We start from the raw sequence: 56,300 nt of genomic DNA on the forward strand, positions 1-56,300 counted from the left end.
GGCGTGGGTGCCGGCCATCGCCGGCAGGTCGAAGGCGGCGGCGACCGCCTCGGGGCGGCCGACTTCCTTGTAGAGCTCCATGCGACGGCCGGCGCCGACGACGGCGACGCCGCTCTCGGCGAGGAGGGCGCGGGCGGCTATCTCGTCCCTCTCCGGCACGCTGACGACGATGTGGGTGTCGCGGCGGACGGGCCGCACCTCGCCGAAGCGGGCGGCAAGCGCCGCGAGCGCCCCGTCGCGGGCGGCGGCGTCCGGACTCCGCAGGGTGAGCTTGAGGCGGCCGGTGTCGGCGCCATAGACGGCGAAGCCGGCGCTGTCGGGGCCGCGATCGCCCATCACCGCCAGCATCTGGGCGGTGAGCGCGCCGACGTGCGCTTCGAGCGACGGCGATTTAGCGAACAGTCCCACGATGCCACACATGGCGCGTCCTCGTGCTGGGCGGCGCGACCCGGAGAGGGCGCGTCGCAACGTCCATCGCGATACTCCCGGCCGGCGAGGTCGTCAACGCGGGGAAACAACGTTTCTTCTTGGGAAAGATCTAGAGTTCGCGCGGATAGACGATGATGGAGAGATAGCGCGTCGGGCGGACGACGAACTCAGCCGGTCCGTGCGCGGCGGCGGGGTTGAAGAGCAGCGTGTCGCCGGGGCGCAGATGGTAGGACTTCGCGCCGTGGAGGTAGACCACCTCGCCCTCCAGCATGTGGATCAGCTCGGCGCCGGCGTGCTGGAAGCCGGTGTAGGGCTGGGCGTCGTCGTGGAAGGAGATGAGATAGGGCTCGACGGTGATGTCGCCGTTGAGGGCGTGGCCGAGCAGCTCGTAGACATGACCGGCACGGGTGCCGCGGCGCTCGATGTGGACGCCCTGGCCGGCCGGCACGAAGGAGCAGTCGCGCTCCTCCTCGAACTCGCTGAAGAGGGTGGAAAGGGGCACGTTGAGCGCGCCCGCCAGCGCCTGCAGGCTGGTGAGGGACGGCGAGGTTTGGCCGTTCTCGATCTTCGACAGCATGCCGATCGAGAGGCCGCAGGCGTGGGCGAGGTCGGCGACGGAGAGGTCGCGCTGGCGCCGCAGCCGACGGACGTGGGCGCCGAGCGCGCGCTCCAGCGAGCGGTCGACGGCGGGTGGGGCGCCCGATGCGGTGTCGGCCTGCCGTTCAGCCACGGAGCGCCGTCACTCCTGCTTCGAGCAGCGCCTTGCCGACGCCGAGGAGGCGGTCCTCGCGTCCGGTGCCGGCGATGATCTGGAGGCCGATCGGGAGCGAGCCCGCCGGTGCGGGAAGCGGCACCGCGAGGGCGGGCAGGCCCGCGGCGTTGACCCAGCCGGTATAGACGGCGTGGCCGCGCGGGCCGACCGCATGTCCGTCGATCACCGGCGGGAACGCCTCCGCCTTGGGCCAAGGCTGCGCGGCGGTGGCGGGCGTGATCAAGAGATCGACGTCGGCGAAGGTCTCGCGCGCCGCCTCGCGCAGGAGGCGCACGCGGGTGACGATCTCGTAGAGGTGGGTGGCGGGAAGCGCGGCCGCCTCGGCGGCGAGGGCGCGGTAGCGCTCGGTGGCGCGCGCGGCCATCTCCGGATCGGCGGCGAAGGCGTGGGCGAGGCCGATCGCGGAGATGTCGCGCCATACCTCGATGATCGGGTCGGTATCGAGGGGGAGGGGTCCCTCCTCGATCCGCCAGCCGGCGGCGGCGAGGCCTTCCACGGCGGTGCGGCAGGTCGCGGCGATCACTGGATCGAGTGGCGCGTCGCCGAGCCGCTCGACATAGCGCACGCGCCAGGGATGGCGCCGCTCGGGGGCGGGCTCCCGCGCCGACAGCACCCGGTCGAAGAGGATGAGGTCGGCGAGCGAGCGGCACAGCGCGCCGACCACCTCGAAGTCGAGATAGAGGACGGGCAGGCCCGCGGCGCGGGCGTAGTGGTGCGGCGTCGACTTCAGCGTGACAAGGCCGGTGTGGCCGGCGGGGCGGCGCAGCGAGCCGCCGCCGTCGGTGCCGATGCCGACGGGCACCACGCCCGCGGCGACCGACGCCGCCGCCCCGCCGGAGGAGCCGCCGGGGGTGAGGTCCGGCGCGTGCGGATTGCCCGTCGCGCCGTAGACGCTGTTCGCGGTGTAGCCCTCCAGGCAGAATTCCGGCACGTTGGTCTTGCCGAGGAAGACGGCGCCGGCGGCGCGCAGCCGGGCGACGGGCAGCTCGTCGTGAGCGGCGATGCGCTCGGCGAGAGCGGGCGTGCCGAAGCTCGCGCTCATGCCGGCGGCGACGAGGTTGTCCTTCAGCGTGATCGGCACGCCGTCGAGCGGCCCGACCGGGCTGCCGGCGCGCCAGCGGGCGGCGCTCGCCTTCGCGTCGGCGCGGGCGGCGGGGTTCATCACCGTCATCGCGTTGATGCGCGGGTCGATGGCGGCAAGGCGCGCCTCGGCGCGCGCGAGAGCGGCGACGGGATCGTCGGAGCCCGCGCCGAAGGCGGCGAGGAGGTGCGTGGCGTCGGCCGCCGAAAGATCAGCGTCGGCGGGCCCGTCGATGGGGGTGCTGGTCATGGAAGGGAGGATGCACCGGCTTCCCGGGACGGACAACCTCGCTGCGTCGCGAGCCCGCTGTCGCGCGGAGCAGGCGAGACGATGCCGACCCCCTCCGCGCCCGTCGATTCCACGCCATCCTCATGCTTGAAGTGGACAAAATCATCCCGGCCTGTCAGGCGATGGCCCGCGCGGGCGCGCAGGGGCGCCGATCGCGATCGACGAGGAGTGCGCTGAGTGAGTGAGTACGGACCCGAGCTTCGCGCCCATTTCGGGCTCGAGGATGGCGTGACCTATCTGAACCACGGCGCCTACGGCCTCACGCCCCTCGAGGTGATGAAGGCGCAGCGCAACTGGCGTCAGAGGATCGAGCGCCAGCCGGCCCGGTTCTATGCGAACGAGCTGCCCGACCTCATCCGCAAGGCGATCGCCCCACTCGCACGCCTCGTCGGGGCCGATCCGGAGCGGACCGTGCTGTTGGAGAATACGACCGCCGGCCTCAACGCGGTGCTGCGCTCGCTGAGCTTCGCCCCCGGCGAGCGGGTGGTGACGACGAGCCACGTCTACGATTCGGCCCGCGAGATCGTGCGCTACCGGGGCCTGCGCACCGGGGTGGAGCTCGTAGAGGTGCCGGTGCCGATGCCGCTCACCGATCACGCGGAGATCCTGGAGCCGCTCGTCGCGGAGCTGACGCCGCGCACCCGGCTCGTCATCATCGATCACGTCACCTCGCCGTCGGCGCTGATCATGCCGGTGGCGGAGATCGTCGCGGCCTGCCGGGAGCGCGGCATTCCGGTGCTCGTCGACGGCGCCCACGCCCCGGGCATGCTCGATCTCGACGTGACGGCGATCGGCGCCCACTGGTACGTCGGCAATGCCCACAAGTGGCTCTCCTCGGCGAAGGGGGCGGCCTTCCTCGTCGCCGCGCCCGACGCGCCGCCGATCCATCCGGCGGTGATCAGCCACGCCTACGGTCAGGGACTCGTCGCCGAGTTCGGCAAGATCGGCACCCGCGACCCCTCCGCCTGGCTGAGCCTGCCGAAGGCGGTGGCGGTGCACGAGCAGCTCGGCGGGGCCAAGATGCGGGCGCGCAACCGCGCCGTCGCCAACGAGGCGGGGACTGCCCTCGCGGCGGCGCTCGGGACGAGCCTTGCCGGCGGCGACGGCCTCCACGCCGCAATGGTCACGATACGCCTTCCGGACGCCGGCCCCGCGACGCCCGCACGAGCCGCCGCGATCCGTGACGCCCTCTGGGAGCTGCACCAGACCGAGGTGGCGGTGAAGGCGCTCGGCGAGGCGCTGTTGCTGCGCATTTCGGTGCACGCCTACAACGCGGCGGAGGAGGTCACGGGCCTCGCCGAGCCGCTCACGGCGATCCTCGCCGAGGGTTCCTGACCGCCCCTCCATCAAATCGTGTTCCCGTTCTGCGGTCCGGTCGTCGACACGCGGCGTCTTTGGATGGACACTGCGGCGAGATCGGAGGGAACGGGCGTCGCCACCGCTCGATCATCGGCGTTGCGCCGACCCGCCCCTCTCTCGGGCTGACGATCGGCGACGATGGTGGGCGAGCGTGCTCGACGGATGGCCCTTGCCCGGCGTTCCGCCTGCCTTGCTGCAGTCGACCGAACCGCGAGGGCTTTCGCTTATGATCAAGGAAAGCGATGATTCCATAGGCGCCTTCCCGCAGCTCAAGCGGGCGCTCTTGCCGGAGGCCATCGCCGACTCCGTCGCCGAGGCGATCGCCACACGGCACCTGAAGCCCGGCGAGCGCGTTGTCGAGACGACGCTCGCGGCACGCTACGCGGTGAGCCGCGTGCCGATCAGGGAAGCGCTCAAGATCCTGCAGACTCAAGGGGTGCTCGTCGGCCGCAGCCACCGCGGCTACTCGGTCGCCTCGTTCGGGCCGGAAAAGGTGTCCCAGGTGTTCGAGGTGCGCCTCATCCTGGAGACGCTGCTGTTGCGCGACGCGCTCGAGAACTACCGCGCCGGCCACAGCGATCGCGATCCGCTCGACGTCGCGATCGGACAGATGCGGATGGCGGCGCGGGCCGGCGATCGGCGTGCGATACTCGCGGCCGACGTACGCTTCCACCGCGCGATCTCCGATGCGGCGTGCAACGAGGTGACCGGGCTGTTGTGGAGCGCCATCGCCCGGCACGTCCTCATCATCTTCAACCTCGCCCAGCTCGAGGACATCGACCTGACGGTGCTGGTGCGCCGCCACGAGGCACTGCGCGACTTCATCGACGCGGAGGTCGAGCGGCCCGACCCGCAGGTCGACCTACAGGCGGTGCTGGAGGCGCACTTCATGCCCTGGCGCAAGGGCATGGAGACGGCGGCGGAATGAGCGCGGCCCCGCGTGGGGCGGAAGGTGGGGGCCGCTCCTGTCGGCCGTGGGCTATCCGGCGAGCCAGCCGCCGTCCGCCATCAGGCAGGAGCCGGTGGTGAAGGACGAGGCGTCGGAGGCGAGGAAGAGCGCCGCGCGGGCGATCTCGTCGGGACGGCCGAGCCGGCCCATCGGATGGCGGGCGGTGGAGCGCTCGCGTGCCCTCTCCGCGTCGCCGGTGCGGGCGAAGGAGCGGGCGAGGAGCGGGGTCTCGATGGCGCCGGGCACGAGGGTGTTCACCCGAATGTGGTCGGCGGCGTGGTCGAGGGCCATCGTCTTCGCAAGGCTCACCACCGCGCCCTTGCTGGCGATGTAGGCGGCGTTGGAGCGGCCGCCGGCAAGGGCGAGCTGCGAGGCGATCATGATGATGGAGCCGCCGCCGGAGCGGCCCATCGCCTTCACCGCGGCGCGGGCCCACAGGAAGGTGCCGGTCACGTTGGTGCGCATCACCGCCTCCCAGTCGGTGAGCGCGGTGTCGGGCACGGTGGTGCCGGTCGAGAAGGCCGCGGCGGTCACGAGCACGTCCACCCGGCCGAACCGGTCCATGATCTCGTCGGCGTTGGTGAGCACGTCGTCTTCGTTGCCGACGTCGCCGGTGAGGGCGAGGGCGACGCCGGGAGGCGCCGGAGCGTCGCTGGTGTCGATGGTGACCACGAGGGCCCCCGCCTCGGCGAAGAGGTGAGCGCACGCCGCCCCGATGCCCGATGCGCCACCGGTGATCACCGCGACCCGGTGGGAGAGGTTCAGATGCATGAGGTTCGGTCCAGATCCATGTGTGTTCTGTTGCCCGCGCACGGGAATGAGCGGGCCGGGCGAGTGAGAGCGGGTTGTCGGCCTGAGCGGGGACGGAGCTAGGGTTCGCCGGGGTAGGGGTGCTTCTGCGACCAGTGGCGGGCAATGTCGGCGCGCCGGCACACCCACACGTCGGGGAGCGCGGCGAGGTGGTCGAGGAAGCGCTCAAGGCCCGGGAAGCGGCCTGGATGGCCGATGATGCGGCCGTGGAGGCCGACCGACAGCATCCGTGGCGTGTGGGTGCCCTCGCGATAGAGCGTGTCGAAGGCGTCGCGCAGGAAGGCGAAATAGAGGTCGGCCGTGGCGAGGCCGGAGCGCATCGCCAGAACGTCGTTCGCCATCAGGCTGTAGGGGACGATGAGGTGGGGTGCGCCCCCCACCGTCGTCCAGTAGGGCAGATCGTCGGCGTAGGAATCGGAATCGTAGAGGAAGCCGCCTTCCTCGACGAGCAGCCGGCGGGTGTGGTGGCTCGGCGCGTAGCGGCAATACCATCCCTCGGGGCGGCGCCCCACGGTGCGCTCCGCGGCGGCGATGGTGCGGGCGATGCGATCCCGCTCCTCGTCCTCGGTGAGGTCCATCGGATATTCCCAGCGCCAGCCGTGGCCGCACAGATCGTAGTCGGCCGCGCCGATGGCGGCGGCGACCTCCGCGTTGCGCTCCAGCGCCAGGCCGCAGACGTACATCGTCGCCGGTAGGGCGCGCTCCTGCAGCAGCCGGTGGATGCGCCAGAAGCCCACGCGGCTGCCATATTCGAACATCGATTCGGCGCCGAGATCGCGCAGATAGGACTTGCCCGGGCGCGAGAAGGTGAGACCGCCCTCGGTGAACTCGTCGCCGTCGGAAACCGACGGCTCGCCGCCCTCCTCGATGTTGAGGCAGATGTTGACCGCGATCCGTGCGCCGTTCGGCCAGGCGGCATCGGGCGGGTTCGCCCCGTAGCCCACGAAGTCTCTGTCGAGATGGGGGGCGAACTGGGCGGGGCGGGTCATGCGGCCTCGGCGAGCGGCGTGGCGGGCGGAGCGCACGCAGGGGACGTCACTCGACCGCCGCCCCTGCCGTCGGGCGCGCGCCGGCGCCGCGTCGCGAAGCGGGGCGCGGGCAGGGGCGTGAGCATGGGCGCGACGCAAGAGGTCGAGGCCACCGCACGACAAAGGCTGAGCATCGGCTGCATCACAGTTAGTTTGTTACACAATTTCGCTCGAATGCGAGACCGGAAATTGGATGTTTGACGAAGGTAGCCTGTTTTGTACCGTCATGGGAGATGGATAGGACAGGATGACCTGCCGAACCGTCATCCGGATGACGATTGGATGACCATTTCACGATCGGGGGTCAGCGAGTCCCGGCGTTTCCGCCCAACGGATCGTCATCAAAGCCCTCGCCCCGCCGGGGGCGGCGACGCTCCGCCTTGTATCAAGTCTGCTACATGATGCGCTAAATCAACAAACGACGACGCCGTCGGGCGGCGGCCCGACGGATTGCGAGAATGCAAAACGGCATGGCGCGCCGTCCTCGGCGGGCGAGCCCGTGGCGGTGGCCCGCGCCGCCGCTCCAGCTCAGGCGGCGGCGCGGTCGCCGAGGCGGGAAAGGAGCGCGTCGCGGGAGAGGACGTCGGCGTATTTTTGCTGCATGTCGAAGAGGTTGGCGGCATGCGGGCCGAGCGCGCGGTCGCCCACGCAGTCCTCCACCACCACCGGGACGAGGCCGGCGTTCATGGCGTCGATCACCGTGGCGCGGACGCAGCCGCTGGTGGTGCAGCCGGCGACCACCAGCGTGCGCACGCCCTGCCGGGTGAGGAAGGCCCGCAGCGGCGTGTCGGCGAAGGCGGACGGGAGCTGCTTGTCGATCACCAGTTCGCCCGGCCGCGGCGCCAGCGAGGTGACGATCGGGGTGATGGACGCCTCGGGGGTGAGGCGCAGCAGGGCGGGCAGCTTGTCGGAGAAGCGGTTGGCGTTGGAGCCATCCTCGGCGAACACCACGCGGGTGTGGGCGATGGGCCAGCCCCAGCTCCGCGCCTTTTCGAGGAGAGGGAGGGTCGCGGCCATCGCCTCGGCAATGTTGCCGCCGCCGAAGACGTCGGGGTCGGCGAAGCCTTCCTGGAAGTCGATGACGACGAGGGCGGCGGGCGGCACGAAGTCGAGCGCGCCGCCGAAGCCCTGACGGGCGTAGACGTCGGTGTCGGATGAGCTCATCGGATCCTCCCCTGATGTCGGCCGGATGCCGGCCTATCAGACAGGGCGGAGGTGCCGGCTGTCCAGCCGGCGTGCGTCAGGCGGCCGCGGGCTCCGGCTCGAGGAGGCCGGCGGCGGCCGCGGGGGCGGGGCCGCCATAGGCCCAGTCGATCAGCTCCACCGTGTGCACCACCGGGCGGGTGCCGGCGCCGAGCTGCGTCATGCAGCCGATGTTGCCGGTCGCGACGATGGCGGCGCCGGTGGTGTCGATGTTGGCGAGCTTGCGATCGCGCAGCTGCACCGCGATGCCGGGCTGCATGATGTTGTAGGTGCCGGCCGAGCCGCAGCAGAGGTGGCCCTCCGGCACGTCCTTCACGGTGAAGCCGGCGGCCTGCAGCAGAGTCTTGGGCTCGCGGCGGATCTTCTGCCCGTGCTGCATCGAGCAGGCGCTGTGGTAGGCGACGGCCGCCTCGGTGCGGCGGACGGGCGCGCCGAGCTCGAGCCCGGTGAGCACCTCCGTCACGTCCTTGGCGAGGGCGGCGATGGTGGCGGCCTTCTGAGCGTAGGCCGGGTCGTGGCGCAGCATGAAGCCGTAGTCCTTCACCGTGGTGCCGCAGCCCGACGCGGTGATGACGATGGCGTCGAGCCCGCCCGCCTCGTGGAGGCGCCACCAGGCGTCGACGTTGGCGCGGGCGGCGTCGAGGGCGTCGGCCTCGCGGCCCATGTGATGGACGAGCGCGCCGCAGCAGCCCTCGCCCGGCGCCGGCACCACGGCGACGCCGGCGCGCGCGAGCACCCGCCGCGCCGCCGCGTTGATCGACGGGGCGAGCACGCTCTGGGCGCAGCCGGTGAGCATCGCGACGCGCATCGCGGGGGTGGTGATGGTGGCCGGCTCCTCGGCCGGGGCGGCGGGGAGGCTCGCCGGCGCGAGCGCCAGCATGGCTTCGAGGCGCGACAGGAGGCTCGCGTTGGGAGCGGTGCGGCGCGGCGTGTTGACGGCGGAGGGAAGGCCCGCCGTCATCGGCCGGTTCTCGTTGCCGACGCGGCTCGGCGCGGGCCGCCCCGCGAGGCGGCGGAGCACCGGGGCGCCCACCGGGCGGGCGAGCCGGGCGAGCCGCAGCGCTGCACCGAAGCGCGCCGGATAGGGCAGGATCCGCGCGAGCAGCGAGCGGATCAGCCGATCGGCGAAGGGACGCCGATAGGTCGCCTCCACGTGGGCGCGCGCGTGGTCGACGAGGTGCATGTAGTGGACGCCCGAGGGGCACGTCGTCATGCAGGCGAGACAGGAGAGGCAGCGGTCGAGGTGGGTCACGTCCTCGCGCGTCGCCGCGCGGCCCTTCTCCAGCATGTCCTTGATGAGATAGATGCGTCCGCGCGGCGAATCCCGCTCGTCCCCGATGAGGACGAAGGTGGGGCAGGTCGCGGTGCAGAAGCCGCAATGGACGCAGGATCGGAGGATGCCGTCGGCCTCGCGGATGGCCGGATCTTCGAGCTGGTCCAATGTGAAGTTCGTCTGCATGGCGCGACGCTAGAGGAAGTCTCGACGCTCGGGAAGCCAAAATGGCGTCACGGTGCCGCCTTGCCGGGCAGGCCTGGGCTCTCGTCACGGCCCGCCGTGCGAACCCACGGGTTGCCTGCAACCGTGAGTGCGTTTGAGCGCGGGGAGCGGGACGCGCTCTACCGAGCCCTTGTCCCGATCGGCGCACCGGCACGTCGCCGCGCCGAAGGACGAGCACGCTCAATTCGCGTCGACGTTCCCGTCCACCGGACTGGATTCAAGGTAATATTGCTCCCACAAATGGCGTGGAATGACGTCGCCGACTTGAAATTCGAATGCGACGACGCGCTCCATGTCCTCGGCGACCTCGCATGTGAAGTCGAGATGGTACCAATTGTCTTTGCTTCGGAAGGCGGCCCCCTCCGCCGTGACCGTGCGCCCGGAAAAGACCGTGTCGGCGAACGCGTAAGCCACGAGCAGTTCGGGCCGGTATTCGTTCGGGCGCCACACCGCGATCTGCTCCATCGCTTCGACGTCACACAGCTGCTCCATCCGGTCGTCCGTGCCGAGCGTCCTCAGTGCTTCTCGTGCTTTGCGGTTGGCGGGCTCGTTGAGCGTGGCGTCGGCCAGCATCGTCGCCGGTCTCACGAGGACGCCTTGAGATTGCGGTTCGGGCGACGGTGCGGGGGCCGCTTCGGTCTCGGAGGGGAGCGCGCCGGGGGCCACCGCCTCCGCATCGGCGGGTGAGGCCGCAGGCTCGGCGACAGGGACGGCCGCCTCGGGGAGGAGATCGACTACGATCGGAACCGGAGACACGGGTGTCAGCGGCGTCACGTCGCTGAATGCGATCGTGAGCGCGAGGACGACGACGACGTGGAACCCGAGGGATGCGACGAGGTATGGCAGGGTTCGCAATCCGCCGGGATGCTCCCTGCGATGCAACCCGTCGGCATCCCGCTCAGCTTCGAGGGCCACGGCGTCTCCAACCACGATGGGCTTCCGTGCAAGGCCGGTTCCGAGCCTGGTTCCGGTTCGAGCATGAAATGGCTCGATGCGCTCCGAGTAAACCAGTGTTCGGCGTTTCCGGGTGAGGCCCTGTCCTGCATCCCTGCCCCGTGGCGGACGGCGGGGCCATGGGGGCAAGAAGGCTCCGACCGAAGGGCCCGGCTTGCGCGGCGACGCTCGAATGCCTTGCCCGCGCGAGCGCGGCAACCCCCGGCTCTCGAGCGGCTGCAATGCGCTGTGGCGCTTCGCCGGGCCCATGATCGTTTACGAGGTCATCGCCGGCTCAACGAGCGCCCTGCCTCCACCGGGGGTTTCGGTTGATGCTGAGGCACCTTCGCGATGCGGGATCCGGCCCGAGCGTAGCCCGCCCTCGTCGTTGGCCCGGGTGTGCGTGCCGGCGGGCGAGGCGTCGGGGTCGATCGTGGATTTGTCGGGATGGTCGGTTCGGGGGCTGGGCTCTCCGTGATCGGGCAAGGCATCGACCACGGAGATTCCCTCCGCTCGGGTGCGGGCGCCCCATGTCAGTCGACGGTTTCCTTCGGGTAGACGCCCCACAGGAGGCGCTGGGGCACGAGGCCCTGCCAGCCGCGGCCGGAGATCGAGCACCAGGAGCCGTCGCAGCGTTTCACGTCGGCGAGCACCGAGGGCTCAAGGTAGGCGATGGGCTTGGCCGTCGCCTTGGCCACCGCGCGCAGCGGCACGTTCTCGTCGCTCGCCCAGGGCGAGACGAGCACGGTGCGCCGGCCGGAGAGGAGCGCGGCGTGGATCCAGCCTTCCTCGCCCTCCGCGTCGCGCACCTGGCGCCAGTTGCCGAACTCGCGCAGCACCTCCACCGGCAGCCCGGCCTTGATGAAGGTCCACTTCACCTTGTGGCTCGTCGACGGACCCATCCGGACATTCACCTCTGAGGAGGCGAGGCTCACGAAGCGCGGCACGGGCAGGCCGCTGTCGCCGGTGCCGAGCGCGCTCGCCGCCTTCGGGGTGCCCGGCATCGCGAGCACGGCGATCGCCACGGCGAGCCCCATCACCACCCACACCGGGTGGCGCAACGATGGAAAGAGTTTCATCGGTCCCCCATTTCATGGACGCCCGATCGTGCCATCTTCGGGTTGCGTCATCGTTACCGATCTGCCAGTCACGCTTGCCGGTTGCTGGGGAACTTCATGGCTGGAACCGTCATCGTCACACGCAGGCTCCCTGCTCCCGTGGAGGAGCGGATGCGTCAGCTCTTCGACGTGCGGCTCAACACCGCCGACGTGCCGATGACCCAGGCGGAGCTCGTGAACGCCATGCGCACCGCGCGCGTGCTCGTCCCCACCATCACCGACCGCATCGACGCCGCGGTGCTCGCCCAGGCGGGGCCCGACCTCGGCCTCGTCGCCAACTTCGGCAACGGCGTCGACCACATCGATCTCAACGCTGCGGCGGCGCGTCGCATCGCCGTCACCAACACCCCCGGCGTCCTCACCGAGGACACCGCCGACATGACGATGGCGATGATCCTCGCCCTGCGCCGGCGCATCCCGGAGGGGGTGAAGGTGATGGAGGAGGGCCGCTTTCACGGCTGGTCGCCCACCTGGATGATGGGCCACCGCGTGTCGGGCCGGCGCATCGGGATCGTCGGATTGGGGCGTATCGGGGCGGCGGTGGCGCGGCGCGCGCGCGCCTTCGGCATGTCGGTGCACTATCATGCGCCGCGTCCGGCGGCCGCCTCGGTCGTCGAGCCGCTGGAGGCGACCTACTGGGCGAGCCTCGACCAGATGCTCGCCAACATGGACATCGTATCGATCCATTGTCCGCAGACGCCGGCGACCTATCACCTGTTGTCGGCGCGCCGCCTGGCGCTGATGCGGCCGGAGGCGGTGCTCGTCAACATCGCCCGCGGTGACATCGTCGACGAGGCGGCGCTCATCGAGCGGCTCGCGGCCGGCCTTCTCGGCGGCGCCGCGCTCGACGTCTACACCCGCGTTCCGGCCGTCGACAGCCGGCTTCAGGCGCTCGCGCGCGAGGGCAAGGCTCTCCTCTTGCCGCACATGGGCTCGGCCACCGTTGAAGGCCGCATCGATATGGGCGAGAAGGTCATCATCAACATCCGCACTTTTCTCGACGGCCACCGTCCGCCGGATCTGGTGCTCGCCCACCACGCCGGTGTCCACAGGAAGCTTACCGCTTGATAAGGACGGCAACGTTAGACTCGCCCTTGCCGCCGGCCGCCTCAATCCCAAACGGGGGGATCTCCTCATGATTGCGTTCGCCACGACCCGCCGCGTCGGACAGGGAGTGCTTCTCGCAGCGCTCACCCTCGCGCTCGCCGGCTGCTTCGGCGGCGGGCGAAAGGCGCCGCAGCCGTTGCGCCCGGCCCCCTCCCAGCCCGTCCAGCGCGCCGACCTCGCCCCGCCGCCGGTGCAGGAGCAGCCGGAGGCGCCGATCTCCGAAGAACCGTTGCCCGACGAGACCCCGGAAGAGCCCGCCCAGGTGGCGGCGGTGACGCCGACGACCGGCATCGAGATCGGCCGCACCGACCTCCTCGGCGGTTGGACGCTGACCTCGGGTGGCGAGACCTGCCAGCTCTTCATGTCGCTCACCACCTGGACGGGCGGCTATCGCGCCTCCACGCGCGGCTGCTCCTCGCCGCAGCTCTCGGGCATCTCGGCGTGGGATCTCTCCGGCCGCACGGTGACGCTGAAGGGCGGCGACACGGCGTCCCCGGTCGCGACGCTCGCGGCGAGCGAGGCCTCGCGCTTCAACGGCTCCACGGTCGACGGGGCGGCGATCACGGTGTCGCGCTGATGAGCGGGTTGCCGCCGCTCCTGCCGCTCGTTTCCGACGCGGACGCCCCGCCCGAGGTGGCGGCGGTCTACGCCGACATCCGGGCGACGCGCGGCGGCGACTTCATCAACAATTTCTGGCGCGTGCTCGCCAACGATCCGGCGCTCCTCGCGCGCACCTGGGCCGATCTCAAGGCGGTGATGGGGAAGGGGAGCCTCGATCCCCTCACCAAGGAGCTCGTCTACATCGCGGTGTCGGTGACGAACGGCTGCACCTACTGCATCAACTCCCACACCGCCTCGGCCCGCGCCAAGGGGATGACCGACGCGATGCTCGCCGAGTTGATCGGCGTCGTCGGCATGGCGAACGAGACCAACCGCCTCGTGACCGGCCTGCAGGTCCCGGTGGACGAGGAATTTCTCGCCCGATGATCGTCGCGGCCGACTGGTCTGGCCGCGACCCGGACCATCGGCCCGTGCTTCTCACCGACCGGCTGCGGCTCGATCTGCCGGTGCGGGACGACGCCGAGCGGATGGCGCGGCTCGCCGGCGACCTCGACGTCTCGCGCTGGCTGGCGCGGGTGCCGCATCCCTATCGCCTGCGCGACGCGGTGGGCTTCGTCGACATTCTGGCGCGACAGGACATGGTGTGGGCCATCCGGCGGCGCGACGACGAGCGAGGCCGGCTGATCGGCACCATAGGCCTGGTGCCGCTGGGGGACGATGCGGCGGAGATCGGCTATTGGCTCGGCCGCCCCGAATGGGGGCACGGCTACGCCACCGAGGCGGCGACGGCGGTGGTGCGCCACGCGTTCGGGCCGATGGGCCTTTCCCGGCTCGTCGCCGGCGCGTTCGAGGGCAACGAGCGCTCGCTTCGCGTGCTCGAGAAGGTGGGCTTTCGCCGGACGGGAGCCTCGCTGCGCCACTGCCTCGCGCTCGGACGGGAGCTGCCGCACATCGACGTCGCGATGGCGCCGCCCGGCTGACGCAATGGCGCCGCCCGGCTGATGCGAGGGGCGAGCGAAGGGGCCGGCCCCTCCGCTCGCCCCGCGACGCCTCAGAGGATGTAGCGCGAGAGGTCGGCGTCCTTGGCGATCTCGGCGACGGCGTCGCGCACATAGGCGCCGTCGATCGTCAGCGTCTCGCCGGCGCGGTCGGTGGCGCTGAAGGAGATCTCGTCGAGCACCCGCTCGATGACGGTCTGCAGCCGCCGGGCGCCGATATTCTCCACGCTGGCGTTGATGTCCACGGCGAGCTCGGCGATGGCGTCGATGCCGTCGGGGGTGAAGTCGAGCGTCACCTCCTCGGTCTTCATCAGCGCTTCGGACTGCTTGATGAGGCTCGCCTCGGTCTCCGTCAGGATCGAGCGGAAGTCCTCCTTGGTGAGCGGCTGCAGCTCCACGCGGATCGGCAGGCGGCCCTGCAGCTCCGGCAGGAGGTCCGACGGTTTCGACACGTGGAAGGCGCCGGAGGCGATGAAGAGGATGTGGTCCGTCTTCACCTGCCCGTGCTTGGTCGCGACGGTGGTGCCCTCCACGAGCGGCAGGAGATCGCGCTGCACGCCCTCGCGCGAGACGTCGCCGCCCGCCCGGTCGGAGCGCACGGTGATCTTGTCGATCTCGTCGAGGAAGACGATGCCGTTCTCCTCCACCTGCTTCAGCGCCTCCTGGGTGAGCTTTTCCTGGTCGAGCAGCTTGTCGCTCTCCTCGGCGATCAGGAGCTCGTAGGAATCGCGCACGGTGGTGCGGTGGGTCTTCTTCTGGCCGCCGAACGCCTTGCCGAACATCTCGCCGATGTTCATCACGCCGATGTTGGCGCCGGGCATGCCGGGAATGTCGAAGTTCGGCATCTGCGGCGTCTGGGTGATCTCGATCTCGATCTCGCGGTCGTCGAGGTCGCCGCCTCTGAGCCGCTTGGCGAAGCTCTCGCGGGTGCCGGGGGACGCGCTCTTGCCGACGAGCGCGTCGAGGACGCGGCCCTCGGCGGCGAGGTGGGCGGTGGCGCGCACCTCCTTGCGGCGCCGCTCGCGCACCTGCGTCAGCCCGATCTCGACGAGATCGCGCACGATCTGCTCGACGTCGCGGCCGACATAGCCGACCTCGGTGAACTTCGTCGCCTCGACCTTGATGAAGGGGGCGTTGGCGAGCTTGGCGAGGCGGCGGGAGATCTCGGTCTTGCCGACGCCCGTCGGGCCGATCATCAGGATGTTCTTGGGCATCACCTCTTCGCGCAGCTCTTCAGGCAGCTGCTGGCGGCGCCAGCGGTTGCGCAGCGCGATGGCGACGGCGCGCTTCGCCTCCTTCTGCCCGATGATGTAGCGATCGAGCTCGGAGACGATCTCGCGGGGAGAGTAGTTGGTCATCTGAAGTCCTTTCGCCGGCGTGCGTCGAGCCCCGCCGGAGGCCGCCCGAAGCGCGGCCGGTCATCACTTAGGCCGCGTCCATGCTTTCGACGATCACCTGATCGTTGGTGTAGACGCAGATGTCGGCGGCGATCGCCATGGCGCGGCGGGCGATCTCCTCGGCGCCGAGATCGGTGGTGGCGAGCGCCCGGGCGGCGGAGAGGGCATACATGCCGCCGGAGCCGATGCCGGCGATGCCTTCCTCGGGCTGCAGCACGTCGCCGTTGCCGGTGAGCACGAGCGTCTCGTTCTCGTCGGCGACGATCATCATCGCCTCGAGGTGGCGCAGATAGCGGTCGGTGCGCCAGTCCTTGGCGAGCTCGACGGCGGCGCGCATCAGCTGCCCCGGATATTGTTCCAGCTTCGCCTCGAGCCGCTCCAGTAGGGTGAAGGCGTCGGCGGTCGCGCCCGCGAAGCCGGCGATCACGTCGCCCTTGCCGATGCGGCGGACCTTGCGGGCCCCGCCCTTGATGACGGTCTGGCCCATCGTAACCTGGCCGTCGCCGGCGATCACCACCTTGCCGCCCTTGCGGACGGTGACGATGGTGGTGCCGTGCCACGGCGCTTCTGAAGTGTGTGTCATGAACTCGTACCGTTGAAGTGCCGTTTTCATATGGTTTGCGGCGCGCGTGCCGCAACGCGGCGACCCGGGGGCCGCCATGCCACACCTCGGCGAAACGGCACGAAACGGGAGAGGCGCGGGGCTCGCCCGAGTGATCGCGCCTCGCCGGGCCTCGCCCGAGGCGGGTTAGCCGAGACTTCTTAAGAGGTTGTTCAGCGCGAGCTGGGCGGCAGAGTGCTGAGCGCGGTGTGGAGCCGGCGTTGATCGCATCATGAGAGCCATCGGGGGAGGTCGCGCCCGCGGCGTTCTGATGGGCCGTGTGGGATCGCCTAGGCCCGATCCTGCCCCGAAACAGTGAGCGGATTTATGCCGCCATGCGCTCGGCCTCGGCTGGTGATCGATTACCGAGGGCGGAGCGGAGGCGACGGGGATCGTGGAAACCCTCGATGAGGCCGAACAGATTGTGACGGGCAGTGTCGCGTGTCGGGTAGATCTGGCGATGCACCCGCTCGACCACGAGGGTATGGAGGAAGCAGTGTCCGGAGGAGGTTTTTGGGAGGCCGCCTGAGCTTGCCGCTTTGGGCCGTTCCCGGACGCTCGGCGCCCTGACTGCGATCCTCGCACAACCATGTGAGTGGCGGCCGGCTCTGCCGCGGCCGCGAACAGACTTCGCCCCGCGGGAGCAAGTCATGCCGCGTCCTCGTCGCGCGCATCCCCATCGTCACGCATCGATGCGCGGCACGTTCTCACGCGGATCGCCGGCGGTTTCTGGGGGAGGCTGGCGCGATGTCTTGCCGGGATGACATGGTTCATCGACTTTGTTGGCCTATTCTCTTTTGCATGAAGCCGGTGGGTGCGGGTGGCGTCGCCGCCGTGCCGCGCGGTAAGACGGGCGTGGGCGACTTCGACACGCGTCCGAGCAGTGGGGGAGGCGATGAGCGCCGTGACGGGCCGGACGACTTTGCTGAATGCCGTGTGGATGCGGGCCGTGACGGCTCTCGTGCTCGGCGCGTTGCTTCTCACCGCGCCGGCTCGGGCGCAGGAGAGCGGCGCGACCACCCCAGCCGCCGCGACCACTCCAACCGACACCGCGAGTCAGGCCGCCACCGCCTCGCCCGCCACCGCCTCGCCCGCCACCGCGCCGCCCGCCGGGGTCTCATCGCGCGTGGACTTGGGGCCGGACGGGAGGCTCGACGCCAGCGACGTTCTCTCGGCTGCCGACCGGGCGATCCCCGTGTCGCCGCTCTCGCCGGCCCCCGTCGGGTCGCCGCGGCAGACATTCGCGAGCTTTCGTGCCCTCGCCCAGGACGCCATCGGCGCCCTCCTCGAGGCGTTCGACGTCGCCGCCAACGACGATGAGATCCTCGACAGCCGCGAGGTCCTGAGGCTGAAGCAGCAGGCGATCCGCAACCTCGACCGGGCGGGATCGACGTTCGACCTCTCGGAGGTGCCGCCGGTCAACCGTGCGACGGTGGCGCTGCGCTCCGTTCTCCTGCTCGAGGAGATCATGGACCGCATTCCCGTTCCCGATCTCACGGCGATCCCGGACGAGGCCGAGGTGGAGGCCGGCGACGCGCCCAACGGCTGGACGATTCCGGGCACCGAAATCCGGATGGTGCGTCTCAAGGGACCCGACGGGGAGCCCGTCTTCCTGTTCTCGAGCGACACCGTCCAGCGCCTACCCGCGTTCTACGCCGAGGTGCAGGACATGCCCCAGAAGTCCGCCGACAAGGTGGACTTCTACCAGCACTTCGTCGCCGCGCCGGGCCTCTCGATGCCGGTGTCGATCTACCGCTTCGTGATCAACTTCCCGTCCTGGCTGCTGGCGACCTACGAGGAGCAGGCGGTGTGGCAGTGGATCGCCCTGGTGGTGCTCACGGCGCTCTTCGGCGGCATCGTCTACGCGGCCGTGCGCTGGGAGCGCCATCGCGTCCAGTCGCTCAACGCGGTGCGGCGCTCGCTGAGCCGACTGTGGCTGCCGATCGCGGTGGTCATCCTCCTCGGCCTCTACGACCGGGCGCTCGACGACTTCGTGAACCTCACCGGCGACGTGCTCGCCATCGAGGAGCTGGTGGTGGAGGCGCTCCAGGCGGTGGCGCTCGCCTTCATCGCGGTGTTCGCCTTCAACGCCCTCGCCGCGATGATCATCACCTCGCCGCGGATCGGCCAGGAGAGCCTCGACGCCAGCCTCATCCGCCTCGTCATGCGCGTGCTGGGTCTCACGGTGGCGGGCTACATCGTCTTCGTGGGGGCGACGCGGCTCGGGGTGCCGCTCTACGGCGTCATCGCCGGTCTCGGCGTGGGCGGTCTCGCCATCGCCCTCGCGGTGCGGCCGACGCTCGAGAACTTCATCGGTGGCATCATCCTTTATGCCGACCGGCCGGTGAAGGTGGGCGACTTCTGCAAGTTCGGCGACATGCTCGGCACGGTGGAGATGATCGGCCTGCGCTCCACCAAGATCCGTGCCCTCGACCGCACCCAGGTCACGGTGCAGAACGCCGACTTCGCGCAGATGTCGATCACCAACTACACGCGGCGCGACTCCAACCTGATGCAGAGCACCATCGGGCTGCGCTACGAGACGACGCCGGAGCAGCTGAGCGCGATCATCGAGGCGCTCGCGGCCATGCTGCGGGCCGACGAGCGGGTCGACGACAAGACCGTGCGCGTCTGCTTCCGCGGCTTCGGCAACTATGCGCTCAACGTCGAGATCTGGGCCTACGTGCGCAGCGCCGACTGGGGGCAGTTCCTCAAGATCCAGGAAGATCTCTTCCTCAAGGTCATGCGCATCGTCGCCGAGGAGGGCTCCGCCTTCGCCATTCCGGCGCAGACGACCTATCTCGGCACCGATCAGCCGCCGGGCCGCCCGGTGGGCGCGCAGGTCGCCCTTCTGAGCTCCGGGGAGGGCGCCGGCGGCACGGGTGCGGCGGTCTCCGCGGTCGGGTCGACGTAGCGCGGAGGGGCTTGCCGATTTCCCAATTGTGAGAGATATTCTCATGAATGAGACATGAGGCGCCTACCCTCGACGAGCGGATGGCGGAGCGGCTGCGGGCGCTGCGAGCGGCTCGTGGCTGGTCGCTGGAGGCGCTCGCCGAGCGGTGCGGGGTGAGCCGGGCGACCCTGTCGCGCCTGGAAAAGGCGGAGGTGAGCCCGACGGCGGAGGTGCTCGGCCGGCTTTGCGCGGCCTACGGCATCACCATGTCGCGCCTTCTCGCCATGGTGGAGGTCAGCTTCGCGCCGTTGGTGCGGCGGGGGGAGCAGGCCGAATGGGTCGACCCCGCGACGGGCTTCCGGCGGCGCATCGTGTCGCCGCCCGGCGAGCCGTTGATGGGGGAGGTGATCGAGTGCGCGATCCCCGCCGGCAGACGCATCCACTATGACGCTCCGTCGCGGGCGGGGCTCGAGCACCATCTGGTGATGCTCGACGGCCGGCTCGGCGTGAGCCTCGGCGACGTGGTTCACGATCTCGGCCCGGGTGACTGCCTCCGCTACCGCCTCCACGGCCCGAGCACGTTCGAGACCGGCGAGACCGCCGCCCGCTACCTTTTGGCGATGATGTGAAGGGGACGAGATGGGTGTGAGCATCGAGGCGCTCGACGTCGAGGCGTTCGACGCCGCCCTGCCGGCGCTCGCGGAGGTGCTGCAGGCGTGCGTCGCGGGCGGGGCGAGCGTCAACTTCGTGTGCCCGTTCAGCCTCGAGGAGGCACGGGCCTTCTTTCTCGACAAGGTGCGGCCGGCGGTGGTGGCGGGGCATCGGGTGGTGCTCGCCGCGTGGGTCGACGGCGAGATCGTCGGCACCGTGCAACTCGCCTGCGATACGCCGCCCAACCAGCCCCACCGGGCGGACGTGACGAAGCTCCTCGTCCACCCGAAGGCGCGGCGGCGGGGCATCGGGCGCCACCTCATGGAGGCGCTGCACGAGGCGGCGCGGGCGCGGGGGCGCAGCCTCCTCACCCTCGACACGCTGGTGGGGGATGCCGCCGAGCCGCTCTATGTCTCGGTCGGCTACCGGCGGGTCGGCCCGATCCCCGGCTACTCGCTGGCGCCCGACGGCAGCGGCCGACTCGATGCGACGATGATCATGTATTGCCCGCTCGGCGAGCGCGTCCCGCTCGAGTGATGCCACTCGGGCGGGGCGTGCTCCGAAAGGGTCAGCGGGCGCGCTGGCCGAAGAGCACCGACTGGGCGCCCTTGTCTCTGGCGAGCTGCATCTTCTCGCGCTCTTCCTTGCCGAGCGTCATGCCGCGCTCGACGGCCGGGCGCGCCTTCATGGTGGCGAGCCAGCGCTTCACGTTGGGGAACTCCTCGATGTCCATCTTCTGACGCTCCCAGCCGTTGGCCCAGCCGATGCAGGCCATGTCGGCGATGGAGTACTCGTCGCAGATAAATTCGCGGCCCTGCAGGCGCTTGTTGAGCACGCCGTAGAGGCGGTGCGTCTCGTCGGTGTAGCGCTTCTTGGCGTAGGGCACGTCTTCGGGAGCGTAGGAATTGAAGTGGTGGTTCTGGCCGAGCATCGGGCCGAAGCCGCCCATCTGCCACATCAGCCACTCGTCGACGGCGACGCGCTTGCGCTCGTCGGTGGGATAGAACTTGCCGAACTTGCGGCCGAGATATTGCAGGATCGCGCCCGACTCGAAGACCGAGATCTCCTTGCGGTCCGGCCCGTCGTGATCGACGATCGCCGGCATGCGGTTGTTGGGCGAGATGGCCAGGAACTCCGGCTTGAACTGGTCGCCGGCACCGATGTTGACGTAGTGCACGGTGTAAGGAACACCGAGCTCCTCCAACATGATGGAGATCTTCCAGCCGTTCGGGGTCGGCCAGTAGTAGAGATCGATCGGTTTGTCGCTCATCGCGGCGATGCTCCTGTTGTCCGCAAGCGGACATGGCGCATTCCGCCGCGATGGGCAATGCGTGCTATGTCACCTTTTTGCGATAGAGACCGTTCCGCGGTCTCTTTTTGCAGTCGAGGCCGCTCCGCGGCCTCTGTTTCGCATTCGACGCCGCTTTGATGGCGGCGGTTTCGTAATCGACGCCGTCAGACGGCCTCGATCACCGCGTCGGCCACCTGGAGCACCTCCTCGTCGGTGAGGTCGGGGCCCATGGGCAGGCTCAGCACCTCGTCGCAGAGGCGCTCGGCGACGGCGAGCTTCTCGTTGCCCGACAGGAGGCCGCGGAAGGCCGGGTGGCGGTGGAGCGGCACGCGGTAGAAGAGGCCGGTGCCGATCTGCCGCTCGCCGAGGGCGGCGCGGATCCGGTCGCGGTTCTTGACGCGCACGGTGTAGAGCGCCCAGGCGGAGCGCACGTCGTCGTCGTCGATGGGCGGCAGCTCGCACGCCTCGTCGAGGCGGGCGTCGTAGAGGGCGGCGATCTCGGCGCGGCGGTGGAGTTCGGCCTTGAACACCTGCAGCTTGGCGAGGAGGATCGCCGCCTGGATGGTGTCGAGCCGGCCGGTCATGCCGATGCGCATCGCCTCGTCGCCGTCGCCCTGGCGGCCGTGGGTGCGGATCTGGCGGACGGCCTCGGCGAGGTCGTCGTCGTCGGTGAGCACCGCGCCGCCATCGCCGAACGCGCCGAGCGGCTTGGTCGGATAGAACGAGATGCAGCTGATCGGGGCGAGGGCGCCGACGCGGCGTCCGCCGGCCATCGCGCCGAAGCTCTGCGCCGCGTCGGCGATGAGGGGCAGGCCGTGAACGTCGGCGGCGGCCTTCAGCGCGGCATAGTCGGCGGGGCGGCCGAAGAGGTCGACCGGCATCACCGCCTTGGGGGTGAGGCCGGCGCGCCGCGCTTCGGCGACGCCCGCGTCGACCGCGTCGGCGTCCATGTTGTAGGTCACGAGGTCGACGTCGACGAAGATCGGCGTGGCGCCAACCGCGATCACCACCGCCGCGGTGGCGGAGAAGGTGAACGCGGGCACGAGCACCGCGTCGCCCCGGCCGATGCCCATCGCCATCAGCGCCATGATCAGCGCATCGCGCCCGGAGGAGACGCCGATGGAGTGCTTGACGCCGGAGAAGGCGGCGATCTCCTTTTCGAGCTCGGTCACTTCCGGGCCCAGGATGAACTGGCCGTGGTCGAGCACCTTGGCGATCCGCCGGTCGATGTCGTGGCGTAGCCGGGCCTGTTGACGCTTGAGGTCGAACAGCGGGATCGGCTGCGTTTCAGTGGCCGGGACCCGTGCAAGAATGGCAGTCATCGTGGACCTCTAGGCAGTCAACAGGAGGGGCGTGGCGAGGTTGGCGCGGATCGTGTTGCAGACGGCGAGAGCGGCCGCGCCGGCCGCTCCGTCGACCCGCGGCGACACTTCGCCGAGGACGGCCCGCACGAATTCGTCGAGCTCGGTCTGGAGGTTGTCGCGGGGGTCGCCGAGCGCGACCTCCGTGACGGAGCCGGCGTGGCAGCGGTCGAGCCGCTTGGCCACGAGATCGGCACGCCATACGCCGTTCGCGGCGTGGACGGTGAGGGTGCGGTCGGTCGCGGGCGAGAGCCGGCTCGCCGACACCTCCGCCGCGACGCCGTTCCTGAAGGTGAGGTGGGCCGACACCGATTCGCGGCCGCTCTCGTCGCACGCCGTCGCCGCGACCGCGGCGACGGGCGCGCCGGCGAGGCGCATCACGAGGTCGATGTCGTGGATCATCAGGTCGAGCACCACGTCGACCACCGGCGGCGTCGGCCGGGGCAGATTGTGGCGCCGCGCCGCGATGTGGCGCACGCCGCTGACGGAGGCGGCGAGCGTCTCGAACGCGGGAGAGAAGCGCTCGATGTGGCCGACCTGGAGGACGAGCCCCTTGCGCCGGGCGAGATCGACGAGGAAGCGGGCCTCCTCGTCGGTGGCGGCGATGGGCTTTTCCACGAACACCGGCACGCCGCGCTCCAGGAGGTCGCTGGCGATCTCCTTGTGGAACTCGGTGGGGGCGGCGATCACCGCCGCGTCGAGCGCGAGATCGCCGGCGTGGCGCGCCACGTCCGCGCCGACGGGGTCGGCGGCGGCGTGGGCCCGCTCCGGCGAACGGTCGACGACCGTCACCTTCGCGACGGACGGATGTTGACTGAGATGGCGGACGTGGTGACGACCGAACGAGCCGGCACCGATCACGCCCACATGAATCACTTTCATGAGGATTGAAGTAGCATGGGGTTGGCAACGAAGAAGTTACCGCAGCGCAACAACCCCCCTAGGGGACTGATTCTACGCTCAATTGGTGTTGCATCACGTAACAATGGGCGTCGAATCAACCATAGAATGCAGGGCGTGACGCACGCACCCGCACCGGGCGGCCGTCAGGCCGCGTCGTAGTCCACCGCGACCCGGTCCGTGGTGGGGGTGGACTGGCAGGTGAGGACGAAGCCCTCGTCCACCTCGTCGGGCCGCAGCGAGTAGTTGACCGCCATCGCGACGCCGCCTTCGGTGACTTTGGCGCGGCAGGTGCAGCACATCCCGGCGCGGCAGGAGTAGGGAACGTCGAGGCCGGCGTCCATGGCGGCGTCGAGGATGCGCTGGTCGTGGCCGACCTTCAGCTCGGTGGTGACGCCGTCGAGGGTGACGGCGACGGTGGCCTTCGCCGCGTCCGGCTCCGTGGACGGGCGGGCGCGGGGCGCGCGCGGCGCCTCGCCGTCGGGCGTGAAGCGCTCGAGCAGGATCTTCGCCGCGTCGACGCCGAGCGCCTTCAGCGCGTCGGTACAGCCTTCGAGGAAGGTGGCGGGACCGCAGAGCACGAAGTTGTCCACCGTCGAGACGGGCACGACGTGCCGCATGAAGCCGGCGACCTTCTCCCCGTCGATGCGCCCGTTGAGGGCGGCGACGTCCTGCGCCTCGCGCGACAGCACGTTGTGGACCGAGAAGCGGCCCATGTAGCGGTCCTTGAGGTCCTCGATGGCTTCGCGGAAAAGGATCGAGCGCGACGTCTGGTTGCCGTAGAACAGGAAGACGCGGGACTGAGGCTCGCGCACCAGGACGGTCCGCAGCTGCGAGGCGACGGGGGTGATGCCCGAGCCGGCGGCGAAGGCGACGATGGTGCGCGGTCCCGTCGGCTCGGGGAGCACGAAGCGACCGGCGGGCGGCATCACGTCGATGGTGTCGCCGGCGGCGAGGCGCTCGTTGGCGAAGGCGGAGAAGAGGCCCCCTTCGACGCGCTTCACCGCGATGCGCCATTCGTGATCGTCGAGACCGGAGGAGATCGAGTAGGAGCGCCGCACCTCCTCGCCGTCGAGCTTGGTGCGCAGCGTGAGATACTGGCCCGGCGCGTAGCGGAAGCGCTCGGCGAGGTCGGCCGGCATCTCGAAGGCGATCGACACGGCGTCGTCGGTCTCGCGGCGGACGTCGGCGATCTTGAGGGGGTGGAAGCGCGGGCGTTCCGCGGCGACGGTTTCTAGTGGCATTTGAAATAATCGAATGGTTCGCGGCAGCTCTCGCAGCGGTAGAGCGCCTTGCAGGCGGTGGAGCCGAATTCGGAGACTTTGGTGGTGTGGGTCGAGCCGCAGTGGGGGCAGGCGACGGCGGGCTCGCCGAAGAGGGCGCCGCGGCCGGCGGCCCCGGCGGGCGGGGCGATGCCGTAGGTGCGCAGCTTCTGGCGGCCTTCCTCGGAGAGCCAGTCGGTGGTCCAGGCGGGGGAGAGGACGCGCTTCACCTTCACGTCCTGGAAGCCGGCGTCGCGCAACGCCACCTCCACCTGCACCGAGATGAGGTCCATGGCGGGGCAGCCCGAATAGGTCGGGGTGATGGTGGCGACGATGGTGCCCGCCTCCTCGCGCACCTCGCGCAGCACGCCGAGGTCCTCGATGGTGAGGACGGGCACCTCGGGGTCCATCACCGTGGCGGCGGCGCGCCAGGCGCGCTCCTCGGCGGGGGTGCGCGCGCTCACCATGTCGCCCCCGGATAGGCGCGCTGCATAAACTGCAGGTCGGCGAGGATGAAGCCGAGATGCTCGGTGTGGTAGCCGGTGCGCCCGCCGGTCTGCATGAACGGCACCTCCGGCACGGTGAGGCCGGTGGCGGCGAGGGCCTGGTCGATCGTCTGCTGCCACACCGCGTGCACGCTGCGCGGGTCGGCGGCGACGCCCTCGGCGATGAGGGGTTCGAGCGTCGCGTCCACCTCGAAGAGCTCGCCGGTATAGGGCCACAGGGCGGCGAGGGCGGCCTCGGTGCGGGTGCGGCTCTCGTCGGTGCCGTCGCCGAGGCGCAGGAACCAGTCGCCGGAGTGGCGCACGTGGTAGCGCGCCTCCTTCTCCGACTTCGCGGCGATCGCGGCGATCGTCGCGTCGGTCGAGGCCGTGAGCACGGCCCAGTAGGGCAGTGCGAAGGCCGAATAGAGGAGCTGGCGCACGATGGTGTGGGCGAAGTCGCCGTTGGGGCGCTCCACGAGCAGGCAGTTGAGGTAGCCGCGCGCGTCGCGCCGATAGGCGTAGTCGTCCTCGGTGAGGCCCTCGCCGTGGAGCTCGGCGGCGCGGTCGTAGAGCGAGCGGGCGGCGCCGATGTGGTCGAGCGCGATGTTGGCGAGGGCGATGTCCTCCTCGAGCATCGGCGCATGACCCGTCCACTCGGAGAGGCGATGGCCGAGGATGAGGTTGTCGTCGGCAAGGCGCAGCAGGAAGGCGAGATGCGGCGACGGGGCGGTGAGGGTGAGGGTCGTCATCTCCCGCCTCACATGTTCTCGATGTCGTCGGGAATGTCGTAGAAGCTCGGGTGGCGGTAGACCTTCGACGCGGTGGGCTCGAACATCTCGTCCTTCTCCGCCGGGTCGGAGGCGGTGATGGCGTTCGACGGCACCACCCAGATCGACAGCCCCTCGCCGCGGCGCGTGTAGACGTCGCGCGCCGCCTGGAGCGCCAGCGCCGCGTCGGCGGCGTGCACCGAGCCGACGTGGCGGTGCGCCATGCCGTTGCGGGTGCGGATGAAGACTTCCCAGAGGGGGGTGAGGTTGGTCATCGTTGTCGGAGCTCTCGCGTCATCTCGTCGTTGCGGCCCGTCGGCGGGACGACTGTTTCATTGCGGCAATCGGTAGGCCGTCGCCCGCATGGAGGGGCGCGCGGCGAAGCGGTCGAACCAGGCGGCGAGGGCGGGTCGGCCTTCGCGCCAGGGGTGGCCCGGCCAGCGAAAATCGAGGTAGCCGACGAACGCGGCGGCCGAGATCTCGCCGATGGTGGGCGCCTCGTCGTCGAGGGGGCGCCGGGCGAGATCGTCCAGTGCCGCATCGATGGCCGTATGGAAGCGCGCCATCATCGTCGCCGAACGCTCCCCGTCCGGGCGCTGCTCGTCGGCGAAGAGGCGGCCGGCGGCGGTCATCGCCCCGTCGGCGAGGCCCTGCACGAGGAGCGCTCGCCACCGCGCCTCGCCCGCCGGCGGATGCAGCCTGGCGGGCGGGTCGAGGGCATCGAGATAGGCCACGATCACCGCCGACTCGTAGAGCGGCTCGCCCACGTCCCGCTCCAGCGTCGGCACCTTGGCGAGCGGGTTCACCGCGCGCAGCGCCGCGCTGGTCCACGGGTTCACCTCCTCAAGGGCGAGGGCGCCGTCGAGCGACAGTTCCGCCGCCGCGATCCGCACCTTGCGCGAGAACGGCGAGGTCGGCGCGTACCACAAGCGCATGGCCCGGGCCTCACGTTCGCGCCGCGGTCAGGCCGCGAGCGTCTCGCTCTCGCGGGCCGCGCGCTTCTGCGCGTAGGCGAGCGCGGCGTCGCGGACCCAGGCGCCGTTCTCCTGGGCGGCCTTGCGTGCGGCGACGCGGTCGGCGTTGCAGGGACCGCCGCCGGCCAGCACCCGCTTGAACTCCTCCCAGTCGATCTCGCCGATCTCCCAATGCCCCGTCTCCTCGTTGAACTTGAGGTCGGGGTCGGGGATCTCGAGGCCGATGCGGTGGGCCTGGGGCACCGTGGCGTCGATGAACTTCTGGCGCAGCTCGTCGTTGGTGAAGCGCTTGATCTTCCACGCCATCGACTTCGCCGAGTGTACCGAATCGCCGTCCGAGGGGCCGAACATCATGATCGACGGCCACCACCAGCGGTTCAGCGAATCCTGCGCCAGCTCCTTCTGCTCGGGCGTGCCGGCGCAGAGCGTCATGATCTGCTCGTAGCCCTGGCGCTGATGGAAGCTCTCTTCCTTGCAGATGCGGATCATCGCCCGCGCGTAGGGCCCGAAGGAGCAGCGGCACAGCGGGATCTGGTTCATGATCGCCGCGCCGTCGACGAGCCAGCCGATCATGCCGATGTCGGCCCAGGTCAGCGTCGGGTAGTTGAAGATCGAGGAATATTTGGCGCGCCCGTCGACGAGCTCGTCCATCATCTCCTCGCGCGATTTGCCGAGCGTTTCGGCCGCGCAATAGAGATAGAGGCCGTGCCCGCCCTCGTCCTGCACCTTGGCGAGGAGGGCGGCCTTGCGGCGCAGCGAGGGGGCGCGGGTGATCCAGTTGCCCTCCGGCAGCATGCCGATGATCTCGGAATGGGCGTGCTGGGCGATCTGGCGCACCAGCGTCTTGCGGTAGCCCTCCGGCATGAAGTCGTTGGGCTCGATGCGTTCTTCCGCATCGATGCGCGCCATGAAGCGGGCCTCGCGCGGGTCGCCCTCGTCGTTCTGCGGCAGATCGAGGTTGTTGAGCGCCTGCGTGTACACGGCAACGTCCCCCCTTATTTTATGCTGCGGATAAAATGTGTGACTAAATCGGTCTCGTCAAGTTAAAATCTGTCACATATCGACGGTGGCGGGGGTCGGGTCGCAGAAGCGGCGGGCGTCGTCCGGCTTGGGGAGCGGGCCGGCGGCGTTCTGGGCATTGTCGTCGAGCCAGCTGTCGGAGAGCGGCTCCAGGCGCCGGTAGAGGGTGGCGAAGGCGCGGTAGGCGGCGTCGGCAGGCCAGTCCGCCGGGCGCGCATCCCGCGACAGATGAGGGTCGCGCAGCACGATGCGGCGGAAGCCGTGCACCAGCATGATGCGCAGCGCGAGGGCCTGGAGCGGGTCCGCGTCCTCGGCGTAGGGGGTGATCTGCGCGGTTGCGGTGATGAAGCCGTGATAGCGGGCGGCGATGTCGGCGAGGGGGTAGAGGGCCGTCGCGAGGGCGGCGTCGTCGCCGGTGGCGGTGAGGCGGATGACCGCGTCGGGGGGCGGCGGGGCGTCGTCGGCGTGGGGGCGGGCGTAGACGCCGGGCACGAGGGCGGCATAGCCCGCGCGGGCGAGCTGCTTGCGGTCGGCGGCGCCCGGCGGAAGGGTGACGACCATCTCCCATCCGGGTGGCGGCGTCGGAGCGGTGGTGCGATAGATGAGGCGCTCGGCCCGGCGCGACAGGGCGAGCGCCTCGCCCGACAGGCGGTAGTGGCTGGTGCGGCCGACCCGGTGGCGCTCGAGGAAGCCGTCGCGGGCGAGGCGGCTCATCGCGGTGCGGGTGGAGCCCGGCTCCACGTCGAGCGCGGCGAGGAGCTCGGTCAGCGTGCCGAGCCAAAGCTCGCCGCCGCGCGGCATCACGCAGTCGCCGTAGATCGATACGATCAGCGACCACGCCCGGACGGGAGTGGTATCGAGGGCGTCGGAGAATCGGTTGATGGCATCTCTCATTGATTCACAACGTGATATCCCGATACCGCGCGCTGCGGAATAGACTTGATGAGGCGACGTTAGCGTTGTCGGATAGGCGAGGGGAGCGGCGGGCGACGATGGAGACCCTCGGGTGATCGTGACGTGCGGCGAGGCGATGGTGGACCTGATGCCGGAGACGGTGGGCGGGGAAACGCTGTTCCGACCCATCGTCGGCGGCTCCCTTTATAACGTCGCCCTCGGCGTTGCACGTCTCGGCGGCCGGGCGGGGTATCTGTGGGAGCTGTCGCACGACACTTTGGGGGTGCAGCTTCTCGCCGGGCTGCGTGGCGAGGGGGTGGACGTCGCCGCCGTGCGCGTCGCGGCGCGGGCGACGCCGGTCGCGGTGGTGGACCTTTCCGGCCCCGAGCCGCGCTTCAACATCGCCGACCCGGACGCCGTGATGGTGGATACCGTGCCGCCGGGCCTGCCGGACGGGGCCGAGTGCCTGGTGATCGGCTCGGCGGTGCTGGCGCGCGAGCCCGTCGCCGCCGCCATCGAGGCGCTGGCCGCCACCGCGCCGCGCGTCGCGATCGACTACAATGTGCGCCAGCCGAGCATCGTCGACCTCGCCGCCTACAAGGCGCGGCTCGTGCGTCTCTCCGGTCCGGGCGCGATCGTCAAGGCGAGCGTGGCGGACCTCGCCTTTCTGGGAGAGCAGGCGCCGCACGCGTTCATGAAAGGCCTGCTCGAGGCTGGGGCCGCGCTCGTGGTGCTGACCGCGGGGGCGGACGGGGCGTGGGCGTGGACCGCGGCGGGCGAGGGGTTCGTCCCCTCGATGGCCGGGCCGATCGTCGACGCGGTGGGGGCGGGCGACGCGTTCATGGCCGGATTGATGGCACATTTGCAGGGTATTGGTGCGCTCAAGGATGGTCGCGCTGCCGAGCTCGGCTCACAGGACATTGCTTTAATGCTGGATTTCGCTCAGCGTGTCGCCGCTGCAACGTGCGGCTGTAAGGGGGCGGTGATGCCCCATTTGTCGGCGTTGCGGGGGTCGGCGGCGCCGCGTCACGCGACGTCGAGTGCGGTGGGGTAGTTTGGAGGTGTTCTTGCGACGCAAAAAGCAATCGCCTATGCGTCAAAGGCCGCGCGCGTCATATGGGCTGCCCGATGCGTGCGTGCGACCGGCACAGGGCGCACATCCCGTGCGACCGGGCCCCAAGTCCAGTCTCGTCGGTCGGGCTAGAGGATCGTGCGTATGACGGTGTCCGCTTCGAGGGTTGCACTTGTGGGGTCGGCGTGCCGACTTCCGTCGGCCCGGGGCCTGGACGCATTCTGGGACGTCCTCATCAACGGCCGTTGCGTCATCACAGAACTCGACGAGGATCGCTTCGGCACCCGCCAGCACCTCCATCCCGACCGCGCCCGCCCCGGACGCGCGGTGACCTTCGCCGCCGGCCAGGTCGAGGCGCCGTTCGCCTTCGATCCGAGCTATTTCGGCATCTCGCCGCGCGAGGCGCAGGCGATGGACCCGCAGCAACGCATTCTCCTCGAGGTGGTGGTCGAGGCGCTGGAGAACGCGGGCATCCCCGCCGACAAGCTCGCCGGCGAGAAGGTGGGCGTCTATGTCGGCGCCTCCTCGATCGACTACGGTACCCACGCCCAGCTCGACACCGCCAGCATCGAGCCCCAGTCGATGACGGGCAACACGCTGTCGATCATCGCCAACCGCGTCTCCTACGTGTTCGACCTGCGCGGGCCGAGCTACGTGGTGGATACGGCGTGCTCCTCCTCGCTCATCGCCCTCCACCACGCGATGGAGGACATCCGCCTCGGCCGCATCGACACCGCTATCGTCGGCGGTGTGTCGCTGCTGCTCCATCCCGTGCCTTTCATCGGCTTCTCGCGGGCGCAAATGCTGTCGGCCAACGGCCTCTGCCGCGCCTTCGACGCCGGCGCCGACGGCTACGTGCGCTCCGAGGGGGCCGTCGCCCTCGTGCTGCGCTCCGACAAGGCGGCGCGGGCCTCGGGCGACCACATCCGCGCCCGCTTCGTCGCCTCCGGCATCAACGCCGACGGGCGGACCGCGGGCCTCTCGCTGCCCTCGATGGAGGCGCAGGCCGCGCTGCTCGAGGAGGTCTACGCCAAGGGCGGCATCGACCCGAACCGGCTCGCCTTCATGGAGGCGCACGGCACCGGCACCCGCGTCGGCGATCCGATCGAGGCCGAGGCGATCGGCCGGGTCGTCGCCACCAAGCGCGACGCGCCGCTGCTGATCGGCTCCTCGAAGACCAATTTCGGCCATCTGGAGCCCGCCTCCGGCCTCGTCGGCGTGCTGAAATCGCAGCTCGCCCTGGCGAACGACGCGCTGCCGGCCTCGCTCCATTTCGACGCGCCCAACCCCGACATCCGCTTCGCCGAGCTCAATCTGACGGTGGCGGCGGAGGCGACGCCGCTCGCGCGCGGCGACGAGCCGCGGCTTGCGGGCATCAACTCGTTCGGCTTCGGCGGGGCCAACGCCCACGTGGTGGTGGAGGACGGCGAGCCCGTCGCGCCCGCCTCGGGGGCGCCGGTCAAGGCACCGCTGGTGGTCTCGGCGGCGAGCAAGGCCGCGCTCGCCGCGCTCGCCGGTGCCACCGCCGACCGTCTCGCCGGCGGGGCCGACGCGCGCCGCTACGCCAACGCCGTCGCCTACCGGCGTCAACGCCTGCCGTTCCGCGCCGTGATCGCGCCGGCCGAGGCGGGCGAGATGGGGGCGGCGCTCGCCGCCGTCGCCAAGGGCGAGGAGCATTCTCTGGCGATCACCGGCGAGGCGAGCGTCGCCGCCGAGAAGCCGGTGTTCGTCTATTCCGGCAACGGCTCGCAGTGGGCCGGGATGGGCCGCGTCGCCTACCAGAGCGAGACCGATTTCCGCCTCTCCTTCGACCGGACGGACCGCGTGTTCATGTCGGTTGCCGGCTGGTCGCTGGTGACGATGCTGTTCTCCGAAGACCTCGACGTCGAGATCGAGCGGACCGAGATCGCCCAGCCGCTCCTCTTCGCCCTGCAGGTGGCGATGACGGAAGCGCTGCACCGCCAGGGCCTGTCGCCCTCGCTGGTAATGGGCCACTCGGTGGGCGAGGTGGCGGCGGCCTGGGCGAGCGGTGCGCTGAGCCTGTCCGACGCGGTGCGGGTGATCCACGCCCGCTCCACCCATCAGGAGGTGACGCGTCACCTCGGCGGCATGGCGGCGCTGCTGCTGCCGCCGGAGGAGGCGCGGGCGGCGATCGCGCCGTTCGCGGGGCTCGAGCTCGCGGCGATCAACTCCAACCGCTCCGTCACGATTTCCGGCCCGATGGACTCGCTCGCCGCATTCGGCAAGGCGGCGCGGGCAAAGCGCTGGGCCGTCAAGCGGCTCGATCTCGACTATCCGTTCCACTGCGCCCTGGTGGAGCCGATCCGCGAGCCGCTGATGGGCTCGCTGGAGGCGATCGGGCCGCGCGAGTGCCGCGTGCCGATGATCTCCACCGTGACCGGCGGCCCCATCGCCGGGCCGGAGCTCGACGCGCACTATTGGTGGGAGAATGTGCGCCGGCCGGTGCTGTTCCGCGAGGGCGTGGTCGCCGCTCTCGCCGACCATCGGCTGTTCCTGGAGATCGGTCCGCGCGCCGTCCTCACCACCTACATGACCGACGCCGCGCGGTCCGCCTCGCTCAAGGCGACGGTGTTCTGCTCCTTCCGGCAGAACGATCCCGACACCGGGCCGATCGGCACCGTGGTGCGCAACGCGCTCGCGAACGGCGCCGCGGTCGACGATGTCGTGGTGTTCGGCGCCAAGCGGGCCGGACCCGACCTCCTGCCCAACTATCCCTGGCAGCACGACACCTACCGCCATGCCGTGTCGGTGGAGCGGGTGCGGCTCGACGCGAAGGTCGAGCACGTTCTCCTCGGCACGCGCCTGCGCATCGACGATCGCGACTGGCGCAGCTTCATCGACACCAAGAGCGTGCCCTTTCTCGCCGATCACAAGGTGGAATCGGCGGTGGTGTTTCCGGCGGCGGGCTTCACCGAGATGATCCTGTCGGCGGGCCGGGCGCTCCACCCGGGCGCCCCGATCGAATTGCGCAATCTCGACATCTTCGCCCCGCTGGTGATCGACGGCGACGTGGAGCGGCAGCTTCGCACCCGGGAGATCGCGCCCGGAACGCTCCTCATCGAGAGCCGGCCACGGCTTTCGGAGGACGGGTGGACGCCGCACGTGAAGGCGACCGTCGGCAAGGCGCCGTCGGCTCCGGCGGCCGGTCCCGCGCTGGAGCTGCCCGAAGGTGCGGCGACGGTGCCGGCGGCGAAACTCTACGAGATGACCGGCAGCTTCGGCCTGCCCTACGGTCCGGTGTTCCGCCGCGCGAGCCTCGTGACCCTGGTGGACGACGCGCATGCGCACGTCCGCCTCGCCCCGGCCGACCCGGCGACGCAGCGCTACCACTTCGCGCTCGATCCGACGCTGTTCGATTCCTGCTTCCACGCCCTCTTCGCCTTCCTCGCCGGCAAGCTCGCCGGGACCGACACCGCGGTGCTGCCGATCCGCGTCGGCCGTCTGGTGCTCGCCGCCGAGGCCGGCGCGCCGGTCGAGGCCGACATCGCGATCCGCCTGCCCACCGAAGGCATCGTCGAGGCCGACTTCACGCTGCGCGACGGCGAGGGGACGGTGGTCGCCGTCGCGACCGGGGTGCGCTTCCAGGCGGTGCCTCTGTCGCGCGCCACCGGCGGCGAGACGCTGATGGCGGCGCCGCTCCTGCGGCGCGTCACCCGCGCCGCCGAGCCCGCGACCGTGCGGGCCACCCTGCCGGCCGATCTGGTGGCCGAGGCGGGTGCCGAGCCGTCGGAAACGGCGCTGCTCGTGGAGGCCGGCGTGCAGGCCGCCGCCGCGGAGGCGCTCGCCCCGCTGTTCTCGGGGGCGGCGCGGATCATGGACCTCGTTGCGACGGGCGCGCTGGCGCCGAGCGCGGCTCCGCTCGTGGCGCGCCTGTTGATGGCGCTGGAGGCCTCCGGCGCGGCCGAGGAGGCCGGCGCGGGCTGGACCGTCGCCGAGCGTTCCATCGCCGTCGCCGACGTCGTGAGCCTCCTCATCGCCGAATATCCGGAGCGGCTCGCCGAGGCCGCCATCCTCGCCGCCCTGCCCGAGTGGCTCACCGCGGTGATGGCGGACGGGCTCGCGGCCGACGGGCCCTTGGTCGCCGAGGCGCTGTTCGACGAGCTCACCACCGACGCGCCCTTTTCGGCGCCCGCCTTCGCGGCGCTGCGGGAGATGGTGCGCACGACGCTCGATCGGGGCGGCGACACGGCGATGCGCGTCTGCGTGCTCGGGGCGTCCAACATGCGCTTCGTGCGCGCCGTCGCCGACCTCGTCGACCCAGCACGGGTGAGCCTCGTCGTGAGCGACCGGGACCAGACCATGCTGGAGCGGGGCCGTCTGGTGTTCGAGCGCACGGTGGGGGTCGCCTTCGTCGACTTCGAGGAGCTCGCGTCCTCCGGCCATCCGTTCGACCTGATGGTGCTGCCGCCGAGCCTCGCCTCGGTGCATCTCGGCGATCTCGCGCGGCTGATGAAGCCCGGCGGGGCGTTGATCGGCGCCGCCTACGCGCCCGGCCTCTTCGCCGATGCGGTGGGCGGGCTCGAGGCCGCCTGGTGGTTGGGCTCGGCCGATGCGGAAAACCCTATCGGCCGCCTCGTCACCGCCGAGGAGTGGACCGCCGCGCTCGACGACGCGGGCTTCTCCGGCTCGGTGATGCCGCTCGCGAGCGGCGAGACGGACGCCTTCCTCTTCGTGGCGCACGGGCGCGGCCTCGAAGCCGTGGCCGCCGAGGAGGCCGCGGAGGCGCAGACGCTCCCCTCGCTGCACGCCATGGGCGAGAGCGCCCGCAGGGTGGCGATCGCCCTCTCGGCGATGGGCGAGGACGTCACCGTCGACGATCTCTCCGCGACGCCGACCGGCGCGGCCCTCGTCGCGATCGACGTACCAGATCCGGCCGAGCTTCCCGTCCACCTCGCCGAGCTCGGCGCCTTCCTCGCCCGCCTCGGCACCGAGGCGCGCGACGTCACCCTCGTGACGTTCGGCGCGCAGGGCGTCTCGGCGAGCGAGACGCGGCCGTCCGCCGCCGCCGTCGCCGCGTTCGGCCGGGTGGCGATCAACGAGTTTCCGCACCTTCAGATCCGCCTCGTCGACATCGCGCCGAGCTTCGATGCGAGCGAGGCCGCGGTGCGGCTCTTCGCCGAGCTCGCCCAGCCCAACGCCGAGCGCGAGGTGGTGCTGTCGAGCGACCATCGGGCCGCGGTGCGCTACGTGCCGGCGGTGCCGGCGCCGCGCGAGGCGGGGGAGGCGAAGGTGCTCGCCATCCCGCGGCGCGGCTCGATCGATCATCTGGAGTGGCAGGCGGCGGCCAGTCCGCCGTTGGCGCCGGGCGAGGTGCGGCTCAAGGTCGAGGCGACGGGCCTCAACTTCCGCGACGTGATGTGGACGCTCGGGCTCCTCCCCGCCGAGGCGCTGCAGGACGGCTTCGCCGGGCCGACGCTCGGCATGGAGTGCGCCGGCATCGTCGAGGCCGTGGGCGAGGGGGTCGAGGATCTCGGCCCGGGCGATCCGGTCATCGCCTTCGCGCCGGCCTGCTTCGCGAGCCACGTGACGGTGCGGGCCGACGCCGTGGCGCGTCGCCCCGCCGCGCTCGGACCGGAAGCGGCGGCCACCATTCCCGTCGCCTTCCTCACCGCCTTCTACGCGCTGGTGGAGCTCGGCGGGCTGGAGGAGGGCGAGACCGTTCTCATCCACGGCGGGGCCGGCGGCGTCGGGCTCGCCGCGCTGCAGATCGCCAAGTGGCGCGGGGCCAAGGTGTTCGCCACCGCCGGCACCACCGAGAAGCGGGCGCTGCTGACCCGCCTCGGCGCCGACCGCGTGTTCGATTCGCGCACCCTGACCTTCGCCGACGAGACGATGGCGGCGACCGGCGGGGAAGGCGTCGACATGGTGCTGAACTCGCTCGCGGGCGAGGCGATGGAGCGCTCCATCGACGTGCTGAAGCCGTTCGGCCGCTTCCTGGAGCTCGGCAAGCGCGACTTCTACGCCGACACCAAGCTGGGGCTGCGCCCGTTCCGCCAGAATCTCAGCTACTTCGGCATCGACGCCGACCAGCTGATGAAGCATCGGGCGAAGCTCGCCAAGCGCCTCCTCGGCACGATCATCGACCTCTTCGAGGAGGGCGACTTCACGCCGCTGCCCTATCGCTCCTTCGCTGCCGGCGCGGTGCGCGACGCCTTCCGCCTGATGCAGAGCGCCGGCCATATCGGCAAGATCATCGTCGAGGCGCCGGCCTCGGAGCGGCCCGCCGAGGTGCCGGTCGCGGCGGTCGTCGATCCCGACAAGGCGTATCTTCTGGCCGGCGGAACGTCGGGCTTCGGCTTCGCCACCGCCGAGTGGCTGATCGGCGAGGGGGCGCGCCATCTGGTGCTCGCGAGCCGCTCCGGCGTGAAGGACGACACGGTGGAGGCCGCCATCGCCCGCCACCGCGAGGCGGGGGTGGAGATCACCGTCGCCGCGCTCGACGTGACCGACGCCGCCGCCGTCAAGGCGCTCGTCGACGAGATCGTGGCCGAGCGCCCCCTCGGCGGCATGTTCCACATGGCGATGGTGCTCGACGACGCCCTCATCACCTCGCTCGACGCCGACCGGTACGCGACGGTGCTCGACCCGAAGATCGGCGGCGTGCTGGCGCTGGAGGCGGCGACGGCGAACATGCCGCTCGACCTCTTCGTGGTCTATTCCTCGATCACCGTGCAGCTCGGCAATCCGGGTCAGGCGAACTATGTTGCCGCCAACGCCTTCCTGGAGGCGGTCGCGCGGCGGCGGCGGGCGGAGGGCAAGCCCGGCCTCGCCGTGGCCTGGGGGGCGATCGCCGACGTCGGCGTGTTGTCGCGCGACATGCGCACCAGCGAGATCCTCCAGAAGAAGCTCGGCCGCCACGCGATCACCGCGGCGGACGCCCTCGCCGGCCTCAAGGCGATGCTCGACGACGGCGCGATGACCTCCGGTCCGGCGCTGCGCATGATCGGCAAGGTCGACTGGGCCGCCGCGCGCAAGGACCTGGCGCTCGCCCAGAGCCCCGCCTTCGAGGACCTTGCCGACGGCTCCGACGGGGCGGGCGACGAGGCCGGTGCCATCGATCTCGCCGAGCGCCTCAAGGGTCTCACCGACGCGGAGGCGCTCGTCGAGGTTCAGCGGCTCCTCGCGGGCGAGATCTCGCGCATCCTGAAGCTGCCGACCTCCGAGGTGGACCTTCACAAGCCGCTGACGGCGCTCGGCATGGACTCGCTCATGGGCGTGGAGCTGCGGATGGCCGCCGAGCAGCGTCTCGGCATCGATATTCCGCTGATGTCCCTTGCGGCGGGGGTGACGCTGACCGATCTTGCGAGGAAGGTCGTGCTGCGTGGCCGTGGCGAGGAGGCCGCGCCCGACGAAGCCGCCGAAGCGCTCATCACGCGCCACACCGGGCAGGATGCGGGGCGCGTCTCGGGCGAGCTCGGAGAACTCGAAGCCGTTGTCCGCGAGAAGACCGCGGGCATGAGGACCATCATTCCATGAAAAAGCGCGGCATCGGCGCCCTGACGGACGTCGCCAAGGATCAGCTTCTCGCGGCGGCCCGGGCCTCGCGAAAGGCGGGACTCGAGCGTCGCTTCGAGCGGCTCGTGCCGCAGGAGAAGGAAGGCCGCACCGCCACCTCCGCGTTCGACTTCTCGACCCTCGGGGACGTGCGCGAGTTGAAGATCCAGCGCGCCGCCGCCGAGCTCCTGAAGATCGAGAACCCGTTCTTCCGCTCCCATGAGGTGCGGGCGGCGGCGCACACGATCATCGACGGGCGCGAGTACATCAACTTCTCCTCCTACGACTATTGTGGCCTCAACGGCGATCCGCGCGTGGTGGCGGCGGCACAGGAGGCGACGGCCCGGTTCGGCACCTCGGTGTCGGCGAGCCGCGTGGTGTCCGGCGAGCGGCCCTTCCACCGGGCGCTCGAAGAGAAGATCGCGCACTTCCTCGGCGTGGAGGACGCGGTGGTGATGGTCTCCGGCCACGCCACCAACGTGACCACCATCGGCCATCTTCTCGGCCCGAAGGACCTCGTCCTCACCGACACCTTCATCCACAATTCCATCGTGGAGGGGACGCGGCTCGCCGGCGCCACGCGCCTCACCTTCCGCCACAACAACATGGAGCACCTCGAAGAGCTCCTCGCCGCCAACCGCAACAGCTTCAACCGGGTGCTGATCGCGGTGGAGGGCCTCTATTCGATGGACGGCGACGCGCCGCCGCTGCAGCGCCTGGTGCGGCTCAAGAACCGCTACGACGCGTGGCTCCTCGTCGACGAGGCGCACGCTCTCGGCGTCGTCGGTGCCACCGGGCGCGGTATCGCCGAGCGCGACGGGGTCGACCCCAACGCCGTCGAGATCTGGATGGGCACGCTCTCGAAGACGCTCTGCTCGTGCGGCGGCTTCATCGCGGGCTCCTCCGCGCTCGTCGAGTATCTGAAGGCGACGGCGCCGGGCTTCGTGTTCTCCGTCGGGCTGCCGCCGGCGGCCTCCGCGGCGGCGCTCGCGGCGCTCGAGGCGCTGGAGGCGGAGCCGGAGCGCGTCGCCCGCCTCGCCGAGAACGGCCATCGCTTTCTCGCCGCCGCCAAGGCCGCGGGGCTCGACACGGGCACCAGCGAAGGCCTCTCGGTGATCCCGGTGATCATCGGCGACAGCATCCTCGCCGCGCTGATGTCGCATCGCCTCTCCGAGATGGGCGTCAACGTGCAGCCGATCATCTATCCGGCGGTGCCGGAGAAGACGGCGCGGCTGCGCTTCTTCATCAACGCGACCCACAGCGCCGACGACATCGACCGCACGGTGGCGCTGACGGCCGAGTGCCTGCGCCGGACCCTGTCGGACGGCGAGGGACTGAAGCAGCTCGCCGACAGCCTCCGCTAGCGCACGTCCCGCTCAACCTGGATCAGGTTGAGTGGGACGTGCTCGCTCTCCAGATCTGGCGCGATTGCTCTGCGCTCAGGTTGATCCAACCTGAGCGGCAAGCGCGCTAGATCCCCAGGGGCGCGGCCGGTGCGCCGCGTCAGCGGCGGGCGGGCCGTTCCTCGGCGTGGAGGACGGCGAGGCGCATCTGCTTCTCGGTCTCGACGAGGGCGAAGAAGACCACGCCGATGCCGACGATGAGGAGGCCGTCGCCGAAGGGGACCGCCTGCGTGCCGAGCGCCGCCTGGAGCGGCGGCAGGTAGGTGACGGCGAACTGGGCGAGCGTCGCGATCGACACGCAGAGCCAGACGACCGGCGTTCCCCGCACCGCCGCGAGGGTCAGCGACGTGCCGTAGATGTTGCGGATGAAGAAGAGCTGGAAGATCTCCAGCACCACCAGCGTGTTCATCGCCATCGTCTGGGCGAGGGCGACCGGATAGTTTCGGTCGATCGCGTAGGTGTAGATCCCGAAGACGGCGACGACGAAGAGCGCCGAGACCAATGCGACGTGCCAGATGAGTCGCCCCGTGAGGAGCGGCTCGCCGCGCGGGCGTGGCGGCCGGCGCATGGTGTTGGCCTCGCTCGGCTCGAAGGCGAGGGCGAGGCCGAGGGTGACGCCGGTGATGAGGTTGATCCACAGGATCTGCACCGCCGTGATGGGCAGCGCCATGCCGGCGAGGAGGGCGATCACGATGGTCGTCGCCTCGCCGCCGTTGGTGGGCAGCGTCCAGCTGATCACCTTCTTGATGTTGTCGTAGACCGTCCGCCCTTCGCGCACGGCGGCGGCGATCGAGGCGAAATTGTCGTCGGCGAGGACGAGTTCGGCGGCTTCCTTGGCCGCCTCGCTGCCCTTCTGGCCCATGGCGATGCCCGCGTCGGCGCGCTTGAGGGCGGGGGCGTCGTTCACCCCGTCGCCGGTCATCGCCACGGTGAGGCCGTGCGACTGGAGGGCCGTCACGAGGCGCAGCTTGTGGGCGGGGGAGGTGCGGGCGAAGATGTCGGTGTCGAGCGAGACGGCGGCGAGCTCGGCGTCGTCCATCGCCTCGAGGTCGGCGCCGGTGAGGACGCGGTCGGTGTGGGTCAGCCCGATCTGCACCGCGATCGCCCGCGCCGTGGCGGCGTGGTCGCCGGTGATCATCTTCACCCGGATCCCCGCCGCGTGGCACTCGGCGACCGCGGCGATCGCCTCCGGGCGCGGCGGATCGATGAGGCCGATGAAGCCGATGAGGGTGAGCTGGCCGTCGATGTCCTGGGTGGTGAGCACGCTCTGATGCGGCTCGACGTCGCGCACCGCCACCGCGATCACCCGCTGACCGTCGGCGGCGAGGCGCTCCAGCACGTCGTGCCAGTGGTCGGGGTTGACGGGCCGGATGCCGCCGTCGGCGGTGCGCTCGTTGGCGCACATCGCGACGATCGCTTCCGGGGCGCCCTTGACGTGGATGAAGGCGCGGCCGTCGTGGTCGTGGTTGAGCACGGCCATGTAGCGGTGGACGGCGTCGAAGGGGATCGCGTCCGTGCGTCGCCAGCTGCCGTAGGGATCGGGACCCTCGCCGGTGATCTTGCCGGCGAGCGCCATCAGCGCGCCTTCCATCGGATCGCCCTCGACGTGCCAACCGTCGTGGCCGCTGTGCAGCACGGCGTCGTTGCACAGCCCCGCGGCGCAGGCGAACTCGACGAGCACGGCGTGCTCGGCCGGGTCGGCGTCCGCATCGCGCCAGCGGATGTCGCCCTCGGGAGCGTAGCCGTCGCCGTCGACGCTGTAGACGCGCTCGGCGGAGGCGAGGGCGGCGACCATCATCTCGTTGCGCGTCAGCGTACCGGTCTTGTCCGAGCAGATCACCGACACCGAGCCAAGGGTCTCGATGGCCGGCAGGCGGCGGACAATGGCGTTGCGCCGCGCCATCGCCTGCACGCCGACGGCGAGGGTGATGGTGAGGACGGCCGGCAGGCCCTCGGGAATCGCCGCGACGGAGAGGCCCACGACCACCATGAAGAGGTCGGCGAAGGCGAGGTGCTGCACGAAGTAGTTGTAGACGAGGAGGCTCGCGGCGATCAGCAGGATGAACACGGTGAGCCAGCGGGCGAACACGTCCATCTGGCGCACCAGCGGGGTGGTGAGCGTCTCCACCTCCGAGAGCATGCCGCTGATCCGGCCGATCTCGCTCGTCGCGCCCGTCGCCGTCACCACGCCGCGTGCGACGCCGGCGGCGACGAGGGTGCCGCTGAACAGCATCGAGGTACGATCGCCGAGCGTCGCGTCGGCGTCGACGGCGGCGGTGGACTTGTCGGAGGGCACGGATTCGCCGGTGAGCAGCGCCTCCTGCGCCTTGAGCCCGCGCGCCTCGATGAGGCGCAGGTCGGCGGGGACGCGGTCGCCGGCCTCGACGAGCACGATGTCGCCCGGCACCAGCTCGCTGGCGTCGATACCGTGGCGCTGGCCGTCGCGCATCACCGCCGAATGGGGGGCGAGCATGCCGCGGATCGCGTCCATCGCCCGTTCGGCCCGGCCTTCCTGCACGTAGCCGATGACGGCGTTGACGAGGATCACGGCGAGGATGACGCCGGTGTCGACGACGTGGCCGAGCGCGATGGTGACCACCGCCGAGGCGATCAGCACGTAGATCAGCACGTTGTTGAACTGCGCGAGGAAGCGCAGGACGGCGCTGCGCTGGGGTGGCGCGGGCAGCCGGTTCGGCCCGTGGATCGCCCGACGCCGCGCCGCCTCCTCGCTCGTCAGCCCGCTCGCCGATGCGTCGACCGCCGCGAGCGCGTCCGGCACCGAGAGGGCATGAAAGGCCGGGGGGTGGCGATCGTCGGTCATTCCATCCTCTCCGCGAGACGTGTGCTGGCGCCGGCATCACAATAGGACGTCGTAGGGGTCGGGCTCGTGCGCGTCACGTGCGGCATTTGTACTTACCGGGGCGGATTTGCGAGCCGCGCGGGGGCGGCCGGGCGCTTGGGGCGCGGCGGCGGGTAGGGTAGTCTCCCAGAGTGACCGATGGGAGGAGACGCCGTGAAGGCGCGGATCGGGACCATTGCCGCCGCTCTGGCGGTCGTCGCGACGGGAGGGCTGGCGCTCGCGGCCGGCGGGCTCGCGCTGCCGCGCGCCCCTGTCGACGCCGACTATCGGGCGGTCGACCCCGCCGAGGCGAAGCTCGGCCAGCTGCTCTTCTACGACCCCATTCTGTCGGGCAACCGCAACATCGCCTGCGCGACGTGCCACCACCCCCGCTTTGCCACCAGCGACGGGCTGTCGCTGTCGCTCGGCGAAGGCGGGACCGGGCTCGGACCGGAGCGGGTGGTCGATCCCGTCAACCTGCCGGAGCAGCGGGTGCCGCGGAACGCGCAGGCGCTGTTCAATCTCGGCGCGCGCGAGTTCACGGTGATGTTCCACGACGGCCGGATCGAGGTGGACCCCACCCGGCCCTCGGGGCTGCGCACGCCGCTCGAGGACGAGATGACCGCCGGCTTCGCCTCGCTGTTGTCGGCGCAGACGATGTTTCCGGTGCTCTCGCCCGACGAGATGGCCGGGCACTACGGCGAGAGCGACGTGTCGAAGGCGGTGCGCCTCGGGCGGCTCACCGGGCCGGGCGGGGCATGGGACATCATCGCCCAGCGCGTGGCGGCGATCCCCGACTATGCGGCGATGTTCGCCGCCGTCGAGCCGGAGATCGCGGCGGGGCGGGAGATCGGCTTCACCGACATCTCCGACGCCGTCGCCGCGTTCGTGGAGGCCGAGTGGCGCTCCGACGACAGCCCGTTCGACGCCTTCCTGCGCGGCGAGGCGGCGCTGTCGGGCGATGCGGCGCGCGGCATGGCGCTCTTCTACGGGCCGCTCGGGTGCGCCGCCTGCCACAGCGGGGCGTTCCAGACCGACCACCGCTTCCACGCCATGGGAGAGCCGCAGATCGGCCCGGGCAAGGGGGCGCGCTTCGAGCGTCACCGCCGCGACGAGGGGCGCATGGAGGTGACGGGGAGGGCGGAGGACGCCTTCCACTTCCGCACCCCCTCACTGCGCAACGTGACCGAGACCGGGCCGTGGGGGCACGCCGGGGCGCATCGCGACCTTGCCGCCTTCCTGCGCGACCACGCCGAGCCGTCGCGGGCGATCGGCCGCTACGACGTCGCCGCGGCGGTGCTGCCGCCGCTCGACGGCGCGCGCGACTTCGACGGGCTGATGAGCGACGGGGTGGAGATCGCCGCCGCCGTGGAGGTGGCGGACCGGGCGCTCGGCGAGGCGGAGGTGACGGCGCTGCTCGCCTTCCTCGCGGCGCTGCGCGACGAGACGGCGCTCTCGGGCCGGCTCGGCATTCCTGCGAGCGTGCCGAGCGGGCTCCCGGTGCCCCGCTGAGGGATCAGTCGGTGCCGGCCTTGTTGAAGCGCACGGCACCGTCGCGGCGACCCATCTGGGCGGCGGCGATGCCGCCGACGATGAGCAGCCAGCCGATGGCGTGGTGGAGGCCGATGGTCTCGCCGAGGAAGCCGACGGCCATCAGCGAGCCGAACACGGGCATCAGGTGGAAGAACGGGCTCGCGCGGTTCGAACCGACCAGCCCGACGCCGCGATTGAAGCAGATATAGGCGCCGATCGAGGGAAAGAGCGCGAGGTAGGCGACGGTGAGGAGCGTCGTCCCGTCGAGGCTGACGGGGATGTCGCTGACGGCCGCCTCGGCGAGGGTGAAGGGGATCAGCAGGACCGCGCCGATGTTGATGGTGGCGGTGAGGAAGGCGATCGGGTGGACGGCCGGGCGCTCGCGCAGCACCACCGTGTAGCCCGCATAGCAGATCTGCGCGCCGATCACCCACAGGTCGCCGGGCGTAAAACGGAATTCGAGAAGCCGTTGGAGCTGGCCGCCGGACAGGATCACCGCCGCGCCGACGCAGGCGGCGGCGATGCCGAGGAACTGGGCGAGCGTCAGCCGGTCGCGGTAGAGCAGGAAGCCGAGCGCCGCGATGGTGAGGGGAAACATCGACGACAGCACGTTGGCGTTCACCGCCGTGGTGGACCTGAGGCCCACATAGAGGAGGGTGTTGTAGACGGTGATGCCCAGGATGGCGAGAATCAGAACGGCCTTCCAGCGCTGCCGCAACGCCTTGAAATCGCGGCGGATATGATGCCAGCCGAAGGGCAGGATGATGAGCCCGGCGAGGAGCCAGCGGGCCTGCGCGAGGAAGATCGGCGGGATCTGACCTGCGACGCCTCGTCCCACCACCATGTTGCTCGCCCAGAAAAACATGGTGAGGGCCAACAGGATGTAGGGCTGGTTGGCGAGGAAGCGGACGGGGGCGCCGAGGCGGGCGGCGAAAGGGGCGGTCATCGGCATTCGAACGGGCTCGGGGTGGGGGCGTGGACAGATGACGCTTTCGCGACGCTTGCCCGGGCGGCGTCTTTTGGGCGAGAACCGCCGCTTGCCGGTCTCTGACACGGCGGGGCGCAGATCGGAAGAGGCTGGCGCCGGATAGCGAGCAAAGAAGAGGCAGATGGGCAGCGTTGTTGTGGTCGGCTCCCAATGGGGCGACGAAGGCAAAGGCAAGATCGTCGATTGGCTGAGCGAGCGGGCGGACGTGATCGTACGCTTTCAGGGTGGCCACAATGCCGGCCACACGCTGGTGATCGACGGGGTGACGTACAAGCTGAGCCTATTGCCCTCCGGGGTGGTGCGCGAGGGCAAGCTGTCGATCATCGGCAACGGCGTGGTGCTCGACCCCAAGGCGCTGCTGACGGAGATCGACGCGATTCGCGAAAAGGGCGTGGACGTGACGCCGGCGACGCTGAAGGTCGCCGAGAACATCCCGCTGATCCTGTCCGTCCACCGCGATCTCGACCAGCTGCGCGAGGCGGCGAGCGGGTCGGGCGCCATCGGCACCACCGGCCGCGGCATCGGGCCGGCCTACGAGGACAAGGTCGGCCGCCGGGCGATCCGGCTGTGCGACCTCATGGAGGAGGGCGACCTCGGCGGACGGATCGAGCGGCTTCTCGCCCATCACAATGCGTTGCGCACCGGGCTGGGCGCCGAGCCCATCGGGGCGCCGGCGATCCGCGAGGAGCTGGAGCGCGCCCGACCGGTGCTCGCCTATGCCGAGGCGACCTGGAAGACGCTGCGCGAGGCCGTGCGGGCCGGGCGCAACATCCTCTTCGAAGGCGCCCAGGGGACGATGCTCGACATCGATCACGGCACCTATCCGTTCGTGACCTCCTCGCACACGGTGGCGGGTCAGGCGGCGGCGGGTGCGGGCATTGGTCCCTCTTCCCTCGGCCGCACGCTCGGGATAACAAAGGCCTATACGACGCGGGTCGGAAACGGACCTTTCCCCACCGAGCAGGCCAACGAGATCGGCGAGAGGTTGGGTGAGCGAGGCGCCGAGTTCGGCACCGTGACGGGCCGCAAGCGCCGCTGCGGCTGGTTCGACGCGGTGATGGTGCGTCAGGCCGTGGAAGCCGGCGGGATCGATGGCCTGGCGCTGACGAAGCTCGACGTGCTCGATGGTTTCGACGAGCTGAAGATCTGCATCGCCTATGAGCTCGACGGCGAGCGGTTGGACCATCTGCCGGCCTCGAAGGCCCAGCAGGCTCGCGTTCAGCCGATCTACGAGACGGTGGAGGGCTGGCAGCGCTCGACGAAAGGCGCCCGGACGTGGGGCGAGTTACCGGCTGAGGCGGTGAAGTATGTGCGTCATGTTGAAGAACTGGTCGGAGCTCCGGTGTCGATGTTGTCGACGAGTCCAGAGCGAATCGATACGATACTTGTTGACGACCCTTTTCGCGTTTAATTCGATGTCGGTGGGCAGGAAGGGCGTGTGGTCGAAATGACCGACTTTTATTCCGTGCTGCAGCGAGCCGTGGCGTCGCTGCCCGACGGAAGCGGGCCGCAGCGGCGGGCCGTGTATGATAAGGCGCGCAAGGCGCTCCTCAAGCAGCTTCAGAGCTTCGATCCGCCGCTGCCGTCTTCCGACGTGACGGCGCAGCGCCTGGCGCTGGAAGACGCGATCCGTAAGATCGAGAACGAGATCGCCCGGCAGATCCGCACCCGCCGGGCGGTGCAGGGCGCGCTGCCGGCGGGTCGGTCCGGCCAGCCGGCCACCGCCCGCGAGGGCGAGGCCGAGCGCGAGGCGCGGCGGCGGGCCGAGGAGGCCCGCGCCCGCGAGCAGCAGGCGGAACTTCTCGAAAGCGCCGTGTCGCAGGCGACCATCGCCTCCGAGGCGGCGCCCGAGCCTTCCCAGCAGACCGCCCTCGTGCCGGCCCAGCCGGTGGCCGTCCCCGCTCCGGTGGACGACATGCACGACGCCGACGCCGTCATGTTCGAGGAGGAGCTCGACGAGGACGAGGTGCCGCACACCCGCGGCCGTCGCCACGACGCGGTGTTCGACGAGGACGAGGAAGACGACTACGACGACGAGGACGTCGTCGACGCCGAGACCTACGAAGACGACGATGTCGTGGCGGCACGGCCGGATCGGGTCAGCGAGCGGGAACGGCGACGCGAGGAGGCCCGCGCGCTGCGTGCCGAGCGCCGCGCGGAGCGCAAGTCGCGCGGCCGCGGCAAGGCGAAGCCCGAAAAGGCCCGCAAGAAGCCGCGCAAGGACAAGGCCGAACGCAAGGGCGAGAAGGGTCGCCGCTCGACGCTCTCGCGGATGGTGCTGCCGGTGATCGTTCTGGCGCTCCTCGCCGGCGCGTCCTACGCCGCCTTCACCCAGCGCGAGAAGCTGATGGCGGTGATCGACAGCTTCGAATCGCAGGGTGGCCCGTCGAGCGGCGGCACCCGCGCCCCGATCGCCGCCGAGACCGACCCGGTGGTGACGAAGAACAGCGACCGCTTGCCCTCGACCCTCGACGGGGAGGACACGCGCACGGTGACGACCACCGCCTGGCCGCCGCGCGCGGAGGGTGAAGGCGACGCCGATCCCGAGGCGACGACCAACGCGGCCCGCACCGTGGGCAACGACGTGAGCCCGTTCACCACCGACGGCGGTTCGACCCCCGCGACAGAGCAGGCCGAGGAGCAGGTGGCGGCGGCCGACCCGGCCGCGACGGCCGCCACGGGCACCGCCCAGGAGCCGGCGCCCGCGCGGCCGCCGATCGCCGACATCAGCGGCGGCGGCAGCCAGCAGGCGGTGCTCTACGAGGAGGCCGCGCGCGCCGGCGAGCAGGGCACGGCCGTCGCCGGGGCGGTGGAGTGGTCGATGGTGCGCCAGTCGGTGGGCGGCGGCGATCCCGAGCCGGTGGTGCGGGCCAACGCCGAGATTCCGGACCGCGGGATCAGCGCCACGCTGACCATTCGCGAAAACCGCGACGGGGCGCTGCCGGCGAGCCACCTGATCGAGATCGCCTTCGACCTGCCCGACTCGTTCGAGGGCGGCGGGGTGAAGAACGTCCCCGGCGTGATCATGAAGGAGACCGAGCAGTCGCGGGGCGACGCCCTGCGCGGAGCGGCGGCGCGGGTGTCGTCCGGCCTCTTCTGGATCGCCCTGTCGGAGGACGAGGCGGACCGGGAGACGAACCTCCGTCTGCTGCGCGAGCGGGACTGGATCGACATCCCGATCCTCTACGAGTCCGGTCGCCGGGCGATCCTGACGCTGCGCAAGGGCAGCGACGGCTACAAGTCGGTCGACGCCGCCATCCAGGCGTGGAGCCCGGGCTAGGCCCAGACAGCGCGAGCGGGGCGTGATGCGAGGCCTGAAGGCGCTCGCCGGCGTCGCCCTGGTGGTGCTCGTGTGGTGGGGGGCGACGGCGCTGCTGCAGCCGCCGCGCTACGTGTTTCCCTCGCCGGCCGACGTGATGGGCGCGTTCGCCGCCCATGGCGGGATGCTTCTGCGCAATGCCGCGATCACCGGGCTCGAGATCGTTCTGGGGCTCGGCGTGGGGCTCGCGGCGGGGGTGGCGACGGCGCTCGCCATCGCCGCCACGCCGCTGACGCGGCAGCTCATCCTGCCCGCCGTGGTGGTGACGCAGACGCTGCCGGTGTTCGCCATCGCGCCGCTGCTCGTGGTGTGGCTCGGCTACGGCCTCGCCTCCAAGATCACCATGTCGGCGCTGATCATCTACTTCCCGATCGCCACCGCCTATGCGGAGGGGATGGCGCGGGTCGACCGTCATCTGATCGACCTTGCCCGCCTCTCCGGCGCGTCGCAGCGGGAGGTGCTGTGGCTGATCCGTGCACCGGGCGGCCTGCCCGGGCTGGTGGCGGGGCTGAAGGTCGCCTCCACCGTGGCGCCGATCGGTGCGGTGGTGGGCGAATGGGTGGGCGCGTCCGCCGGCCTCGGTTTCGTGATGCTCCACGCCAACGCGCGGCTCCAGACGCCGACCCTCTTCGCCGCGCTGATGCTCCTGGCGGTGCTCGCCCTCGTCGTGCGCTTCGCCGTGGACCGGGTGGCGGACCGGCTGGTGCGGTGGCAGCCCGTCAGTTGAGCATGGCTGCAGTCCCCCTGGCGGGACGCTGGCGACCCCTTATAGCCTTGCATGACAGCATGGCTCAGCTAGCCTAGCCCCAACAATTTTGGGAGGCTCATGATCATGAAACGCTCCGTTCGTGCCGCACTCGCGCTCTTCGGCGCGGTGGCCCTCGCCGGGCCGGCGATGGCCGAGGATCGGCTCACCGTCCTGCTCGACTGGTTCGTCAATCCCGATCACGCGCCGCTGTTCCTCGCCGAGGCGCGGGGCGAGTTCGCCGCGCGCGACCTCGACGTGGAGTTCGTGGCACCGGCCGATCCGTCGGCGCCGCCCCGGCTGGTGGCGGCGGGCGAGGGCGACATCGCGATCACCTATCAGCCCTCGCTGTACCAGCAGGCCACCGAGGGGCTGCCGGTCGCCCGCTTCGGCACGCTGATCGGCTCGCCGCTCAACAGCCTGGTGGCGCTCAAGGGCGGCGACGTCGCGAGCCTCACCGACCTCAAGGGCAAGAAGGTCGGCTATTCGGTGAGCGGGCTCGAAGATGCCTTGCTCGGGCGGATGCTCGCGGGCGTCGGCCTCGGCCTCGACGACGTGACGATGATCAACGTGAACTTCGCGCTGACCCCGGCGCTCCTGTCGGGGCAGGTGGACGCGGTGATCGGCGCCTATCGCAACTTCGAGCTCACCCAGATCCGCCTCGAGGGGCACGAGGGGACGGCCTTCCTGCCGGAGGAGCACGGCGTGCCGACCTACGAGGAGCTGATCTACATCGCCCGGGCCGACCGGGTGGACGAGCCCGCGATGGGCCGCTTCCTCGATGCGGTGGCGGCGGCGACCACATGGGCGCAGGCGAACCCCGATGCCGCGGAGGCGCTGTTCTTCAAGGCCCAGCCCGACCTCGACGACGCGCTGAACCACGCCGCCTTCAAGGACACGCTCGACAAGTTCACCGCCGACCCCAAGGCGCTCGACGTCGACCGCTACGAGGCGTTCGCGACCTTCATGGAGGACGCCGGCCTCGTCGACGCGCTGCCGCCGCTCTCCGACTATGCGGTGGAGATCGAATAGGCCGCCGGCGTGACGCGGACGGCCGCAGCCTCGCCGAGGCTACGGTCGTCTCGCGCGGGCGGCGTCAGGCCGCGGCGGCCGGCAGCGCGGTGATCTCGCCGCGGGCGGGGTAGTTCTTGGACACGACGAAATCGATCCCTTTCAGGATGTCGTCGAAGTGCGGCCGGGCGAACGGCATCGTCTGCGTCGTGCCGAAGTAGAGGGTGCCGTCGGGGCGCACCAGGAAAAGGCCGGGCTCGGAGAAGAGCGGCGGCTCCTCGATGCCGGCGGAGGTCACGCCGCGGCCGGAGGAGATGTAGAGGCCCCAGCTTCGCGCCGCCGGCAGGGCGAGCGAGTGGCCGAGGGGAAGCGTCGGTATCGGCCAGTCCGCCTTGGCCTTTTCGGCACGCTCGGCGGTGTCGCTGGAGATCGCGACCACGGCGACGCCGCGCTCGGCGAATTCCGGCAGCAGCTTTTCGAGGCTCGTCAGATAGGCCTTGCAGATCGGGCAGTGCAGGCCGCGATAGAACACCACCATCGTGAACGGGTCGCCGGTCGCCGCGGCGAGGTCGAAGGTGCCGCCGCCGACGAGAGGCACGGCGAGGTCCGGTACCTTCTGACGCGGCAGAAGGGGATTGATGTCGCTCATCGGAGGCCTCCCTGGGTGTGGTTGGGTGCCAATACACATAATGGGGGGTTGCGCGACGTCGATATCAAAGCGATGTGAAGTCCGACGGCGGACCGCGGTTCGCGCTCAAGACGGAGGATTCCAGATGGCACTGCAGATCGGCGATATCGCCCCCGATTTCGAGGCCGAAACCACCGAGGGGAAGATCCGCTTCCACGACTATATCGACGGCAAGTGGGCGGTGCTGTTCTCGCATCCGAAGAACTTCACCCCCGTGTGCACGACCGAGCTCGGCTACACCGCCAAGCTGAAGGACGAGTTCGCAAAGCGCGGCGTGGTGGTGATGGGGCTGTCGGTGGACCAGCTCGCCGACCACGACGCGTGGGCGAAGGACATCGAGGACACGCAGGGGACGGCGCTCAACTTCCCCCTCATCGCCGACCACGACCGCAAGGTGGCGACGCTCTACGACATGATCCACCCGAACGCCTCCGACACGATGACGGTGCGCACCGTGTTCGTGATCGGGCCGGACAAGAAGGTGAAGATGAGCATGAACTACCCGGCCTCGACCGGGCGCAACTTCGACGAGATCCTGCGCGTGATCGACTCGTTGCAGCTCACCGCCGAGCACAAGGTGGCGACGCCGGTGAACTGGAAGCACGGCGAGGACGTGATCATCGTCCCCGCGGTGTCCGACGAGGAGGCGAAGACGCTCTACCCCGAAGGGTGGAACGCGGTGCGCCCCTATCTGCGGATCGTCCCGCAGCCGAAATGACCCGAAAGGCCCGGCTCCGCCGGGCCTTTTTCGTTGCGGCGGCGGCGCGGTGGCGGCTCAGCGGAGGCGGAGGAGGAGAAGGCTCTCGCGGGCGCCCTCGGCAAGCGGCATCGCCGCGACGGCGGTGCCGGCGAGACGGTCGGCCATCGCTGCGACGAGGTGGGCGCTCGCGAACACGATCTCGGCGCGGCCCTGGAGGAGCGGGGCGACGGCGTTCTGCTCGTTGTAGATCGTGAACGGCCAGGCCGGCGGGTAGGGGTTCGGCAGGAAGATGTCGTGAAAGGCGAGGAAGGTGCCGGCCGGAAGGCGCGGGACCACGTGGTTGAGGATCACGTCGACGTCGGTGCCCGGCATCAGGACGTGACTGGAATCGACCATCACGAGGTCGCCGGACGCGATGTCGGCGAACGGGGCGAGGCCCGCGTCCTGCAGCGTGCGGCGCACGAGGGTGAGCGGCAGGCCGGCGAGGTCGGCGCGCGGCTCGGGGTCGATGGCGGTGAGGCTGGTCGCGAGGTCGCCGTCGCGGATGGCGCGCGACAGAAAGCGGGTGGAGTGGCCGGACCCCACCTCCACGATCCGCGCCGGGGCGGCGTCGCGCACCAGCGCGTAGAGGGCGGCGGCGTCGAGGCGGGGAAACCAGGTCTGGTCGAAGCGCGGCTCGGGGGCGGGGCCCTGCAGCGCGGCGAGGTCGTCGCGGTAGGCCTCGATGCGGGCAAGATGGGCGGCGATCCTCGGCTCGGCGGCGGCGAAGAGCGGGGCGAGGGCGTCGAAGGGGCGGGCGGCGTAGCCCTCGCCCGTCGCGGCGTGGCGCATCGGGATGAAGAAGCCGCGCTTGCGAACGCCGAAGAGGGTCTGGAGGCCGAAGGAGAGGGTGCGGCGGCGGGCGCGCGAGAGGATCATGGGTGGGACGGCTCCGGGGACGGGCTGACGGCGCGGCGGAATATTCGGGGGCTCCATCTAGCCGGCGCGGGCGGGGGCGCGCTATAGCCCCTCCGACCCCCGCCGCGCGCGGGACGATGCGCGAGGATCCGATGCCACGCTACACCACGCGGAGGCGCCGATGGAAATGATGACGCCGGTCAACCCCCCATCGCGACCGCTGCGGCACGTTCTGAGCTCCAGCCAGTTCGACCGTGCCTTTCTCGACTATCTCTACCAGCTGACGACGACCATCCGCCGCTTCGACAAGAGCCGCGAGGGGATCGTCTATCTGTCGAGCCTCCTGCCCCACAAACGGGCGATGCTCTACTTCACCCAACCCTCGACCCGCACCTTCCTGTCCTTCCAGTCCGCCTGCCACGTGCTCGGCATCAACGCTTCGGAGATCCGCGACGCGGCGACCTCGTCCGAGCGCAAGGGCGAGAGCGTGGAGGACTCGCTGCGCACCTTCTCGAGCTACGTCGATCTCATCATCATGCGCTCGCCGATCGCGGGGCTGTGTGAGCGCGTGGCGAACATGCTCGACGCGACGCCGCGCCCGGTGCCGATCGTCAACGCCGGCTCGGGGCCGGACGAGCACCCGACGCAGGCGCTCCTCGATATCTACACTCTGACGCGCAGCCTGCGCACCGAAGGCGGCATCGACGGCAAGACCGTGTGCATGGTGGGCGACCTGAAGCGCGGCCGCACGGTGCGCTCCCTCGCGCGCCTCCTCACCAACTACGACGGGGTGAAGATCATCTTCGCCTCGCCGGAAGGTTTCCGCATCGAGGACGATCTACGGCGCGACCTCATGGCCGCCGGGATGGCGTTCGAGGAGACCACGGACTTCCTGCCGGCGATCGAGGCGGCGGACGCCGTCTACATGACGCGGATCCAGGACGAGTACGACGTGCCGGGCATGGGCGGGGCGGAGGACTATCGACGCTACCACCTCAAGGCCGAGCATCTGCCGCTCCTCAAGGATCACTGCGTGATCATGCATCCGCTGCCCCGGCGAGACGAGCTCGACGTCGCGATCGACCAAGACCCGCGCGCCAAATATTGGCGGCAGGAGCGCAACGGCATGTGGGTGCGCGTCGCGATCCTGACGATGCTGTTCGGGGTGAACGACAAGGTGCAGCTTCCCGAGCTTTAGAGCCGGTTCAATGAACTCGCGTTCACCGAGCCGTCTCCAGTTTCCTTGTCTGCGCGCGTTCCGAGCGGAAAACCGGCTCCACTTTTCCTGAACGCGCGCTAGGCGTGCGACCCCGCCCGGGCTCGATCCTCCGGGCTCAGGGGCAGTGGGCGCGGCCGCGCTCGGCGCTCGAGAAGATCCACGCCGGCTTGCGGGAGAAGCTCGGGGTGAGGTTCGACCGGGCGGTCCAGCCGTCGAAGGTGCCGTCGTCGTCGTGGTCGACCTCCACCACGTCCCCGGCGGTGCGGCCGACGCGTGCGGCGTTGGCATAGTCCACCGTGTCGGGATGGGAGACGGTGCGCCCGCCGCGGCAGCGCTGGTTGGCGCTGATGAGGTCGCGCGGGCCGGAGCGCGCGGTGCGGCGAATGCGGGCGTCGCCGTCGCAGGCGAAGCGGCGGGCGTCGTAGATCGCGCGGGTGCGGGTGGGGTCAACCATGACGGCGCCGCGGCGCGTCCAGATGCCGATGCCGCCGTCGGCGAAGCGGGCATTCTTGATGTTGACGTCGAGCGGCAGGCCGCGGCGGCACGAGCCCGGGTCGCCGCCGAACCACTCGAGGTTCACCCCGCTCTGGAAGAGATGCCAGCGGCCGGAGTTGTGGAAGCTCGTGGTGCCCGGATAGGCGCGCGAGGCGGAGAGCCAGGCATAGTCGATGAGGCGCTCGGCCTGGAGCACCTCCAGCGCGTCGCCGTTGCCGTAGGCGCCGAGGCGGTAGCCGGAGCGCGACAGGATGCGTCCCACGGTGCGGAAATAGTCCACCATGGCGGCGCGTGTCGTGGTGTCGGCGGCGTTGAAGGCGATGTCGACGCCGAAATAGATGGCGGTGCCGCGGGGCTGGCCGAGGGCGTTCGCCTGGGTCACGGCGGCGCGGGCGTCGAGCTCGGCCTCGGCGGTGGGGGTGCGCTCGCGTGTGGTGATGCGGCAGGCGGCGTCGGGCAGCGGATTGCCGTCGCGGTCCTTGCCGTGGAATTTGTTCTTCGAGTCGTTGTTGTACTGATAGATCGACAGGATCGCCATGTTGTGGGCGAGGATCTGGCTCACCTCGCTGTTGCGGTCGCTGGCGGGACCCTGGTCGATGAGCCGCTTCTCCGGAATGTTGCGCTCCGGCTGCGGGCAGCGGGCGAGATAGCGTCCGATCACCTGCACGCCGACGGCCTCGAGATCGTCGAGAAAGGGGCGGGTGTCCCACGCGGCGTCGATGATCGCGGCGCGCGGGTCGGCCGCGCGAGCGGGCGCGGCGGCGGCGACGAGGGTCAAGAGGAGTGCGGCGAGGGCGAGCGAACGCAAACGCATGGGCTGGTCTCCGACGGCGGGCGGACGATGGCGAGCGCGGTGCGGCCCGTCAAGCTTGCGCGAGGTCACGAAGCGGTGCGAGGCTCGGCCGCAAAGACGCGCCCGACGATGGCGCGCCGCAGCGAGGAGACGCCGCGATGGCGCTGATGTTCTGGTACGATTTCTCGTCCACCTATTCCTATCTGGCGGCGATGCGGATCGCCGAGAAGGCCGCTGCGGCGGGGGTGGAGGTGACGTGGCACCCGTTCCTGCTGGGGCCGATCTTCGCGGAGGCAGGGCATGCCGGCTCGCCCAATCTCGTTGGCGAGGCGAAGGCGGGCTACATGTGGATGGACATCGGCCGGCGCGCCGCGCACCGCGGCATCCCGTTCGTGCGTCCCGCGGTGTTTCCCCAGAAAAGCGTGGCGGCGGGGCGCGCGGCGCTGGCGCTCGAGGGCGAGGAGCGGGCGGCGTTCAGCCGCGCCGTGTTCGGCGAGATCTTCGGCAAGGGGCGCGACTGCGCCGACCTCGCCGTCCTCGCCGACGCGGCGACGGCGGCGGGGCTCGATCCTGAGCGCGTGGTGGCCGGCGCCTCCGATGCGACGGCAAAGGCCGCGCTCTTCGCCGCCGTCGACGAAGCGAAGACACACGGCATCTTCGGCGCGCCCTCGTTCGTGACCCATGACGGCGCCTTGTTCTGGGGCGACGATCGGCTCGACCACGCGCTCCACTGGGAGCGCACCGGCATGCTGCCGGAGGGCGGCTAGCGCGCGTTCAGGAAGAGTGGAGCCGGTTTTCCGCTCGGAACGCGCGCAGACAAAGAAACCGGCGCCGCTTCGGTGAACGCAAGTTCATTGAGCCGGCTCAGAGATCGTAGGCGGGCAGGGTGAAGTCGTCCCGGACGCTCTCGCCGACGAAATAGTCGGCGATCGGCGGGATCACCAGAAGGCGCGTCGCGACGCGGCGGAGCCAGACGCCGAACGCGGTCTCGGGCGTGAAGGAGGCGGCGAAGGCGCGCGCCGACTTCTGCTTTTCCGCCAGGAAGGGGCGTAGCCGCGCCTCGTAGGCGGCGAGGGCGGCCGAGACGTCGCCCCCGGCACGCTGGAGTTCGCCCGCGAGCACATAGGCCTCGGTCATCGCGAGGCCGGTGCCTTCGCCGGCGAGCAGCGAAGCGCAGGCCGCCGCGTCGCCGACGAGCACCGTGCGCCCGCGGCTCCATTCGGGCATCTCGATCTGGCTGACGCGATCGAAGTAGACGTCGTCCGCCGCGTCGAGCGCGGCGAGGAACTCGGCCGCCTCCCAGCCGACCGTGCCGAAGACCTTGTGGAGGAGGGCGCGGCGTTCCGCATCGTCCCGCGGCTCGGCCTCCGGCATGTGGGCGGCGGAGAAGATCATGAGGAAGAGGGTGCGGTCGTCGCGCATTGCGAAGCGGGAGAGGCTGAGACCCGGCTCGGCGTGGGTGACGTAGACATTCTCGTCGCGGTGGGGATAGCCGACGGCCTCGAAGGCGGCGACGTGGTAGCCGAGGGGGCGCTCGGCGGCGATGTCGCCCCAGACGAGGCGGCGCACCGTGGAGTGGAGGCCGTCGGCGCCCACCATCAGGTCGAAGCGGCGGATGGCGCCGCTCGCAAGGTGGGCGCTGACGCCGGCGCCGTCGTCGTCCAGGGCGGTGACGGTGTCGCCGAAGAGGGTCTCCACCCGGTCCTTCACCGTGCCGTAGATGATTGCGGCGAGGTCGCCGCGGGGCAGGCTGGTGAACCGGTCGCCGATCATGCGGCCGAAGACGTCGGTGGAGAAGCCGCCGCCGACGCTGCCGTCGGCCTTCAGCAGGCGCACCTCCTTCACCCGATAGCCCGCGGCGAGGATCGGCTCGACGAGCCCCATGCGCTCGGCGACGTCGTAGCCGACGCCCCAGAAGTCGATCACGTAGCCGCCGCTGCGAAAGGACGGCGCGTGCTCGATGAGCGTCACCTCGTGACCGCTCCGCAGAAGGAAGTGGGCGAGGCAGGGTCCGGCGATGCCGGCGCCGCAAATGCCGATCTTCATGATGTCGCTCCGATCGCACGTCACTCGGCCGGGGAAAGCGGCCGCAACCACTGTGTACCATGTGGTACACACTCATGGTTCTAGGCGCGGTGACCGCTATGGTCAAGCGATGAGCAGACGCAGACTGGACCGGCTCGCGCCGGCGCGGCGAACGAGGCTGATGCAGAGCGCGGCGGACGAGTTCGCCGAGAACGGCTACGAGCGCGCCTCGCTGAACCGCATCCTGGAGCGGTCGGGGATGGGGAAGAGCTCGTTCTACTACTACTTCGAGGATAAGGCCGATCTCTTCGCCACCCTGGTGGAAGGGTCCGTGGCGGACCTCTTCGAGAGCGCCGGCCGGTTCGACGTCGCGAGTCTCTCGGCGGACGCCTTCTGGAGCGCGTGCGAGGACTACTATCGCGCGATCA

General features: G+C 70.6%; 48 protein-coding genes (2 of these 48 only partly in view). 21 read left to right on the forward strand and 27 right to left on the reverse strand.

Annotated elements, in window-relative coordinates; genetic code table 11:
- The 3 genes from JCR33_RS10780 to JCR33_RS10790 all read right to left on the reverse strand — a co-directional run.
- Positions 1–420 carry the 5' portion of a class II glutamine amidotransferase gene (locus JCR33_RS10780; protein WP_198882053.1) on the reverse strand. The gene continues 468 nt to the left of window position 1, outside the view, so the window shows 420 of its 888 coding nt (coding positions 1–420); the start codon lies at positions 418–420; the stop codon falls past the left edge of the window.
- Between the two features lie 118 nt (positions 421–538).
- Positions 539–1,159 (reverse strand): helix-turn-helix domain-containing protein, encoded by a 621-nt coding sequence (locus JCR33_RS10785; protein WP_198882054.1) that lies wholly within the window; start codon positions 1,157–1,159, stop codon positions 539–541.
- Positions 1,152–2,531 carry an amidase gene (locus JCR33_RS10790; protein ID WP_198882055.1) on the reverse strand — a complete coding sequence of 460 codons (1,380 nt, stop codon included), beginning with the start codon at positions 2,529–2,531 and terminating at the stop codon, positions 1,152–1,154. Before JCR33_RS10790 ends, JCR33_RS10785 begins: the two co-directional genes overlap by 8 nt.
- 216 nt (positions 2,532–2,747) lie before the next feature.
- Here JCR33_RS10790 and JCR33_RS10795 point away from each other — a divergent pair, with 216 nt between their 5' ends.
- Entirely contained in the window at positions 2,748–3,905 is a 1,158-nt protein-coding gene (locus JCR33_RS10795; RefSeq protein ID WP_198882056.1) for an aminotransferase class V-fold PLP-dependent enzyme, read from the forward strand.
- A 250-nt stretch (positions 3,906–4,155) separates the two neighbouring features.
- On the forward strand, positions 4,156–4,857 hold the full coding sequence (locus JCR33_RS10800) for a GntR family transcriptional regulator (RefSeq protein ID WP_198882057.1): 702 nt from the start codon (positions 4,156–4,158) through the stop codon (positions 4,855–4,857).
- Between the two features lie 51 nt (positions 4,858–4,908).
- On the opposite strand, the gene JCR33_RS10805 is transcribed toward JCR33_RS10800, so the two are convergent.
- The 6 genes from JCR33_RS10805 to JCR33_RS10830 form a co-directional block, all read right to left on the reverse strand.
- Positions 4,909–5,649: an SDR family oxidoreductase gene (locus JCR33_RS10805; protein ID WP_198882058.1), complete on the reverse strand. Its 741-nt coding sequence runs from the start codon at positions 5,647–5,649 to the stop codon at positions 4,909–4,911.
- Positions 5,650–5,747: 98 nt separating this feature from the next.
- A complete protein-coding gene (locus JCR33_RS10810; protein ID WP_198882059.1) occupies positions 5,748–6,677 on the reverse strand; it encodes a polysaccharide deacetylase family protein in 930 nt (309 codons plus the stop codon).
- Between the two features lie 567 nt (positions 6,678–7,244).
- Entirely contained in the window at positions 7,245–7,880 is a 636-nt protein-coding gene (locus JCR33_RS10815; RefSeq protein ID WP_198882060.1) for an isochorismatase family protein, read from the reverse strand.
- A gap of 76 nt (positions 7,881–7,956) precedes the next feature.
- Complete coding sequence (locus tag JCR33_RS10820; protein ID WP_198882061.1) at positions 7,957–9,378, reverse strand: heterodisulfide reductase-related iron-sulfur binding cluster; 1,422 nt, start codon at positions 9,376–9,378, stop codon at positions 7,957–7,959.
- A 219-nt stretch (positions 9,379–9,597) separates the two neighbouring features.
- On the reverse strand, positions 9,598–10,332 hold the full coding sequence (locus JCR33_RS25505; protein ID WP_198882062.1) for a DUF930 domain-containing protein: 735 nt from the start codon (positions 10,330–10,332) through the stop codon (positions 9,598–9,600).
- A 551-nt stretch (positions 10,333–10,883) separates the two neighbouring features.
- Complete coding sequence (locus JCR33_RS10830; RefSeq protein WP_211110207.1) at positions 10,884–11,429, reverse strand: SH3 domain-containing protein; 546 nt, start codon at positions 11,427–11,429, stop codon at positions 10,884–10,886.
- Positions 11,430–11,525: 96 nt separating this feature from the next.
- Between JCR33_RS10830 and JCR33_RS10835 the strand changes: the two genes are divergently transcribed.
- From JCR33_RS10835 to JCR33_RS10850, 4 genes are all read left to right on the forward strand, one after another.
- Positions 11,526–12,536: a 2-hydroxyacid dehydrogenase gene (locus tag JCR33_RS10835; RefSeq protein ID WP_198882063.1), complete on the forward strand. Its 1,011-nt coding sequence runs from the start codon at positions 11,526–11,528 to the stop codon at positions 12,534–12,536.
- Between the two features lie 67 nt (positions 12,537–12,603).
- Complete coding sequence (locus JCR33_RS10840; protein ID WP_198882064.1) at positions 12,604–13,152, forward strand: AprI/Inh family metalloprotease inhibitor; 549 nt, start codon at positions 12,604–12,606, stop codon at positions 13,150–13,152.
- On the forward strand, positions 13,152–13,562 hold the full coding sequence (locus tag JCR33_RS10845; RefSeq protein ID WP_198882065.1) for a carboxymuconolactone decarboxylase family protein: 411 nt from the start codon (positions 13,152–13,154) through the stop codon (positions 13,560–13,562). Before JCR33_RS10840 ends, JCR33_RS10845 begins: the two co-directional genes overlap by 1 nt.
- Positions 13,559–14,116 carry a GNAT family N-acetyltransferase gene (locus tag JCR33_RS10850; RefSeq protein WP_198882066.1) on the forward strand — a complete coding sequence of 186 codons (558 nt, stop codon included), beginning with the start codon at positions 13,559–13,561 and terminating at the stop codon, positions 14,114–14,116. Before JCR33_RS10845 ends, JCR33_RS10850 begins: the two co-directional genes overlap by 4 nt.
- Positions 14,117–14,187: 71 nt before the next feature.
- Here JCR33_RS10850 and hslU read toward each other — a convergent pair whose 3' ends face one another.
- Positions 14,188–15,492, reverse strand: coding sequence for an ATP-dependent protease ATPase subunit HslU (gene hslU, locus JCR33_RS10855; protein WP_198882067.1), 1,305 nt, complete (start codon positions 15,490–15,492; stop codon positions 14,188–14,190).
- 67 nt (positions 15,493–15,559) lie between these two features.
- The gene (hslV, locus tag JCR33_RS10860) at positions 15,560–16,114 is read right to left on the reverse strand and encodes an ATP-dependent protease subunit HslV (RefSeq protein WP_198882068.1); all 555 of its coding nucleotides are present in this window, start codon (positions 16,112–16,114) and stop codon (positions 15,560–15,562) included.
- Positions 16,115–17,081: 967 nt separating this feature from the next.
- Here hslV and JCR33_RS25510 point away from each other — a divergent pair.
- The 3 genes from JCR33_RS25510 to JCR33_RS10875 are packed head-to-tail and all read left to right on the forward strand — an operon-like array spanning position 17,082 to position 20,213.
- Complete coding sequence (locus tag JCR33_RS25510; protein WP_198882069.1) at positions 17,082–19,046, forward strand: mechanosensitive ion channel family protein; 1,965 nt, start codon at positions 17,082–17,084, stop codon at positions 19,044–19,046.
- A 47-nt stretch (positions 19,047–19,093) separates the two neighbouring features.
- On the forward strand, positions 19,094–19,654 hold the full coding sequence (locus JCR33_RS10870; RefSeq protein ID WP_198882070.1) for a helix-turn-helix domain-containing protein: 561 nt from the start codon (positions 19,094–19,096) through the stop codon (positions 19,652–19,654).
- Between the two features lie 10 nt (positions 19,655–19,664).
- A complete protein-coding gene (locus tag JCR33_RS10875) occupies positions 19,665–20,213 on the forward strand; it encodes a GNAT family N-acetyltransferase (protein ID WP_198882071.1) in 549 nt (182 codons plus the stop codon).
- Between the two features lie 31 nt (positions 20,214–20,244).
- On the opposite strand, the gene JCR33_RS10880 is transcribed toward JCR33_RS10875, so the two are convergent.
- From JCR33_RS10880 to JCR33_RS10925, 10 genes are all read right to left on the reverse strand, one after another.
- Entirely contained in the window at positions 20,245–20,946 is a 702-nt protein-coding gene (locus JCR33_RS10880) for a glutathione S-transferase N-terminal domain-containing protein (RefSeq protein WP_198882072.1), read from the reverse strand.
- 185 nt (positions 20,947–21,131) lie between these two features.
- Positions 21,132–22,289: a DegT/DnrJ/EryC1/StrS family aminotransferase gene (locus tag JCR33_RS10885; protein WP_198882073.1), complete on the reverse strand. Its 1,158-nt coding sequence runs from the start codon at positions 22,287–22,289 to the stop codon at positions 21,132–21,134.
- A gap of 9 nt (positions 22,290–22,298) precedes the next feature.
- Entirely contained in the window at positions 22,299–23,210 is a 912-nt protein-coding gene (locus JCR33_RS10890; protein WP_198882074.1) for a Gfo/Idh/MocA family protein, read from the reverse strand.
- 164 nt (positions 23,211–23,374) lie between these two features.
- Positions 23,375–24,472, reverse strand: a complete 1,098-nt coding sequence (gene paaE / locus JCR33_RS10895) for a 1,2-phenylacetyl-CoA epoxidase subunit PaaE (protein ID WP_198882075.1) — start codon at positions 24,470–24,472, stop codon at positions 23,375–23,377.
- Positions 24,463–24,957, reverse strand: coding sequence for a 1,2-phenylacetyl-CoA epoxidase subunit PaaD (gene paaD, locus JCR33_RS10900; RefSeq protein ID WP_198882076.1), 495 nt, complete (start codon positions 24,955–24,957; stop codon positions 24,463–24,465). Before paaD ends, paaE begins: the two co-directional genes overlap by 10 nt.
- Positions 24,951–25,724, reverse strand: coding sequence for a 1,2-phenylacetyl-CoA epoxidase subunit PaaC (paaC, locus tag JCR33_RS10905; protein ID WP_198882077.1), 774 nt, complete (start codon positions 25,722–25,724; stop codon positions 24,951–24,953). Before paaC ends, paaD begins: the two co-directional genes overlap by 7 nt.
- Positions 25,725–25,732: 8 nt before the next feature.
- On the reverse strand, positions 25,733–26,017 hold the full coding sequence (paaB, locus tag JCR33_RS10910) for a 1,2-phenylacetyl-CoA epoxidase subunit PaaB (RefSeq protein WP_198882078.1): 285 nt from the start codon (positions 26,015–26,017) through the stop codon (positions 25,733–25,735).
- A 57-nt stretch (positions 26,018–26,074) separates the two neighbouring features.
- Positions 26,075–26,677, reverse strand: coding sequence for a glutathione S-transferase family protein (locus tag JCR33_RS10915; RefSeq protein WP_198882079.1), 603 nt, complete (start codon positions 26,675–26,677; stop codon positions 26,075–26,077).
- Between the two features lie 27 nt (positions 26,678–26,704).
- Positions 26,705–27,697 carry a 1,2-phenylacetyl-CoA epoxidase subunit PaaA gene (gene paaA, locus JCR33_RS10920; RefSeq protein ID WP_198882080.1) on the reverse strand — a complete coding sequence of 331 codons (993 nt, stop codon included), beginning with the start codon at positions 27,695–27,697 and terminating at the stop codon, positions 26,705–26,707.
- 72 nt (positions 27,698–27,769) lie between these two features.
- Complete coding sequence (locus JCR33_RS10925) at positions 27,770–28,630, reverse strand: PaaX family transcriptional regulator (RefSeq protein ID WP_198882081.1); 861 nt, start codon at positions 28,628–28,630, stop codon at positions 27,770–27,772.
- Between the two features lie 112 nt (positions 28,631–28,742).
- Between JCR33_RS10925 and JCR33_RS10930 the strand changes: the two genes are divergently transcribed.
- The 3 genes from JCR33_RS10930 to JCR33_RS10940 all read left to right on the forward strand — a co-directional run bounded on the left by JCR33_RS10930 (position 28,743) and on the right by JCR33_RS10940 (position 38,581).
- Positions 28,743–29,684 carry a PfkB family carbohydrate kinase gene (locus JCR33_RS10930; RefSeq protein ID WP_198882082.1) on the forward strand — a complete coding sequence of 314 codons (942 nt, stop codon included), beginning with the start codon at positions 28,743–28,745 and terminating at the stop codon, positions 29,682–29,684.
- A 162-nt stretch (positions 29,685–29,846) separates the two neighbouring features.
- Entirely contained in the window at positions 29,847–37,199 is a 7,353-nt protein-coding gene (locus JCR33_RS10935) for a type I polyketide synthase (protein ID WP_198882083.1), read from the forward strand.
- Positions 37,196–38,581, forward strand: a complete 1,386-nt coding sequence (locus JCR33_RS10940) for an aminotransferase class I/II-fold pyridoxal phosphate-dependent enzyme (RefSeq protein ID WP_198882084.1) — start codon at positions 37,196–37,198, stop codon at positions 38,579–38,581. Before JCR33_RS10935 ends, JCR33_RS10940 begins: the two co-directional genes overlap by 4 nt.
- 139 nt (positions 38,582–38,720) lie before the next feature.
- On the opposite strand, the gene JCR33_RS10945 is transcribed toward JCR33_RS10940, so the two are convergent.
- Positions 38,721–41,441, reverse strand: a complete 2,721-nt coding sequence (locus JCR33_RS10945) for a cation-transporting P-type ATPase (RefSeq protein WP_198882085.1) — start codon at positions 41,439–41,441, stop codon at positions 38,721–38,723.
- 192 nt (positions 41,442–41,633) lie between these two features.
- Here JCR33_RS10945 and JCR33_RS10950 point away from each other — a divergent pair, with 192 nt between their 5' ends.
- Complete coding sequence (locus JCR33_RS10950; RefSeq protein ID WP_211110208.1) at positions 41,634–42,971, forward strand: cytochrome-c peroxidase; 1,338 nt, start codon at positions 41,634–41,636, stop codon at positions 42,969–42,971.
- Between the two features lie 4 nt (positions 42,972–42,975).
- Here JCR33_RS10950 and JCR33_RS10955 read toward each other — a convergent pair whose 3' ends face one another.
- Positions 42,976–43,938: a DMT family transporter gene (locus tag JCR33_RS10955; RefSeq protein WP_198882087.1), complete on the reverse strand. Its 963-nt coding sequence runs from the start codon at positions 43,936–43,938 to the stop codon at positions 42,976–42,978.
- A 163-nt stretch (positions 43,939–44,101) separates the two neighbouring features.
- Between JCR33_RS10955 and JCR33_RS10960 the strand changes: the two genes are divergently transcribed.
- From JCR33_RS10960 to JCR33_RS10975, 4 genes are all read left to right on the forward strand, one after another.
- Entirely contained in the window at positions 44,102–45,391 is a 1,290-nt protein-coding gene (locus tag JCR33_RS10960) for an adenylosuccinate synthase (RefSeq protein ID WP_198882088.1), read from the forward strand.
- Between the two features lie 36 nt (positions 45,392–45,427).
- Positions 45,428–47,260 (forward strand): hypothetical protein, encoded by a 1,833-nt coding sequence (locus tag JCR33_RS10965; RefSeq protein ID WP_198882089.1) that lies wholly within the window; start codon positions 45,428–45,430, stop codon positions 47,258–47,260.
- Positions 47,261–47,285: 25 nt separating this feature from the next.
- Positions 47,286–48,026: an ABC transporter permease gene (locus tag JCR33_RS10970; RefSeq protein WP_211110239.1), complete on the forward strand. Its 741-nt coding sequence runs from the start codon at positions 47,286–47,288 to the stop codon at positions 48,024–48,026.
- A gap of 105 nt (positions 48,027–48,131) precedes the next feature.
- A complete protein-coding gene (locus JCR33_RS10975; RefSeq protein ID WP_198882091.1) occupies positions 48,132–49,076 on the forward strand; it encodes an ABC transporter substrate-binding protein in 945 nt (314 codons plus the stop codon).
- Between the two features lie 64 nt (positions 49,077–49,140).
- On the opposite strand, the gene JCR33_RS10980 is transcribed toward JCR33_RS10975, so the two are convergent.
- Positions 49,141–49,704: a peroxiredoxin-like family protein gene (locus JCR33_RS10980; RefSeq protein WP_198882092.1), complete on the reverse strand. Its 564-nt coding sequence runs from the start codon at positions 49,702–49,704 to the stop codon at positions 49,141–49,143.
- A gap of 124 nt (positions 49,705–49,828) precedes the next feature.
- On the opposite strand from JCR33_RS10980, the gene JCR33_RS10985 reads away from it, so the two are divergent.
- Positions 49,829–50,461 (forward strand): peroxiredoxin, encoded by a 633-nt coding sequence (locus JCR33_RS10985; RefSeq protein ID WP_198882093.1) that lies wholly within the window; start codon positions 49,829–49,831, stop codon positions 50,459–50,461.
- Between the two features lie 57 nt (positions 50,462–50,518).
- Here the strand turns inward: JCR33_RS10985 and JCR33_RS10990 are convergent, their stop codons facing one another.
- Complete coding sequence (locus JCR33_RS10990; protein ID WP_198882094.1) at positions 50,519–51,361, reverse strand: class I SAM-dependent methyltransferase; 843 nt, start codon at positions 51,359–51,361, stop codon at positions 50,519–50,521.
- A 160-nt stretch (positions 51,362–51,521) separates the two neighbouring features.
- Between JCR33_RS10990 and pyrB the strand changes: the two genes are divergently transcribed.
- Positions 51,522–52,538: an aspartate carbamoyltransferase gene (pyrB, locus tag JCR33_RS10995; protein WP_198882095.1), complete on the forward strand. Its 1,017-nt coding sequence runs from the start codon at positions 51,522–51,524 to the stop codon at positions 52,536–52,538.
- 136 nt (positions 52,539–52,674) lie between these two features.
- On the opposite strand, the gene JCR33_RS11000 is transcribed toward pyrB, so the two are convergent.
- Positions 52,675–53,868, reverse strand: coding sequence for a DUF1906 domain-containing protein (locus tag JCR33_RS11000; protein ID WP_198882096.1), 1,194 nt, complete (start codon positions 53,866–53,868; stop codon positions 52,675–52,677).
- Positions 53,869–54,005: 137 nt separating this feature from the next.
- On the opposite strand from JCR33_RS11000, the gene JCR33_RS11005 reads away from it, so the two are divergent.
- Positions 54,006–54,614 carry a 2-hydroxychromene-2-carboxylate isomerase gene (locus tag JCR33_RS11005; RefSeq protein WP_198882097.1) on the forward strand — a complete coding sequence of 203 codons (609 nt, stop codon included), beginning with the start codon at positions 54,006–54,008 and terminating at the stop codon, positions 54,612–54,614.
- Between the two features lie 97 nt (positions 54,615–54,711).
- Here JCR33_RS11005 and JCR33_RS11010 read toward each other — a convergent pair whose 3' ends face one another.
- Entirely contained in the window at positions 54,712–55,893 is a 1,182-nt protein-coding gene (locus tag JCR33_RS11010; RefSeq protein WP_198882098.1) for an FAD-binding domain, read from the reverse strand.
- A gap of 160 nt (positions 55,894–56,053) precedes the next feature.
- Between JCR33_RS11010 and JCR33_RS11015 the strand changes: the two genes are divergently transcribed.
- Positions 56,054–56,300, forward strand: partial view of a TetR/AcrR family transcriptional regulator gene (locus JCR33_RS11015; protein ID WP_198882099.1) — the beginning only. 323 nt of this gene lie beyond the right edge of the window; only the first 247 of its 570 coding nucleotides appear in the window; the start codon lies at positions 56,054–56,056; its stop codon lies beyond the right edge, outside the window.

The sequence above is a fragment of the Acuticoccus mangrovi genome, assembly GCF_016411865.1.
In the GTDB taxonomy this organism is placed as follows: domain Bacteria; phylum Pseudomonadota; class Alphaproteobacteria; order Rhizobiales; family Amorphaceae; genus Acuticoccus; species Acuticoccus mangrovi.

Bases quoted from the DNA above. Each gene is read 5' to 3' on its own strand.
- JCR33_RS10790 (WP_198882055.1), bottom strand. From the start codon at position 2,531: ATGACCAGCACCCCCATCGACGGGCCCGCCGACGCTGATCTTTCGGCG.
- JCR33_RS10800 (WP_198882057.1), top strand. From the start codon at position 4,156: ATGATCAAGGAAAGCGATGATTCCATAGGCGCCTTCCCGCAGCTCAAG.
- JCR33_RS10805 (WP_198882058.1), bottom strand. From the start codon at position 5,649: ATGCATCTGAACCTCTCCCACCGGGTCGCGGTGATCACCGGTGGCGCA.
- JCR33_RS10810 (WP_198882059.1), bottom strand. From the start codon at position 6,677: ATGACCCGCCCCGCCCAGTTCGCCCCCCATCTCGACAGAGACTTCGTG.
- JCR33_RS10815 (WP_198882060.1), bottom strand. From the start codon at position 7,880: ATGAGCTCATCCGACACCGACGTCTACGCCCGTCAGGGCTTCGGCGGC.
- JCR33_RS10820 (WP_198882061.1), bottom strand. From the start codon at position 9,378: ATGCAGACGAACTTCACATTGGACCAGCTCGAAGATCCGGCCATCCGC.
- JCR33_RS10830 (WP_211110207.1), bottom strand. From the start codon at position 11,429: ATGAAACTCTTTCCATCGTTGCGCCACCCGGTGTGGGTGGTGATGGGG.
- JCR33_RS10835 (WP_198882063.1), top strand. From the start codon at position 11,526: ATGGCTGGAACCGTCATCGTCACACGCAGGCTCCCTGCTCCCGTGGAG.
- JCR33_RS10840 (WP_198882064.1), top strand. From the start codon at position 12,604: ATGATTGCGTTCGCCACGACCCGCCGCGTCGGACAGGGAGTGCTTCTC.
- JCR33_RS10845 (WP_198882065.1), top strand. From the start codon at position 13,152: ATGAGCGGGTTGCCGCCGCTCCTGCCGCTCGTTTCCGACGCGGACGCC.
- JCR33_RS10850 (WP_198882066.1), top strand. From the start codon at position 13,559: ATGATCGTCGCGGCCGACTGGTCTGGCCGCGACCCGGACCATCGGCCC.
- hslU (WP_198882067.1), bottom strand. From the start codon at position 15,492: ATGACCAACTACTCTCCCCGCGAGATCGTCTCCGAGCTCGATCGCTAC.
- hslV (WP_198882068.1), bottom strand. From the start codon at position 16,114: ATGACACACACTTCAGAAGCGCCGTGGCACGGCACCACCATCGTCACC.
- JCR33_RS10870 (WP_198882070.1), top strand. From the start codon at position 19,094: ATGAGACATGAGGCGCCTACCCTCGACGAGCGGATGGCGGAGCGGCTG.
- JCR33_RS10875 (WP_198882071.1), top strand. From the start codon at position 19,665: ATGGGTGTGAGCATCGAGGCGCTCGACGTCGAGGCGTTCGACGCCGCC.
- JCR33_RS10880 (WP_198882072.1), bottom strand. From the start codon at position 20,946: ATGAGCGACAAACCGATCGATCTCTACTACTGGCCGACCCCGAACGGC.
- JCR33_RS10885 (WP_198882073.1), bottom strand. From the start codon at position 22,289: ATGACTGCCATTCTTGCACGGGTCCCGGCCACTGAAACGCAGCCGATC.
- JCR33_RS10890 (WP_198882074.1), bottom strand. From the start codon at position 23,210: ATGAAAGTGATTCATGTGGGCGTGATCGGTGCCGGCTCGTTCGGTCGT.
- paaE (WP_198882075.1), bottom strand. From the start codon at position 24,472: ATGCCACTAGAAACCGTCGCCGCGGAACGCCCGCGCTTCCACCCCCTC.
- paaD (WP_198882076.1), bottom strand. From the start codon at position 24,957: ATGGTGAGCGCGCGCACCCCCGCCGAGGAGCGCGCCTGGCGCGCCGCC.
- paaC (WP_198882077.1), bottom strand. From the start codon at position 25,724: ATGACGACCCTCACCCTCACCGCCCCGTCGCCGCATCTCGCCTTCCTG.
- paaB (WP_198882078.1), bottom strand. From the start codon at position 26,017: ATGACCAACCTCACCCCCCTCTGGGAAGTCTTCATCCGCACCCGCAAC.
- JCR33_RS10915 (WP_198882079.1), bottom strand. From the start codon at position 26,677: ATGCGCTTGTGGTACGCGCCGACCTCGCCGTTCTCGCGCAAGGTGCGG.
- JCR33_RS10925 (WP_198882081.1), bottom strand. From the start codon at position 28,630: ATGAGAGATGCCATCAACCGATTCTCCGACGCCCTCGATACCACTCCC.
- JCR33_RS10935 (WP_198882083.1), top strand. From the start codon at position 29,847: ATGACGGTGTCCGCTTCGAGGGTTGCACTTGTGGGGTCGGCGTGCCGA.
- JCR33_RS10940 (WP_198882084.1), top strand. From the start codon at position 37,196: ATGAAAAAGCGCGGCATCGGCGCCCTGACGGACGTCGCCAAGGATCAG.
- JCR33_RS10945 (WP_198882085.1), bottom strand. From the start codon at position 41,441: ATGACCGACGATCGCCACCCCCCGGCCTTTCATGCCCTCTCGGTGCCG.
- JCR33_RS10955 (WP_198882087.1), bottom strand. From the start codon at position 43,938: ATGACCGCCCCTTTCGCCGCCCGCCTCGGCGCCCCCGTCCGCTTCCTC.
- JCR33_RS10960 (WP_198882088.1), top strand. From the start codon at position 44,102: ATGGGCAGCGTTGTTGTGGTCGGCTCCCAATGGGGCGACGAAGGCAAA.
- JCR33_RS10965 (WP_198882089.1), top strand. From the start codon at position 45,428: ATGACCGACTTTTATTCCGTGCTGCAGCGAGCCGTGGCGTCGCTGCCC.
- JCR33_RS10970 (WP_211110239.1), top strand. From the start codon at position 47,286: ATGCGAGGCCTGAAGGCGCTCGCCGGCGTCGCCCTGGTGGTGCTCGTG.
- JCR33_RS10975 (WP_198882091.1), top strand. From the start codon at position 48,132: ATGAAACGCTCCGTTCGTGCCGCACTCGCGCTCTTCGGCGCGGTGGCC.
- JCR33_RS10980 (WP_198882092.1), bottom strand. From the start codon at position 49,704: ATGAGCGACATCAATCCCCTTCTGCCGCGTCAGAAGGTACCGGACCTC.
- JCR33_RS10985 (WP_198882093.1), top strand. From the start codon at position 49,829: ATGGCACTGCAGATCGGCGATATCGCCCCCGATTTCGAGGCCGAAACC.
- JCR33_RS10990 (WP_198882094.1), bottom strand. From the start codon at position 51,361: ATGATCCTCTCGCGCGCCCGCCGCCGCACCCTCTCCTTCGGCCTCCAG.
- pyrB (WP_198882095.1), top strand. From the start codon at position 51,522: ATGGAAATGATGACGCCGGTCAACCCCCCATCGCGACCGCTGCGGCAC.
- JCR33_RS11000 (WP_198882096.1), bottom strand. From the start codon at position 53,868: ATGCGTTTGCGTTCGCTCGCCCTCGCCGCACTCCTCTTGACCCTCGTC.
- JCR33_RS11005 (WP_198882097.1), top strand. From the start codon at position 54,006: ATGGCGCTGATGTTCTGGTACGATTTCTCGTCCACCTATTCCTATCTG.
- JCR33_RS11010 (WP_198882098.1), bottom strand. From the start codon at position 55,893: ATGAAGATCGGCATTTGCGGCGCCGGCATCGCCGGACCCTGCCTCGCC.